The organism is Mucilaginibacter sp. UYNi724 (assembly GCF_054057495.1).
In genome coordinates, this window is record NZ_JBSRZI010000007.1 from 170,465 (window position 1) to 228,135 (window position 57,671).

Here is a 57,671-nt window from a genome sequence, read left to right on the forward strand (position 1 = left end):
CCCACTTTTAGCTAACGTTGATATTGGTAGGTATCCATCTGCACGTACCATAACGTTTGGTATTAACGCACAGTTTTAATTTATAAATAAGTATAAAATGAAAAGACATATAAAATATATAGCAGGCTTAGCCGTAATGACGTTCATTACTGCAACAAGCTGCAAAAAGGAATTTTTCAATAAAGCACCCGAAGATGCGATAACGCTTGATAATTTTTACCAAACGGCAGAGCAGGTACAGTCGAGCACAAATGGTTTGTATAATAACGTTTGGTTCAGCTGGAATAACAAAGCATCGTGGGCAATAACCGAGATTGCGGGCGGTAACGCGCGCACCTACTCGAGTGATGTAGTGGCTTTCGGTAATTTCTCTGTAACGGGCGATAATACCGAGATCTCCAACGCATGGACATCTATGTTCACTGTAATAGCGCAATCAAACGCGCTCATCAATAACCTGCCATTAAAAGTACCGGCTTCGGTACCATCGGCAACGGTTAACAACGCACTTGGCGAAGCGCACTTTATGCGAGCAACAGCTTATTTTTATTTGGTTAGGCTATTTGGGCCCGTACCGATTATCGAGAACAGTCTTGATTACGTGAATAACTTTCAGATCAATACTAACACGGTTGTCGATATCTATAAATTTATTGAAAACGACCTGAAATTTGCCGAAGCAAACTGTACATCAATGATCAGGAGCGGTTCATCTGTAGCGCAAGGCCACGTATCAAGTGGTTCTGCTACAGCAATGCTTTCTAAAGTTTACTTATACGAACAAAAGTACGCGGAGGCACGTGCATCTGCTGAGAAGGTTATTAATAGCGGCGAGTTTAAACTGTACGGAGCGGACATCGCGGGCAAAACTTACAACGATCTTTTTGTTACCGCTAATAACAACAATGAGGAATCTGTTGCGGCATTACAATGGGCTGCGGGTGCGCCGTACGGTCACGGTAATTCATTACAGGCATCTTTCGCTGTCAACTCTATCATTACCGGTACGGGCGATGGATATTCTGTAATTGGCCCCACTATTGATCTTCAGCAAGCGTATGAGCCGGGTGATCTTCGTAAACATGGCACTATCATGTTGGCAGGTGATAAATATCCCGAGTTAAACCAGGCTGCAGGTGGCTTTACGGTACCGGCAGATGTTAACGCCCAAAATACCAAAGCAGGTATCAAAAAGTATGTTACTGGCACACCGGCAGATAATGGCGGCAAAGGTGCAGCACAGTCTGCCGGTAATAACACTTACATTATGCGTTATGCCGATGTATTGTTAATTGAAGCAGAGGCTGTACTTGCGGGTGCCGCTACTACAAGCAACCCGGCTGCGTTAAATGCCTTTAATAAAGTAAGAGCGCGTGCGGGTTTAAATCCATTACCGGCTATAACCAAAAATAATATTTACCACGAGCGACGCATTGAGTTTGCTATAGAAGGTGATTATTGGTTCGACCTTGGCCGTTTAGACGGGTTTAATGTTGCATCGCATCCTTTAGCGGCTGCTATAATTGGCAACCAGGAACGTGGTACTTATAGTAACGATATGCCGCCGGTAGTGTACACTCAAAAAATACCGATCAGTGCAAGCGGTTTCTTGTTCCCGTATCCAACTACCGAGGTGGCGGCAAACCCAAAACTGAACGAAGCACCGGTACCATACACGTTTAAATAAAAAACCAGATTTAAAAGAAGATGAAAAATTCAAAAATATATCACCTGGCATTAGCTGTACTAATGATAATTGGTATTGCAGCTTGCAAAAAAGATAGCCCGGAAGGCGGTAAGGGTGCGCCTGTAATTACCCGTGTACGTACGGTTAGCAAAGCCGATACGATAGCCGGTGTGGAGCACCGCATAACGCTCGATTCGAGCAGCGTTTATGATGACCATACCGTTATAGCATCAGATTCGACGGTTACCAACGGTAAATTAAATAACCAATATGCTATACTTGGCGAAAATTTACTGACCACCAACGCGGTATTATTTAACGGGGCATCGGTTTATTTTAACCCGGCCCTGGTTACAGGTAAGGTTATCATCATCACCATACCCGATGGCACGCCGTTTGGCCCAAGCCAAAGCAATAAATTGACAGTGGTAACTAAGTACGGCAAGGTCGATTTCGATTTCAGCATTCAACAGCCACCGCCATCCATCACCAATTTCGACCCGCTTGCAGCCGGATCGGGTGATATTGTAACCATCAACGGTAAAATATTTAACGGGGTGACAGGTGTGAAATTCGATAACGCGCCTGCCGAGATTATTGGTACGCCTACAGATACCCAGATCAAGGTTAAAGTCCCGGCGGGTGTGGTGCAGTCGTACATTTATGTTACAACACCGGGCGGTACAGCCAAATCGGTAGCATCATTCGGGTTTAAATATATTATTTATGACGACATGCTATCAGCAGGCTGGGGCGGCCAGGGTAGCGGTGGTTACGATGGATACGGCAGTACCCGAAAATACAATAGTACAGAGCATCCTAAACGGGGCGCGAACGCGATTGCCGTAACTGTTGATAACGGCTATGGTGCTCTGCAGTTGGGTTATGGCGGTGCTACGCTTAGCGTTACATCGGCAGGCTTAAAGTCGCTTAAATTCTCTATATATGGAGGCGCTGCCTTTAAAGCCGGCGATAAGGTGCAGGTTGTTATAAATGGCAACTATGGTAAGGCTTACCCGGTAGAAGTTACCGTAGGTGCTTACACCGATTACACCATTAAACTGAGTGACCTGGGCGATCCGGCAACAATCAGTGAAATAACTTTTCAGACATTGGGCGTAGCCGCACCGGGCACCTTTTATGTAGATGATTTGGGTTTTATTTAGTACTGGTTATATTTAAGTTACGCCATCATCGGTTACCGGCCTTTGGCTTACCGGTGGTGGCTTTTTTATGTTCAAAAATTAGAGCTTCAAATGAATATGATGATAAAGGGAGGGGCTACAACGCTGGCAGCTTTTATTGCCCTGGTGGCTTGTAAAAAAGATGGTGCCACTGCTTCGGCACCAAACAAGGCCGATACGACAGGAACAACCACAGTTGTAATTACAAAACCTACCGACCCGGGATTAGGTGCTACACAAGGTTTTTTTCTTGATGGGTGGCAACCAAAACAGTTTGCTTTATCTAACAGTATCGTAAAAGGCAATAAGCCGGCCGCATCTAATATTACTGCTACGGTTGATGTTGCCCAGGTGCTTACCAAAGTGTCAAAAAAAATATATGGTAATAACACAAACCCGTACATGGGCCCGTATATTACCGACCCGGTGCTGATGAACTATCTAACCAAAATGGAACCAAATATATTGCGTTTCCCCGGTGGTAGTTTATCTGATGTTTACTTTTGGAACAGGAGCGACAACACACCGCCCAGCGATGCGCCCGCTACTTTGCAGGATGCAAAAGGGGTTATTTCAAATGCAAATTACTGGTATGGCAACAGCCCCGGCGACAATGCTTTTACGCTCGATAATTATTACAAGGTGCTGCAGCAAACCAATAGTGCGGGCATCATAACTGTAAACTATGGTTATGCCCGTTATGGCAAAGGCTTGCACCCCGATCAAACTGCCGCCCATTTGGCTGCCGACTGGGTACGATACGATAAAGGGCGTACCAAATACTGGGAAATAGGTAACGAAAACTGGGGTAATTGGGAAGCCGGCTACCGCATTGATGTCGCTGATAATAAAGATAGCCAGCCACAAATACTTACCGGTTTACTATATGGTACGCATTTCAAGGTTTTTGCCGATTCGATGCGCAAAGCAGCTGCTGAGGTAGGTAATACGGGCATCAAAATAGGAATTGTATTAACAGAAGCCGACGAACACCTGAATCCAACAGTGATTACCAGCGCTTGGAATGCCGATGTTTTAAAGCAGGCGGGTAACGCGGCAGATTTTTATGTGGTGCATAACTATTACACGCCGTATTTTCAAAATTCTACCCCGGTAGAGATATTGACTACCGCTTCAAAAGTTACCACCTCTACAATGGATTGGGTAAAAACCTCGGTTGCATCGGCAGGGGTTACTCAAAAACCGGTCGCGTTGGATGAATGGAATATTTTCGCGACAGGCTCGCAGCAAATGGTATCTAATGTTGCCGGCCTGCATGCGGCTATGGTTTTGGGCGAATTGCTAAAAAACCAATTCAGTATGGCCAGCCGATGGGATCTGGCGAACGGGTGGGACAACGGCAACGACCATGGTTTGTTCAACAAAGGCGATGAGCCGGGCGCAGATAAATGGAACCCGAGGCCGGCCTATTATTACATGTACTTTTTCCAGAAATATTTTGGCGACCGTATGGTTAACTCAAGCGTGGCGGGTAGTGGCGATATTGTAAGCTATGGTTCGTCCTACACATCCGGGCATGCCGGTACGGTGTTGGTAAACAAAGGCAGTACAGACCATGCGGTGGTAATCAAATTCAAAAATTTTGTACCGGGCGCCAAATATTATTATCATACCCTAAACGGCGGGACAGATAACGCCCCGTTTTCGCGTAGGGTATTTGTAAATGGTGCCGGCCCTGCAGGGGTATCAGGCGGCCCGCTTAACTTTACAGCTGTTGCCGCTAAAACCTGCGATGTATCGGGTGGCATCGCCGTTAATGTGCCGGCACTTGGCGCTGTGTTTTTGGTTGTTGACGGGAAATAATAATGAACAGATCTAAAATATATTTTAACGTTGTTTTGATAACGGCTGTGGTATCTTTTGCCGTATCAGTAGCCACCGCGCAAATTTACCAACCTGCAGATAAGCAAGCTACTAAAGAAACACGCGAACTGTTTTATAGTATGCAACGCCTGGTAGGCGCAGGGGTTATATTTGGCCACCATGATGATACCGCTTATGGTGTTGGCTGGCGGCTGAATAATTATCGCTCAGATGTAAAAAGCACAACGGGCAGTTACCCCGCAATGTACGGTTGGGACCTTGCTAAAATTGAGCAAGACAGTACCAAAGACATCAACGGCATCCCATTTAAACGTCAACGGGAACTTGTAAAAGACGCTTACCGGCGCGGAGGAATAAATACCTTTTGCTGGCATATGGATAACCCGGTAAATGGTAAGTCGGCCTGGGATACCACACAGCTGGCGGTAAAGGATATTTTACCGGGTGGTGCGGCAAACGCAGAATATGTGAAATACTTGGATAGGGCCGCCGCATACTTAAGTAGTATGAAAGGGAACGAAGGCGAGCCGATCCCCATTTTATTCAGGCCGTTTCATGAGCTTACAGGCAACTGGTTTTGGTGGTGCGCCAATACCTGCACCCCAAATGAATTTAAAACCCTATGGCAATTTACCATTGGCTACCTGCGCAATACTAAAAAACTGCATAACCTGCTTGTTGTATATTCTGTAGCTGATTTTGATACCGAGGCCGAATTTATGGCTCGTTATCCGGGAAATGAATATGTTGATTTTGTTGGCTTCGACAATTACTGTGTTAAAAGCGTCGATCGCTATCAACAAAACCTTGATAAACGTTTAGCTCTCCTTGATCTTATAGCCGCAAAAAACCATAAGGTAGCTTGCCTGCCCGAAACCGGGTATGAACGCATTCCGCAGGCAGACTGGTGGACAAAAGTGCTGCTAAAAACGCTGTCTAAACACAAAACATCATACGTTATGGCCTGGCGCAATGATAACCCCGGCCATTTCTACGCACCTTATCCCGGGCAGGTTAGCGAGGCAGATTTTAAAGAGTTTGCTACCAAAACGCTGTTTCAAAAAAACATAACGCCCCTTGCTATATATGGCAAGTACATGCCTGTTCAATAATTAAAATAATGTTATCATGTTGATCATCCTAAATAAACTATATAAAGCAATTTTACTTTGTGGGTTGCTAACTTTAAGTGCGCAGCAACTGCTTTTCGCGCAAATAGGCGTTGTTAAGCAGGTGCAACTAAAATATTTCCAACTGCAATCTTACGAGTTGGTTCAGCCAGGAGGGAAGCAGCTCTCAGGCGCGGCATATTCACCAAATGTAAAATGGTACCCTGTTACCGTGCCGTCTACGGTGCTAACCGGCCTGGTAGCAAATAGGGTTTATCCAAGCCCATACCAGGGGTTAAACAACATGCTAATACCCGATGCATCAGATGAATTTAATAAGCAATACCAGCTCGAAAAATACAGCCATATCCCCGGCGTAAGCAACCCGTGGAAAAAACCTTATTGGTACCGTACAAATTTCACAATCCCGAAGGGTGACAAAGGCAAAATTTTTCAGTTGATATTCAAAGGTATAAACTACCGTGCGGAGGTTTGGCTGAACGGAAAGCGCATTGCAGATAGTTCGCAAATGGTGGGGATGTTTGCCGAACATAATTTGAATGTGAGTGGGCAGGTTACTGCAGGCGGCAACAATAATTTGGCTGTCAAAATTTATCCTTTAGATTATCCCGGCCTGCCTGCAAAAGAACAATTGGAGGCACTCGGTCCGTTTTATGAAAATGGAGGGCCAACAGGCGATATCGGTAAAAACGTTACGATGTTATGCTCTGCCGGCTGGGATTGGATGCCACCCGTGCGCGACCGCAATATGGGCATCTGGCAGCCGGTTTACCTGCGCACAACAGGCGCCGTAACTATTGGCCGGCCAAAGCTGGTTACAGCTTTGCCGTCTTTACCAGATACAAGCAAAGCGACGCTTTCGTTGGCATTAACATTATCTAACTACAGCAAAAAAACTACTAATGGGGAGCTAAGGGTAACTATCAAACCTGAGAATTTTAAGGGCGCTGCTATTCAATTTTCTAAGCCTTATACGGTGATTGCCGGGGGGGCTAAAAGTGTAAACTTGGATGCTAAAACTGTAAAGGAATTATCGGTAAATAACCCAAAATTATGGTGGCCTAACGGTTATGGCCGTGCTAACCTATATCGTATCCGCTTGCAGTATGTGAATCAAAATCAACTTACAGATGATACAACATTTGTTTTCGGCATCCGTACGGTAAGTTCCCGGGCAACAGATGTGAAAGGCTTTACCCGTCGCGAGTTTTTTGTGAACGGTAAACGAGTGCACTTAAACGGCGGTGCCTGGGTGCCCGATCTAATGATTAACCGCGATTCCGCCAGGTATGATCATGAACTTCATCTTTGTAAAACAGCAAATGTAAACCTGGTGCGCATCTGGGGCGGGGGCATCACACCACCAGATCAGTTTTGGAATGATTGTGATAAATACGGGTTAATGGTATGGTCGGACTTTTGGATCACCGGCGATACACAGGGCGAGTTTAAAGGTTCGCCGGAGTGGCCGCTGGAAAGCGATGTATTTATTAATAACGTAAAAAGTACCATCTACCGGATCCGTAACCATCCAAGCCTGCTGGTATGGACGGGCGGAAACGAAGGCCATGCCCGTAAAGAACTTTACGATGTGATGCGCCACAGCATCATAACCTTAGACGGCACACGCCCCTACATCCCCAGTTCATCAGGCTTTGCCAAACTACCGGCAGGGTGGGATGGCGCGTGGCCGGATAATAAACCTACAGGTGTTTACAGCAGCGGGCCTTACGCCTGGCAAGACCCAAAAGTATATTTCAAATTAGCTGCAGCCGGCCGCGACTGGGTATTTAAGGACGAAACGGGCCTGCCATCGCAACCGCCGTATAATACGTTGGCCAAAAATATCCCTGATACCACCTGGGATGAAAAACTACCTTTCCCAATTAATAATATGTGGGGGTACCACGATGCGGCCACAGGTGCCGGTAAATACGACGAATACTACAAAAACATGGTAAGCCGTTATGGGCAACCCACAACACGCGAGGATTTTTCTAATAAAATGCAGCTGATGAATGCCACAGGTTATCAAGGGATATTTGAGGCTGCAGGTCATAAGTTGACCGAAACAGGAGGGGTGATGTTATGGAAACTGAACGCCGCGTTCCCAAGCGTTGTTTGGCAAATTTATGACTGGTACCTGCAACCAAATGCAGGCTATTACTTTATGCAAAACGCTGTTGAACCGATCCACGCCCAATTTAATCAAAACGATTCGACAATTACGGTATTGAACCGTACACACCATGCCACAGGTCTATTAAGCCTACAAGCAGATATATTTGATGCGAACAGTAAACTAATAAACCGCCAGCAGGCGAGAATTAGTTTGGCTGATGAAGGTATAAGGTCGGTATTGCCTTTAAAAACTGTTTTGCAACATCAAAAGGGACTAAATTTTGTTGTTTTAAACCTGAAAGATAATAAAGGCAAGGTTGTATCGCACAATGTTTACTGGATGGCGCCGGGAAACGATTATAAAGTATTGAATACGATGCAAGGGGCATCTATAAAAACGCAGGTCTTAAATAGGATATCTGACGGCAAAGAAGTTAAATGGTCGATTTTGTTAAGTAACAATAGTAACAAGATCGCATTTTTTGTGCGACCGCAGCTAATGTCAAGTCAAGAAGAAGTAGCGCCAAGTTATTGGAGTGCAAATTATATTACCCTGGCACCAAATGAACACGCTAAACTCACGGTTTCTGCTCCAATTGATGTATTACATAAAAAAAAACCGACAAGGATGGAAGTAAGTGGATGGAATGTAATTAAAAAAACTGTTGATATAAATAGATAATATATCCCGTGAACTGTGGTTTCGGGGCAGGTGATGTTAACACCGATCTATAGCGATAAATTCAAACTTTATCCGGGCGTTAATTTTTTTAATCCATCAGTCTAAGCTAAGCAAGCCATGTTTTGACCGTGTCAACGGCTTGCCGGGATGCCGGGACCCAAGGCTTGCTGGTTTTGGCAAAACATCGTTTGATTTGGACGACTGTCTAAATAAGGCTTTATTCAATCTTTCAAGGCTTTAATAAACTTATAATGAAGTGGATGCCAAATTCAAGCGGAATTGGTTCGATATCTCAAAAAACTGTGTTTGATGGAGAGGCTTATCGAATCTATCGAGTGAACCAAGCTGCTAAATTAACCTACAACAAGTTAGGAGCAAAAAAAAATCGGACAAACTTGATTTTCAAGCTTGTCCGATTCGGTAGCGGGAGCAGGACTCGAACCTACGACCTTCGGGTTATGAGTTGAATAAATGCGGTTTTACGCGGATTGAAAAGTGCCTAAATAGCGTTTAAACGCATTTTTTGCGTTTTTTAAAACTATTTAAAACCACCTAAAACCAGCAAAAACGTTAACAATACGTTAACAAAAATCCTAGCTTGCCTTTGGTGAAAAAAAGATTTTTTCACTAAAAAAACAAGTGCTATGGCAACTGCAAAAATCGTCACCTGGAGCCGCCCCGACAAGGAAGGGCAGTATCCAATTGGCTTTAAAATTTACAAAAATGGCAAACCCTCTTATATATTTGAAGGGCAAACTTTGCCCAACAGGGAATTGTGGGACGCCAAAAAACAAGAAGTTAAAAAGTCGCATCCTAATGCGGCCAGGCTAACTAATCTCTTAACCAAGCGACTTGCAGAATTAAGAAATAAGGCCCTGCAATTAGAAACCGATCAACACAAAGTTGACGTTGCAGAGATCAAGGAAGCATACAAACAAATTTATAATCCAACACCTAATCCTAAGTTGCTATTTAAAACTTTCGCCAAATCTTATCTTGATGAAAAGCGAGCACTGGGGAAATACGAAGTCTATCATACGGATATAAACTATATAAAGCGTCTGCTGAAGTACGCCGGAAATGATAACCTCACCTTCCCGGAAATTACCGTAGATTTCCTACGAGGTTGGATCGTTTTTTTAAAACAGATTAAAAGGGTTTATAAAGACGAAACCAAACCCGTTCAATTCATCAGTGACAGAACGATAACCAATCATCTTATAAGCATCCGTACTATATTTAATAGGGCAATAACAGACAAAGTGATATCCGCAGATATTTACCCATTCTCAGGAAAAGGGAAAATATCTATCAAATTACAGGGGTCGAAGAAGATTGGCCCGGAAGAATGGGAAATCAAAAGAATTGAAGAACTTGACCTATCCGAACATTCATCGATTATTCAGGATGCTCGCAACATCTGGTTAACTGAATTCTATTTTGCAGGGATGCGCGTAACCGATTGTTTGCTGTTGAAATGGACAGATTTTCAAAATGGCAGGCTTTATTATCAAATGTCGAAGAACGGGGAACATGGCTCCGTGAAGTTACCCGATAAGGCGAAATTGATAATTGAACAATATCGCGGTGGTTGCAGCAATAAAATCAATAACCCGCATAACCTAGTATTTCCTTTATTGCAAGGTTTGCCTAGTCTAAATAATCATTACGAATTAAGGCGCCATATTTCCTATGCGGTCAGCCGTCTGAACAAAGGGATGAGAATTATTATGGAGATGATTGGAAGTACCAAAAATGGCTCTCAGCATAAAGCCAGACATGCCTTTGCACAACGCGCGGAAGAAAAAGATGTTCATCCAAAGGTTTTGCAAAAGCTTTACCGCCATGAAAGCATTTTAACAACGATGATTTACCAGTCCAACTTTTCATTTAAAAAGGCAGATGAAGCGGTTGATTCCGTGCTTAATTTTTAATTTATTGACCTTGTTAGAAAACAAAAAAAACTCAAAACGTCATGGCGTTCAAAGGGTTAATGGTTCGAGCCGGGCGTCTGGAGCCAGAATGGGAAAGCACGAGAAATCGGTTGCTTTCCCCGCTTTCTTACTATCTAACGTACTGTTAATCAAGTATTCGCCTATAACTGTTCCACTATGAGCAAATGCTTTAAATACTTTGCCTTCAATCGCAGTCCCTTGTAAAACTTTATTAATAACATTAGCTTTAGTCATGGATACCCAACACCATCCATGCCTTTAGTTATCCCGGATGTAAGTTTCTTATAATCAAATCCTTCTTTAGAGGTGGCATTACTACTACCCCCCTTGATTAGCATTCCTATTTATTTTATATTATTGCTCCCTAAATTTTTTTAGTTCAATCATTCGATTTAAAATCTTTACAAACCCGTTCTTCAGTATCAAATATCTTTTCATCTTGGGCACGCCCACGCTCGTCATAATCGAAAGTATACCATTTTGAATTTGATAATCTAAGAATTGTTGCCATGGGTTCCAAAATCCCACCAAAAAGATGCGATATCATTTCCTTAACTTAATGACATTGCGCGTGCGCCAGAAGAGAAGTACAAACTGCGACCAGTGAGTTGTGATTATTTTATAAATGGAGATAAATGCACCGCAATAGCAAAGTTGATTATAACAAATTAAACAATACCGATAAAAATTATAGTTCCTTTGTCTTTTTTTCCTTCCGGAAACCCATCAAATTCTTTAAAATAAATCTTCCATTTTTTATTATTTATAAATGCAAAGTATTTAGTGAGCACAATTATTGCAAACGGAATAAGTACTTGAATAGAAATAAAGGGGGAGTAGTCAAATTGATTGGAATATTCGTTATAGTAGAGTTTTACAGCATACAAAAACAGAATCTCCAACCAAGCAAGCATAATTGCCGCCACATAGTCATATGTAAAAATTGTCAGTGATGATTTGACAAGGTTATAAAATTTATAAAATAAATAATAATAATATTTTATTAATTCATGATTTTTGAATATACATTAGTGAATGTGCCACAATGGGTCGCCGTTATGTGCCTCATTTTCGTCTCGCATATTTTGAATAAAATCACCAATGGCTACTGAGAGTGCGCGTTTAGATAAGAATTACCTACTGATAACAGTGTCCCCCCAGGCCCGCCATAAAAACCTAATACATCGAAGAATCTATTCGTTTCATATTTTACTTCACTTAATTTACCTTCAATTAGTTGGTTCGTCTCATATATTCCAACACCCACGGTTATTCCCACTCCGATATGTTTACCTACTTTAGCCAAACCAATTGTTTTAGTATACTGATTGCCTGTAAAAACCCTACCCGACGCTTTCTCAAAATACAATTTCATGTTGCCCATTTGAGTTTTGCCAGCCATGTGTTCTAACCTGCTGATTCTGCTGCCATAGAAGCAAGAAATCCATCCGTATTAAAGCTACTTCCCCCCTGATTGGCAGTTTTATTATTCTTTTAATTTTAAGTTTTGGGGTACTTTTAATTGCTTTAATTTTTTTAAAAAATCATACCTATTAAACGGCCCATATACATTACTATACTTGACAGATTTTTCATTAAAGTTGGCCTTTTCCGTTTTATTGATTATCCAGTACTGTCGGAATGTGCTCTCTTCAAAAACTATTTTACAATCATCTAAACTTTCATTGTTTTTATAACGGCACTCCGGAATGCTGTCCATCGGCTTTTGTACGGCTACAATAAAAGTTGAGTCAAATGCATAACCTATCACTTGGTCTCTAATAATAACATTGCTATTAGAATCTACAATACTTATTTTTCCACCCCTTTGATTATAATCAATTCTGTATCGATTACCTAACTGCGCTTGGCGATCAGAAGGTGTACAATTTACGAAGTAAATTGCAAATGTTATTAAAACTACAATTGTGATGGCTTTAAATGATTTCATAACTTATTTTGGTATTTTTGCTGTTCCCTTAAAGATAACGTCGAAGTCCCCTCCCATCGATTACTTAACCGGTCTTTCCGATCAGGAAATGAACCAGGAAGTAATGAAGCAGATTAATGAACTACAATCGCTGAAAGACGAAGATCAGCAGCATATTTTAAAGACATGGGTGCTTTGATACGTGAAGCTAAAACACGCTTGACTTTCGGATAAAAAAGACCAAGTCGCGCAGGTCTTTCAACCCCTTATCGCCCTATTGGCGGTAGGGCAAGTAAGTTTTTGTGACACAAAAACACAACTTGCAGCTTAAAAACAAACACCTTAACAGATATACAGATAGTCGTATATACAACTATACCGGCAACCTTAAAGACATAAAAAAGCCCGGATTATCTGGCCGGGCTGGAAAACTGTAAAGTTCAATCAACATTTTAATATTTCATTAAACACCTTATCCTTCATATTGAGTATTTTTAATAAAAGGGGCAGGTAAAAAGCAAATGAACAAAAAATTGGTAGCAAAGACTTACTATACATACCAGCCCCTACAAGCAACATCATAAGAAATGCCGGATATAATACTGGAGTAAGATAAATTAGTTTTACGGCTGTTTCCTGGCCCATAGCGTTAAATTCAAATTTACCTTCACCTATTCTACTATGATAATCTGATCTTGGCCTTTTTCTGTCGCTATATTCGTCATCAATGAAAATAACAAACCCTGGCCCCCTTTCTATGATCCTGTAAAAATTCTTCTTTAAATAGACGTTAATTTTTTCTTCTAAAACATCAGGCTGTAACTGTATCTGTCTTTTTATACTAAGTTTAAGTTTCATTAATATCCTCCTTGGTATTGCATTGTGTTTATATAACGCCGGTCAGCACCTGGTAAGTTTAAGTTTCCGACTTGAAACGGGGCTCCGACCCAACTAGTGGCACCGAGATTCATACTGCCTGATCCGTTTACACCATTCATAGCAGGAATAGTAAGGGACTCCGGTGACGCACTTAAACCCAAGCCCCAAACGAAATAGGCTGATGTAAAACCAACATTCCCAGAAATAAAATCTGCAGAACCAGAAAAACCAACCATTGCACCTTTCCAATCAGAAAAGGTAGGAAGATATTTATTTGACATCGGAGAAACAACGGAAAAGCCTAACGCACCTGACGGCGAAGCAAACCCTGGTGAATAGTATACAGTTTTGTATGCCCTAGCCCATCCTTTGTCCGTCATAATAACCCCTGTTTCTACAGTTGCGCCAAATTGGGCAAGCGATGCTCCGGCGGATAGATTGTACGCAGTTATAATCTGTCCATATTTCGCCAGTTCCTGGTCATGGGTCATTCCCCCCTTATTAGCATTAATGGAAGGAAAGGGGCCGCCAATTAGATTAGATCCATTACCTGGTCCACCACCTTCTCCAAGGCTACCCATCCCTCTGATATTCCCATACAAAAAGTAATTAAGTGTTGAGGTAATGGCTGCATTGGGAGTGCTTTTATTTCTATTTACAAATAAATTGTAGGCATCAGTGTTGCCATTTTGAGCGGCTTGTAATAATTGATAGTCATCCATGGTGCCTAGGTTATTACCAGTCACCGTGTGCATACTCTGTTGTAATCCCCCGCTGAAGAATGTCGTATAATATGCTCCAGGAATCGGTTTTACGTAATCACCCAACGGATCATTCATCATGATTGGATTGTTTCCCGCATACTGGTAAACCGTCATCCCTTCACTTGCCTCCGCTATCGGGTCAACAGCTAGAAAGCGACCGATCGTGGCATCATAGTTACGGTAAAAGGTTTGTTGCCAATCAGGCTGGTCACTGTAATCGTTCTGCCATTCGCTTCCGCCGTTGTACAGGTTTTTATTGGGTGAGGTCGGCGGGTTCATTGTACTGGTCATGCTCATGCCAAAGGCATAAAAGCTATTCTCTTGTTTAACCTGTGCCGCCCCGTTGCCATTGTCCTCAAAGCTGATCCGAGCGTTCCCCTGGTGATCGGTGAGCACAAACTCCTGTTTTAAGGTGATGTTGCCGCCGGTACCCGCGTTCCTTACCCTACCTTCCGGCATGGCAAAGTAATCCAGCTGGACCGTGCCTGCGCCCGCCGTAGTGTAGATAAAGCCGTCTATATAGTCCGTCGTCTTCTGCAGCACGCTGCCGTCATACTGCTGCTTGCGTATCAGCTTACCCGATGCCTCATACGTATAATCGATATACCTGCCAATAGTGCCTGGTGAGGGATAACTGAGCGTCACCCTGTCTACCCGGTTCAATACATTGTAGGTGATCAAAGTGATGCCCTTGTAAGGGTCTGCCGTCACGTTGCCGGCGCCGTCGTAGGTATAACTGTTCGTGGTGTTGCCGGTATAGTTCCTAAAGCCTGCCGCCGCGCTGGACGCGTCGGTTACCTTCAGCAGTTTGTTCAAATCATTGCTGTCATAGGTGTATGTCAGGTTGTCGATCGCCGTGCCCGCGCTGCCGCCAACCGTAGAACTGTTGCGCTGCATGCTCAGGATATTGCCGCTCTCATCATAAGTAATGCCTTTTTCATCAAACCCACCAAGGTTAAGCGTAAAGTTGGTGGTAGCCGCGGCGGTAGATAACCGTTCGGCATACAGGGACTGTGTGAACCTGCCCAAAGCATCATAACTATACCTATGGCTCCGCTCGTTAGAGTTGCTACTTGCCCCATCTTTACTCATCCATTTAACGGCCGACAGCTGCCCACTGTAACTGGCAGTGTTGCCGATTTGGGTATTGGGCCGGTCATAAAACAGTTCCTCACCGAAAACGTCGTTGCTGTCGTCATTATTGGTTGCGTCTATCTGAAGTTTGCTGTTATTGATGCTCAGTAGCTGGCCGCGGATATTATACCGGTAATCCACATTTTGTAAATAACTATCTGCTATTACTGCATTAAAAATGGCACCTGACGCAGCAACAAACCCGGGGTTTAAAGTAATGCTATTACTAGCCCTTACCGTAAGAGTCGCACCAGAAACAATACTATTGTTACCATCTAGGGTTATATTTGCACTCACAGGCAGTCCGTTATTAACAGCACCCAGTTTTCTCTTTACCAACTGCCCTATTTCGTTATATTCGTAAGTAGCTAACGTGGTTTCCGTGTCGGTATTATATTTTTGTTTAACAGCGGTGATGCGTTGCATGTGATCATAGCTATACGTACTTAGCACTGTGGTTGATATACTGGACATATGAAATTTCTGCACCTTGGTTTGCAGGGTTGCACCTGTAAAGTCGGGCACCGAGGTCGCGACATCACTGATTGTGTTTACTAATTGGTTGCTGTTCTTGACCTGTATACTATTGCCCCGTTTATCATAAAAGATCACTTTGGTTAGCCAGACATTAGCCAATCCCGACCCGATGCTGCGGCTGCGGGTCATTGTCAGCATGCCCCGCGTAAAAGTAGTTGCTGTAGCTTCGCTTGTAAGCCCCTGGGCTGTGTAGCTATAATCGGCAATATGGCTGGCATCGTAATTCAGGTCATAATCGTCAAAATAATTGTAAGCCAGTGGCGCCGTGCCCGTAGCGGGAAATACATTGCTAGTATAATAACCATCCGCGGCTAAGGTGTTGCGGCTTTCGTACCACAGCGTGTTATAAGTGGCCGCCATCCCATCCACATATGTTTGCATATCTGCTGTCGTAATATGTGTTCCGTCAGAATAGTACCCCTGTATGATCGCCCTGCCCTCTACATCGTATTTGATATAGTTCCATTTATTGGAGCCCTTTAAATTGGCGTTCTGCAATAGCACCGGACGGTCCAGGGGGTCGTAGATAATAGATTGCACACCTGCTCCAGGGGTCGTTTTACCGGCCAGTCGGCCCTTGCTGTCATATACATATTTATAAATCAGCGCCGCTACCGAAGCCTGGCTAAGGGTGTAAGCAGGATTGTCTATTAGCAGTTTTACCGCTTTCGGCGGGATAGCATAGCTTACCGCACCGGCATTGTTATAAATATAATAAGTATCAATATTGGTTGCTGCGCCTAGCTTTTGCCTTTTCAATATCTTAAACCCGCTTTTGTCGGTAAATATCAGCGCTTTGTTTCCATCGCCATCAATTTCTTCCGTTACCGATAACAAATTATCTGCATAAATACCCGATCGGCTACCTTCAGGCAGCCATAAAATCACTCCCCCATCAATGGCCGCGTCGTTGAAACGGTAGTTTATCGAGCTGTTGTGCTCGCCAGGTTGAAAACCCGTACCTACAGAACCAGTCTTCAGCACTCGCTGCAACGGGCTATTCTCTATGATTTGCTGGCTGAAGGGAGAGCTATCATTAGCTATTTTGGCTCCCGCACCGTTATTATAAAATTGAAGTTGTTCACCGCTGATGGCATTTGCCCTGAAATTACTAGTGCCATCTGACGTCACATATGGCAGATAGGACAACTGCTGGTTATTTGTTATGCCATATGCAATAGGCTGAATAATATCCTTTTGAAGTGGGCTTGCCTTTACTGCAATTACTTGTATCGGTCTACCCATGCCATCGAAATAAGTTTTGGTCATTTGCTTTTGCCCGGCTGTTAGTCCAGGTAATTGATCTACCTGCGTCACCAAAGGGATGTTGACTATTTCGTCCTGTACAAAATTCTTGCTTTGGCCGCTTGCTGACTGGCTTATCTCAAAAACTAAAAGGGCGCCAAAAAGGCCAGATCTAAGTAATAATGATATTGATTTCATCGAAATATTCTAATTTTACTGACAGTCAACAACTTCAAAAAGTGCGTACCCCGAATTACCCGACTGTCCGACAGAGGATGTCACCAGGCACTTGATTCGATAAGCTTGGTTTTTCGGTGCGCAACTTTTGACGAGCTGCGGTGCGTCGGTTCCTGTATTTGACCAATTCAATCCATTGTTTACACTTAACTGCCACTGATAGTGCAAGGTTCCGTAACCACTTCCCTTAACCGATGTAATGGTGTAATAGCTATGTGTGGCATCATTTGGATTTGGAGAGCAATCAACCTGGTTTAGGGAATGATGATAACAATTATCCCACATCGTAACACCGGACTGACAGAATGTGGCTTCCAAGATGGGGTATTTGATGACTACATTTGAAAGGCTCGAAGTGAGTGTACCGTTGTAACTAGGACTGGATACTGTGCAGGTTACGGTGTAATTTCCGATGGCAGTATATGTATGGGCTTGATGATATCCATTTAATACTGACCCTGTTGTGCCGTCTCCAAAATCCCATGTGAAAGTAGCATTTACTATACAAGGATTATGTTGGACATCAAAGGCAACGACCGTGTTGATGTCGATATTGGAAGACACCGGACTGAAAAATGGCATTGTTAATCCTGCAGATATATCATCTGTATTCAGAAAACTTTTGCGTTTTATTATGTTTTTGTCCTGATCATAAATTAACGTTACTCTACCAAATTTGTCGCTGGTAAAATATGTTGAAACACCATTAGTGTTGGTTTCGGCTATTTTAAAGTGCGTGAAAGGTTCATAAGCATATGTTCCCGCTACTGTACTTTGAGGATAAAAAACGATATCGTCTATATTGACCGATGTGGTGGAAGTAAAGCTGATTGTAAACACGCTGTTTATATTGTTAACGGGCACCTTCCATTCAAAATAACGTGATGTATTTGCAGTATTTGTAAATGGTTCGGAATAGTTATAAGACGCACTTCCCGCGGTTAAGGTCAAAGTTAAATTGCCAGCCGTAGTGGAACTGATCCAGGCTGAAAGTATATAGTAATTTTCATTAGTTTTCTTTACCATGATCTTCGAAATGGCTTGCCCTGCGTTAAGAGCATAGGAATTACCGGTATGGCTTTGGGTACCTACTATTCCTGTAGGTACTGACAAGGTAAAATTGCTTCTCAATGGCAACTTGCTGTCAAAATCTTCAAAACCTATTTCGCTGAAAGCCGCTCCCTTAAACGAGGCAACCACATTATCAGAAATATAATCCGTTATCATGGTTATCACATGCTTATTGTTATCATCGGCGGTAAGTAGCTTACCGATGCTATCATAGGCGGTAAAATTAGATGAGGTGTTATATTTCGGGTCTGACGCAGCAATGCCCGCACTGATTGAAAATGGTGTGAATGCGGCACCGTCAGGCGCTATAAACTTTGAGGTTTGGACTGGCAGGTACGCGTATATATTGCCCGGGAAAGCAAATGTTTTAAAGCGAGTAAGCTGCGCCATAACTGTACCTGTTGACCCAGCCCGGGTAATTTGGGTATACCGTTCTACAGGTACGTCAATATTTAGTTTTTGGAGACGAAAAATAGCGTTTGCAGTTGAATCTCCACCAGGAGAACCTATCGCAAAATTTTTACTGTAACTGGTATTAACGGTCGTCACAGAATTGTCGCTGTTGGTTACCTGCTGTTGGACTAGCTGGTGATAGTTATTACCATAGCTAAAATTAGTGATAGAAGTCTGAGTCAGGCTCGAACCAGATGACCCATAGTTTTTTTTAGTAAGCTGACTTGTAAGCTCGCTGGTTGAAGCATAAATACTGTATCTGGAATACGCTTTTACACCATTATTGTCCTCAATTTTGACTGCGTAGATTACGAGAGGGGTCCCCGTTCTTATATAGGTATAAGCGGTTTCGCTGACTGGTAGACCTAAACCGTTAAAATTGGTCACTTTACGTAATAAGCCTCTTTCATGGTCATAATTAGCTGCAGGAGGAAACGGATAAGTGTAAATGTCATTTTTCACCTGGCCAAAGGAAGCGCAAGTAGGTCTGGCAATGTAGATCATGGTTCTCAACCAGTCGGAAGTAGTGCAACTTGCACAGCCGGGAATGGCATTGTTGTCCCACTGGGTCGCGGGGATGTCATGTTCAAAAAGTGTAGAACCTGCACCGGTTTTTGTTTCCCGGCAATATTTATATATGATGGTATGATCATCATTAGAAAGGTCATTTGCGGAAATAACCGTAGCCTTAGCCCAATAGCTTATACCAGTTTCTGGACCGGTATAAGGAATAGTAAATGCGTAAACTGGGATAGAAATCGGCCTGCCACTAGATTTACCCAATATTGGATCTGTGTAAGTGTAGTTACGGACAACATCATTTGCTGAACTAATACCGTCATTGTCTGTGATCTTCAGTACCCGGATTCCATTGCCCGGAGATACCGTATTTGAAGGCACATCTATATAATCATTAGGCTCGTATACGATACTGCTCACGCCGCCATTTGCATTAGTGATCGTTTTGAGAGACCCAGCACTCAAAACGGCTGGATCAACATATTTACCGTTCTCGCCAAGGCCAATGGTGTAATCAGAACCGTTGGTATTTGGATACGTGTAATTCTCGTATCGGGGATAGGCCGGGTTCCCAGCGTTGACGTAGACGGCCGGAATAATACTTGTCGAGCTATTGGTATTGAAATAACCCCAATAATCGCTATGCGTTGAGGAGGAATCGGAAAGGACGGTCGTGTAATTGCCTGTGGTTGGGGATGACTCTCCGTAATATGTAAAATTGTAGTTCACGGGTGAACTGCAGCCGCTGTCGTATATATTGCGCAAGAATACCCGGGTATATAAAATATTATCCGGCTTTATAAAGTTCACTGTACTGTAATTAAACTGAAAAGTTCTCCCCATTCCTGTAATACTGCTGATATACGAAATATTTGTACCACCCGCTGCGAAAAAATTGGATTGCCACTTGAGAGATAACTGATCAACACCATTGCCAATTGCGGACAGGACGTGTTGTGTTGAGCTTTCCTGCATGACGAATTGCGTCGACTTAGTAGTTGATCCTGATATAAAAAGTTCGACCGGATCACTGCTATTCCTTTCTGGACCGCTAGTATATTCAAAATTCACCGAATTGGCATTGACATCGGATATACGGCTTAAATACCAATTGTTATTAAAACTTACACCGTATTGGTATTGCTTGTAAGTATTAAAGAAATAATTAACTGGTGCGTTGGGCGCTATAGGTACTGCCTTACGGGTTACACGTTCGGGCGAGTCAAATGTGTACTTTATACCCCGATTGTTAGTTATGTTAAATGAAACAATCTCATTCGCAAAAGTAACGTATTCTATTTTTAGATCCTGGTAGTTTAGTATTTTGAAAACGTGAGATTTATCAAGCACAAGTTGACAGGAGAGTCCCGGAGCCGTTACACTAAAAATATCTGGTTCAGTATCAACATACCCTGCAAAATTCGCATTAATATAATTAATATCTGAGGTCTCGTCCGTACAGGTTGCAGTGCTATTATCATTGACGATAGTGAAACCGGCCGCTGCGTCTCCGGTATTGTTATACAACCAGCCCATCCGGGAATTTCCTAATGCATCCTTTTGAACATCATCGGGTAGTCCACGCACATCCCTGCCGATCTGGCCGCCGACGGAGATGTTAAAACCGATACCGGCAGTGCCCTCCACATCCTTTGGTTTAACACCACGACCACCATATACCAGTGTCACTGGTACGCTTATATTGCCTTTATTTATCTGATAAATGGGGATGGCTACCTTGGCGGTTCCTGTGAGTGGGTCGACATCAACTGAATTTTGCGCTAAGGTGTCGGGAATATAAATGGTAAAAAATAATGCGATTAGCAGATAATGTATCCTTTTCATTTTTGATTTATAGGGCCTTTGTATTAGGATTAGGGGCGTCTTTCATGAATTGTAAAACCCAGTTCAGTTATATTCTGAAAGGCCAATTTTAAGTATTGCTAGTTCCTGCTTACTTTAATTCTTGTTGCGGAATGCATTTAAATGTAAATTAAACTTATGGTTGTCCACTCTCTACAAGAAATATGGGATTCAGGAAATAGAGAGGTTCCGACATCTTTTGTTGCGGTAAAAAGGGCGTGATAAAAACTAATAAAGGGCTGTTATGATAAATCATACGTATATATTCAAATGAAACATACAGGAGTAAAAAACCTTACGAGAGTATAACACCTGTTAAACATTATAATATTTAACTCTAATTGGTAAAAGTGTGGCAAACATTGTGTAAGATTCTTTTTTTGACTAAAAATAAAAATATTATTACAATTTAAATAAATATTATTAAATATTTGTGGCTCTTCACACTGGTCGTTATTTCAAAGTTGCTTGGCGTATCAGTGTAAATCGTCTAGTGGAGCACTGATTTTACGTTTCTTCGTTAGCTTTTAAATAGAACACCCGAAATATATATTGTTTCAAACCGATGACAGGACTCTGATTATTTATCAACATTCTGGCGATTGCCTTCTTGAGAAGCTAAAGTAAGACGCATCGCGGAATTTTCGAACTCGGCGCAGGTCATCTTTGACCAGGGAACAATTTTTTATAGAGAGTTGCCCCGCTGGTTAACAAATATTGAAGTCCTCTCTCAGCAGGTTTTTAAAAGATTATATCCTGAGCTTACTGGAAAGGATTAATTTTGACGAAAACATATTATGGAACCAGCAGCTAATAACGCGTTCGAATCATTAGAAGCCGTTTGTGCAGATCTTCGTGATTTGACCTATACACCAACAATTTTACCGCAATCGGAATGGTATAACGGTAAATTTGTCCTTGTCGTTCAGATCAGGGAGGTCGGGGAAGCCGAAGACAAGTTAGAACTCGAAGAGTTTGCAAGGCAGCATAACCTTGATTTTTCTATGTCTTCGAGGGTATTGCCTGATAATGCTGATCCCGAAGATGTTGTATTGTTAAGGCAGTGGACGAAATCTTAAAGGTATTCCCGGACACCTTATTGGCTTATTGGATAGTGTAGTTGAGATGTTTTATGAATTCTGCGAACCATCCTAAAGGTTGGCGATGACATCGGGCACTGTATAGCAGTTGTAGCAATTGTAAGAGTTTAGTAATTCGGTAATGGAATCAGGTATTTTTATTTGTTTGTTTAGAGTGACCATGTCGATAGGTTTCTTACCATTGATACCCTGATGCGGCCTTTCCCAATTGTAGTAAACGAGGTACTTGAGAAGTTCATCCTCCAGTTCTTCTAAGCTGTCAAAGTCCGTATCTTCAATCACATCTTCTTTTAGTGTGCGCTAAAAGCGTTCCACTTTGCCATTGGTCTGTGGCCTGTAAGGTTTCATGTATCTGCGCTTTATGCCGGTTTCTACCAGCATGCGTTCGAACGGATGATTTTGTTTGTTCTGGCTTACTGATGTTCCAAACTCCGGTCCATTGTCTGCAATGATCTCCTCGAACTGGATACCGAACTCCCGCTTAAGGGCCTGCATACAGCGCAGGGCTGTGAACATGGTGGTCAAAGCGGTGATATCTTCCATCACTTCTGCCCAGGCCAGGCGGGAATGTTCATCCAGTACACAAAACAGGTTTATAACGCTTCAGGATATTGTATACCCCTGATGGTGATGGAGAAAGTTATTAGCTTTTTGTTTAATCCGGTCAGCTATCTCGAACTTATTGCAGCCCCTTGAACGCAGTTCCAATACCTGTTGTTCATCCTCAGGGTCCGGGCGACGGGTCCGGTACTTTGGCCCACGTTTGGCAGGCAACAGGTCAAGTTCATTACCCGATTGTTTGAACCGGTTGTAATACTTCAGGAAACTCCTCGGATCGGTATCATGGGCGAAATAAAATTCCTTTGCAAATTTGTACGTAGGAGTTCTTTCCTTTTTACCTGCTCATACTCTGCAATTATAAAGCGGAACTTATTCAGATAGTTCCGCTTTAATGTTAGGTCCGTCGTATTGATGCGCATAACTCTTTAGCTTATTTTTTATAAAGCTAATTCTGTTACCGAATTATATGACTTTTACAGAAATGACGGGGACCTGATCTTATTTATACCGGTAATGTTTAACTATAGTTTTACTGTGATGTTTATGTTAAGTAAGTGCTTAAAACCATTATATACTTAATTGATGGTTTGTCCTTTCGGGTCAGTATGGTGTCATACTTACTACATGCTGATCTACGTAGAAATGCCTGATCTCACTTTTTAGAATGTTCTGCGAGTTGTTTTCAAAAGGGGTGGAGGATGCTGCATCAAATTAATTTGCAATTGAAAGTGTATTAATATATTTTTTATGAGGAATTTCCTTATATTAGTAGATGATTTCCGGCTGTTTCCAGGCTTAATTAAAATGAAACCTAAACGCAATCTCTTCAAAAAAAAAGTTGGTGCATTTACCCTTACCGAGTTGCTGGTCGTACTGGCCATTATCGGTATATTGGTGACGCTGTTGACGCCGAGCATGCTCAAATTCATAACCAAAGCTAAAAATGTAGAGGCCAAGACGCAACTGGCCTACCTGCAGACCTTAGAGCAAAGCTATTATTTCGAACATTCACGTTATAGCAATGACTTGATAGAACTGGGTTATGAGCAGGGTACGCTGGTGAGTGATGGTAAAGACGGCAGGGCTAACTATCGCATTGAGATCGTCAGGGCGGACAATACCTCTTTTACAGCCCGTGCGGTTTCCGTAACTGATTTCAACGGGAACGGAAAATTTAACATATGGGAGGTTGACCAGGACCGTAATATCAAAGAAGTGATTCCAGACTAATGCTGCTATTGACTTTACTGATGGTGGGGGTATTGCTGGGGATCATGGTGCAGGACATGCTATGGCGGGCAGTTTACCTGTGGGTTTACCCGTTGTTACTGATCTTATTTATTGTTGCCTGGTTTTTTCAACGACGAGACGTGACGCTGGCCGTTGTCGCGGGCCTGATCAATATAAGCTTCCTGTTATTTCAGTTCCTGTTGGTATCACTCTATTTCTATATTAAAAACAAACAGATCGTTAAGCTTACCGGTACCTTAATAGGATGGGGGGATATCTTTTTCCTGCTGTGTGCCGCTTTTTATCTTTCCGTGTTAAATTTTATCTTTTTTTATGTCATAAGCTTAATGCTGGCCCTTGTGTGCTGGCTTTTGTGGCTAGGCTTAACCAAAAGCCCAAGCAAGAGTATCCCCCTGGCCGGTACCCAGGCGTTGCTGATGGCCATATTAATCGTCTGGGATCGCTTTGACCGGGTAATAGACCTCAGCAGCGACAGTTGGTTGACTATCCGTTTATTAAAATTGGCCTAATGAGTGAAATTGTACTGTTAACTGAAAATATCCACTGGCTGAGTAAAGATCAGGCTTGGCATTACCGCGTGCTGCCAAAATCGAGAAAGGATGGTGGATTTGTACTTTACTGTGCCGAACATCAAGAAAAGCATACGCTTCAGGATGAACTGGAAATGGTATTGGGCAATACAGTTGAACTTGAGCAGATCCCGGAGAACGAAATCAGTAAACTTTTGTCTAAATATTATATAGAGAAGTCATCCGCCCGTGATACTACCCAATCTAAAAGCCGTGGCGATGCCGAGAGTTTCTTTTCCGACCTGATCGCGGAAGCCAAAGGTCTAAAAAGCAGTGATATACATATCGAAATCTATGAGCAGAAATGCCGCGTTCGCATCCGCGTAGACGGTATGATGGTGGAACGTTATCTATTGAAGCGAGAGGAATACCCCGCCCTGATCAACAAGATTAAGATCAATGCTAACTTAGATATAGCCGAAAAGCGCCTGCCGCAGGACGGGCGAATCAACTATAAACAGCAGGGTTATCAGTTTGACATTCGCGTATCTATCTTGCCTACGCTGCACGGGGAAAAGGTCGTATTGCGCTTATTGAACAATGACGCTACCGGCATTGCCTTAACCACACTCGGGTTTTCTGAACAGGATTTATCTAATTATCTGGAAGGGGCTAAACGCACCGCCGGTATCCTGCTGATCAGCGGGCCCACGGGTTCCGGCAAGACGACCACGCTTTACGCCACCCTGAAGATGCTGAACGAGGAAACCCGCAATGTCATGACCATCGAGGATCCCATTGAATATACACTGGAGGGTGTGAACCAAGCGCAGGTCAAGGAGTCTATCGGTCTGACCTTCGCGTCTACATTGCGCACTTTTCTGCGCCAGGATCCGGACGTGATCATGGTCGGCGAGATCCGCGATACAGAAACCGCCAATATGGCCATCCGCGCCGCTTTAACCGGGCACCTGGTCTTATCCACCATTCACACCAATTCCGCCTGGGGGACTGTTTCCCGCCTAATAGATATGGGGATCCCCCCTTTCCTAATCGCTAGTACCCTGAATACCACGGTCGCCCAAAGGCTGGTGCGCCTGCTTTGCCCGAATTGTAAAAAAGATGCCGCATTTGACACCGGCTTATATCCCAAGCAATTCACACCTTTTACGCCGGTCAGCCATCATTATGTGGCTGTGGGCTGCGAGCAATGTTATTTCACCGGTTACAAAGGTCGCAAGGCGGTCTACGAAGTCATCCCGATCGACCGGGAACTGGCCTTTGAAATTAAGGAAGGTAATATGTATATTAATGATTTACTAAAAGATAGGGGGGTACGGACCCTCGCTGAGAATGCCTTTGGGATATTTAAAGCCGGCATGACCTCTCTGGAAGAAATCTATCCCCTGTTATTTAACTACTAATGTGTATGAACAAATTGTTTACCCGATTATTTGCGGCCTTTATGTTTTTGCTGATCACCCTTAATGCGGCAGGGCAGCAGGACCATGTCCGGACCATTGAAAGCAGTCTCCAGCAACTAGCTGCAACCGTACCTGGCCTGAACCAGAAAATGCAGCTTACGCTGAGCGGCATATCCCTGCCCCAGTACCTTTCCGCGCTTTCCCGGGCAGCAAATCTGAGTATCAGTTGTGATCCCCAGCTGAATTTCCCTGTTAATGATACATTTAACGGTGTAACCGCTAAAGAGGTGCTCACCTTCCTTGCACGGAAATATAACCTGGATATTACTGTGATCGGCACGATCCTTTATGTGACCCCTTACCATGATCCGGCATTACTGGCCGGCCCGCCGGTCAAAGAGTTGCGAATTAATTACACCCGCTTTGATAACACGCTTTCGCTGGAATTGAACAACGACAGCCTGCAGGCTGTCGCCAGGAAGATCACGCTCCTTTCCGGTAAGAATGTGGTAGTAACCGGGGGAATGCAACAAAATATCGTGACGGCCTTTATATCATCCGCCCCTTTTGATGCTGCTATCGAAAAGCTTGCTTTTACCAATAACATTAAAGTTGTCAAGACCAACGACGGTTTTTACCTGTTCCAACCGCTGGAAGAAAACGAGGAGGTATACGTCAACGGGGATAAAGGAACCTCAACGCGAAAAAATTTCAAAAGTGCTAATCAGCAAGGGGGAAGTGGCGGTCGTTCTGGGTTATATAGCCGGTTGGTGAACGGACAAAAACTATTGTCAGCCGATGCTGTGAATGCTTCCATTGCCGACTTGGTTAAGCAAGCTTCCCAGGAAGCCAATAAGAACTATTCTATCTATTCTGAACTGAAAGGCAGCATCACTTTGCATGTATCTGATGTATCGTACGAAAGCTTTTTATCCCTGCTACTGAAAAGTACGGATTATACCTTTCATTCTGAAAACGGAATCTACCTGATCGGAGACCGAAAACTGGAAGGTCTGCGGACATTTAAAATGATCCACCTGGAGCATCGGTCGATCGATACGGTTGCCAGTATGATTCCCAACGACTGGAAAAGAGGCGTAGAAATAAAAGAGTTTCGTGACCAGAATTCTATCCTATTATCGGGATCGGGTGCACAAATCGATGAGATTGAGGCGTTAATTCATAAAATGGACGTTCTGGTACCGGTTGTACTGGTTGAAGTTACGATGATCGACATCCGAAAAAGCCGCACGCTATCTACCGGTATAAGTGCGGGGGTTGCTGACAGCGTGAAAACGGGTGGCTCCGTTTTGCCAGGACTGGACTACACATTCGGCTCCAGATCCATTAATGACTTTCTAAGTCGGATCAGCAGCTCGACAAGTTTAAACCTGGGCCATGTTGTGCCAAATTTTTATGTCCGCCTCAGAGCACTGGAAGCCAGCGATAACATCAATATCCGTTCCGTGCCAAAACTGGCGTCGATGAACGGCCACCCGGCCTTACTCAGTATAGGTAAAAAGGCGTATTATAAAAATACGACCCAGAATGTGATTCCGTCTTTAAATAATCCATCATCGATCTTTACCAATGTGTACCAGGAAGTGAATGCTGATCTCGCAATAGCCGTCAACGCCATCGTATCAGGCGATGACCAGGTTACCCTGAAAATAAAAGTGAACTTGTCTGATTTTACTTCTATACCGACGGATGGTTCGCCGCCGCCCCAGGCTATCAGTAAATTTGAGACCAGCCTGCGCGTTCATAACGAAGACACGATCGTATTAGGTGGGATCGAACGTTCCGAAAGTAGCGAAAGTGGTTCCGGCTGGCCCATCCTGTCGCGCATACCGATCCTTAAATGGGTGTTCAGCAGCAGGTCGAAGTCAACCGCTAAGGTGACGACGGTATTATTCATTAAGTCCACCATTTTACGGTAACGAAATGCTGGAGGAATATTACCAAACGGATCATTGCACAGGGGTGTCCCTGCAGATCAGCCGGAATAATGACCTTCGCGTCACTGCCTGTGCTGTGAGCCGAAAAAAAAACCAACTGGAGATCCATAAAAAGGTGACGGGGCTTTATTCGATCAAACAGTTACCGGAATTTTTGCCGGCAAAAAGCATCGTATCCCTAAACCTGAATGGAAAAGGGGTGTTACATAAACGAACTGAAAAATTCGAAAAGCTAACCCCGGAAATCTTCCGGGGCTTACTTCCCAATAGCGAGCCGGCTGATTTTTATATGCAGCATTTTACATCCGGGGCTTATGCTTATATATCCATGATAAGGAAATCTGATGCGGATAAGTGGTTAGCTGAATTCAAAAGCATTGGAATAGAAATTATCATGCTGAGCCTTGGGCCATTTCCGGTTTATTCAATCATGAAACAGCTTAATGTATACGGTGGCGATTTCCTGTTCGACGGTCACGAAATCGTTCGTGACGAGGCGGATGACTGGACCGGCTATTCCTACCGCGAAGACTCTCGGTCGCCTTATCCTTTAAAGGCTGACCTCGAAGCATTAGACGAATCCCTGCTGGTGCCCTATGCCGCTGCCTTCCAGGTTGTGCTGGAAAACCGCCTTTTACCTGTCAAAGCACAAGTATCCGTCGTTGATGCGGCCCTGGTGCAGCTGACGGAAAAAAATAAATTGAAATTGTACGGGTTGATTCTGCTCGGTTTTTTCTTTGTAGTACTTTCTCTGAATGCCTGGGTTTTTTCGAAATTGTTCCGTGAAAACAACGAGCTGGAAGCCACTACGCTGAGTTCGCAACAAAACACTGCTGACCTGAATGATATGGAAGGTCAAATCAAAAAAAAAGAGGTTCTGCTGAAACAGTTTGGCTGGGACCAGGATCTCAATAAAGCGCTTATGATTGACCGGCTGGCGTCCGTGCTGCCGGCCGACGTTACACTGGATGAGGTGTCCGTTAACCCGGTAGATCCGGCCGAAAGCCGAAAGCTGAAAAGGCTGCAATTCCGTGACCGGAACATCCAGGTTAATGGTACGTCAGCCGGCATCTTATCGGTAAATGAATGGGTAGCCAGGCTAAAAGTCATGTCTTGGGTGAAGAATTGTACCATACAAAGTTTTACCATAGACCCGGAAAAACAAACAGGTCAATTTATTCTAACCATACAATTTTAATATGGGTACGATCATACAGGATAGAAAATACATATTGTGGGCGGCACTTGTCGCATTTCTACTGATTTGCTACCAGCTCGCTTTCAAGCCGACAATCGAAGCCTGGAGCAATAACCGGGTATTGACAGCCAACGCGGCACAATCGAATACAGAAACTACCAAACCGCTTTATCAGGTACGCAAAAAAAGAAATCTGGATACCCTTATCGCCCGCTTTCGGATAGACACTGCCGTTTTCCGTAACCAGGTACTTAACAAAATTGGGCTCATCGCTCAAAAACAAAATGTCAGATTAACCGATATACCGGTTCCGGACGCGCTGTCCTCCACAGGCAGCTACCTGATACAAAAACTAGTAATGGAGGGAGAGTATAATGCGTTGCTGTACACTCTGGACCAAATGCGTTCGACAGCCGAGATCGGCTTTATACGTTCCGTTGCACTGCAGATGCCGGACCGTGATCGTCTTACCAAGCAGCAGGTATTACATATGACCGTTTATGTAGAAACAATCCGGTAGATTAAAATCAATAAATACTGTATGAAATGCGTTGTAAAGCAGCAGCTAAAGACGATACAGATAAGCGACCTTAATACAGGCGGCGACTTATTTGGTGCGCGGGGCAGCAGGTGCTTAAACAATTCATGAAAATCTTATTGAAATAATGGTCAAAAACGAAGACGATGACTTTAAAATGATTATCAGTTAGACACCAATTGCAGTTGATTATTTGATGTTAAAGATATGAAAACGACCTACCTGTTAAATCTATTTTCTAATTTTTGAATCCTTTTACTTTGTTCTTGGTTCAATTTTGCCTGTTCTAAAAGGTACAAAGTCAACTCTTCCACCTTCTTAGTAAGTATTTTATTAATTTCACCTAAATTCAAGCCTTCCTTTTCAACCTGTTCCGCAGATGGTAAATCAGACAAACGATGGTTTTTTTCTATATACTCTTTCACTTCTGTAAGTGATGTCAGTTTATAGCTTTCATGAAATACATAATCCGGCCATCCATTTAAATTTATTTTAACTTCTTTGGCATGAACTGTGCCATTTACCGACAATTTCGCGTCCGGAATTGACGTCCCTATACCCACATTTCCTCCTCCGGTTATTCTCATTTTTTCAGACAAATTTTGCAAAGTTGTAGAGAATACCATATCAGCATTATCAACATAGGCGCCAGACGGCTGAACCATTTTAAGGGATCCTAAATTAAAAGACTGGGACTGACTCTCTCCTTTAAAAGTCAGATTTAAGCCTATGTAATCAGTTTCACTCCCGGTATTTGGATTAGCGTTACCCGCACCGGCTATTGTTAATTTACTTGTAGGATTTGCGGTACCGATACCGACATTTCCAAATGGTGTAATTGTAAAGTAATCAGATGAATTGGTGGCTGCAAACCGGGTGATATAAAAACTGGGATCCGTCTGCGATTTTTGTTGAATATACCATTCACTATTAGAACCATTATTATATAAATGAAACCCGGACTGACCACTGTTATTAGATGAAATCATTCCGCTAACTGTAAATTTACGATTTGGTGTTGAAGTCCCTATTCCAACATTACCGGAATTACTATTGTAAATATTCGTTCCATTGGCCGCCCATTGTCCATAAGAAAACTGAATAAACGCGATAATTGATATAATTGTCAAAGATAGATTTTTCATGATGGGTTTGGTTTATTTGATCAAAGCTAAAACTTCCTGATCAAATAAAGTTAAACGTTATTTACAAATAAGTTTAGAAATTTGAAATTGAACTATTTATAAGTGAGTTTTTTGAAGCGTTTAAGACATTGACAATAAAGCGCAATTTTTAAATCTCCGGAAAATCTGCTCAACCCTTATAAGCGGCTTCAACAAGGGATTGATCTGCCTTTTGCTTTAACAGAGTGCTTGAATTAGCTGATATAAAACTATAATTTTCAATTGCCTATCCAAACTTGGAAAGCGCCTGTGCGTAGGCGATGATCCGTTACAAAACAAGTCATAATGGAATCTAAAAAATTAAACTTTTGTTTAAAGACTTTTAATTCTTATAAAGGTGGATTTAAGGTCCTTTCCCTTATTATTGGTTAGTATTTGCCTGTATGCTATTAATACGGGTAGTGTTTAATATTATTTTAGCCTTTTCAATTTTCCAGTCATGAATATGTTGCTCTGTCCTTTGCCCGGTTAATGACTTGAGCATGTCTGTTAGATATCTTGGTGAGAAAATAACATGCAGCAGGAGATCTTAGATAAAATGGCGAAAAAGGTCACAGACCTTGAAAAAAGACAGTCGAAAATTGAGGAGCTTGGTTTAAGCGCGTTACGATCAATAGTTAATGCACTGGAAACCAAGGTTGCGGGAACAGTGGAAATGAAAACGCTTGAAAACACCCAACAATTAGGGCGTTTTGATAAGCAAATTAACGACTTTGATGAAAAGATAAATGCTATACCTAAAGAAATACCCGTTAATTATAATGTTCAGTTTGATACCAAAGCAAAATTTGTCATTAGGACAATTTAGGATTATGGCTTGCCACTGCCATAATGCTTGCAATCTCGATAAGCTTGTGGATTAAGAACAATCGCAGAGTTGACGACACAAACCATTTCTTATTGTAATGGGCTTTTATCCTGATGTGGCAAAAACTATTGACAGCGTTTATGTAACTGAAACTGATAACCTGATAAAAAACACACTGGCTAATATTGATGAACAGAAAAGGATGTGAAATCATAATAAAGGCTGGATATTAATCCAGCCTTTTTTTTGACTAGAAAGTAAGAACTATGCCCTTTGCATTTTCCATCCTGCCATTGTTCTACCATTGAGATAGTACCTAAACGGTGGGTTTCGTTAACCGGTCTAATCATTGAGTGCATGGTGCCTGATTTCGAATAGTTTATACGTATGAGGGTGAAAAGCATTTATAGCCATACATGGTCAGGATTATTTTGGTTTGATCTGCTGTAGGTTTGGTAGTAATCTTGGTTTTGTTTATGCTTGTGGGTACTAGTAGGATCGCAGACACAGATAGATAGCTTAACTTTTAAATACTCAGTTATTAATTCTACGAAAACATTTCAGGAGATTGCCCGCTCAGAAAATGCTAGTTACCTGCGGTTTGTGGCTTCAACGAAAAAACGGAGCAACAGCGGTATTTCGACTGCAGATAAAGATATCATAACGGAAATCTATGTTACCTGGCTGAAATAAACGAGCCATCTATCATTATCTAAATTCTTTTAAATATTATTTAAAAAAGCATATAATAATTGATAATTAATATATATTGCGGTTAAATATTTATCATAATGAAAAAACTTTTACTTCTGTTTGTCGTTTGTTTTCTCACTGTAAACGTCGCCAGGTCCCAAACTATCTAATAAAAAAGGATATAAAAGATAAAATGCAGCGCGCATCGATTAATAAACAGAAGAAAAGCATAACAAAACTTGAAATTAGACTAAAATTAATTGAGAAGAATCTTTATAAGCGTTAATTCAAAGCAACTATCTAACATCTTCTCATCTAATTTTTATTGATGTGTTAATCATTCTAAATTTATATATAGCCGAAATTATTTAATCCCCTTTATATGAGGTTAAGAAATTTACTAGTGCTTTGTTTTATTGTGTTTAGTTTCTCTTTATACGCACAACAAAATACCCCGTCGTCTTATACTGTCAATAAGTTTGTTGTTCCGAAGCCGCCGGATATTTCAACATTAATGAAATTTACTGAAATACCGGTCACAAATTTCAATGGTACCGCACAGATTTCTGTACCATTATATAACATTCAATCGGGTGATCTTACTTTTCCTATTTCTTTAAATTATAATTCTAGCGGTATAAAGGTATCGGAAGAATCTGGAATAGTCGGTTTAGGTTGGAGTATTTCCACTACCAGTGCAGTATTTGAATTGAATCCCGCTAGTGTACAAAGTGGTGCCGTTAACCCACCGATTGTACCCAATAACTTCCGTTTTACCCCAGCTAATACGCCGTCTAATGTTTTTAATACGGTCGCATCAGGCGAGGCTTTTGCAGACACAACTGGTGTTTATAAGGTATATTCGTCATTTGGACCACAACATACAAATTTTGTTCAAGTATCACAATGAACAGATGAAAGCCCTGGTTGGCCAGGAGTTCGCACCTTCTACCTTAATGCGCTATAAGACCGCACACGACCATACAGCTGCTTTCATAAAGTGGAAATACCAAGTCGATGACCTAAATGTTAAAGAATTGGATTATGAATTTGTTTCGCAGTTTGCATTTTGGCTAAAGAGTGTCAGAAAGTGTGGGCATAATGCAACAATGAAATACTTGGGGAACTTCAAAAAGATCGTATTAGAATGCATTAAAAAAGGATGGCTGCTTAAAGATCCGTTTGTCGGATTTAAAACTAACAGGAAGGAAGTAATTCGCGTTGCCCTGACAAAAGTAGAACTAAATGATATTGAAAATAAAGATTTTGGAACAGATCGATTAAACCATGTTCGTGATATTTTTCTTTTCAGCTGTTATACAGGTTTGGCTTATGTGGACGTTTATCAGTTAAGACGCTCTGATATCATAACGGGGGTTGACGGCGGAAAATGGATCGTAACCACTCGCCAGAAAACAGAATCTCCTACACGCCTTCCTTTATTGCCAGCGGCATTGAAAATTATGGCAAAGTATGACGATGACCCAAAATGTGTAAATAAAGGCTTGGTATTACCAGTACTGACCAATCAGAAGATGAATTCCTACCTTAAAGAAATTGCTGACGGTTGTAGGATCAAAAAAAACCTGACATTTCACATTGCTCGCCACACTTTTGCAACAACAATAACATTGAGTAATGGAGTCCCTATAGAAACGGTTTCCAAAATGTTAGGCCATAAGTCGCTTAAACAAACACAGCATTATGCCAAGATCGTTGATCTGAAGATCAGTGAGGATATGCAAATACTCAAGGCAAAACTTCAACCAACAAATTTACCCCAGTACTAATCCCAGAGAAAATTATGGTGGTCGTGTGTTACGATCACCTCACTTTTTAATTTAATCAAAATGCAGTTATCAGAGGATTCGCATTTGTGGGCCGGCAATACCGTATCAGTACTAAAACTGCTGTTTTATTGTTATCTGGTGTTTTACAATTATGTGCTTAAGTGCTTTTGACTTTAAGATAGGTAAAGTTACTTACGAAAATGTAGGTCAAATGAATATATATGGAAGGATGTTTGATGAGTTAAAGTGTTTAAATGGATATAACCCAGACATGGGAGTTATTCTAACAAATATGAAACCATTGTGATATTCTATTTGGAACGGCAGTGAACAACTTTTTGCCAGTAAGTAAGGTGTATTTTTGTCTACTGAAGAGGAATTAAATACAGAAATTGAACGTGGAGAATTTCTTATTAAACAAGGACCACCAGGCAGTAAAAGCAATCCTACTACAAGCAATGTGTAAACCGCATATTGTTCCTTCCTGCTTATTTTTAATCCTATCCGTCAGATACTGACAGCCGTCCTTTTTTACACATCCGCAAAATCATAGACATCAAATGTTTAGTTTTGGTTAAGTAATTAAAAACCATGCCTGAACTTATCGACCCCAATCAAAAACTTGCCACCGATATCGTCAATGAATTAATCGGTAGGGGGCTGATCTTATCGGCGAATGCTCCTGGTATTTCAGAAGCACTGGCCGGTGGGAAAATGAAAGACAATTTCTGGCTCGCGGCATTTGATCGAAAAATTGAAGATTTAAAAAAGACAGATGAAGCTTAAAGAACTACACCTCAATAACTTTCGTGGAGCGACCCAGCCGCTGAAGGTAAACTTCGACACCTCTAAAAAAATCACTATGTTGTTTGGTGAGAATGGAAATGGTAAGTCCAGCATTGCCGATGCAATTGTTACTCTTTGCACCGACCGCCTCGGCTCGATAAGGGATAAATCCTCTGTGGACCATGGCTATATTAAATCATTGGGCAGTAACATCAAGGATGTTTCTATTAAACTTGTCACCGATGGCGGCACTTATGACGCCCGGCTTAACCCCAGCGGCAGCACTTTCACTAAAACACCGGAAGAAGGTGCTCCAACCGCGCGACATCTGAGGCGAAGCCAAATCATTCACCTTATAGATGCAGAAGCCTCCAAAAGATATGAGGTTTTAAAAGATTATATCGATGTATCGAATATCATCAAAGGCGAAGAAGAATTAAGAAAAGCGAAAAAAACAGCCGAAACAAATTTTACCACGCTTGTAAACAATCTTACCTTGGCAAGTACAACGTTAACAAAATGTTGGTCGGAAGAAGGAAGTCCCGGTAAAAGCTGCGACGAATGGGCAAAAGTTGAAAGTGAAAAAGACCTTAGCGCGCAGCAAAAAAAGCATATAGTACTGACCGGTCTGGTAGACTCCTGGAAAACAGTAGTTAGCCAGCGTGTGGAAATCAACCGGAGTAACGCGATTTATAAAGCCAACTTGGAAAGGGTGAAGAAGGCGGAAGAAACAATAACCCGACTAACGAAAGAGAACGCTACCCAGGACTTTGATATTCTTAAAGTACTCACCGAAGCCAAAGATTTTCTTAGCGCCAAACCGCAGCTTAAACAATGTCCGGTTTGCGAACAAAGCATGGGGAGGGACACCGTTCTTGAAAATATTAATGCAAGAATAAAATCCATGGAGGTGTTTCAACTTGCAAAAAAAGAACTTGCAGATGCCAATACCGCCAAAGATACAACTACCGGAATTTTACGAACATTGATTGATACATTTATCAGCGGTTTGGAAAAATTCAATTTGCAGCTATTAACGCTGCTGGAGGCGGAGGATGCCGTAATCGCGTTGATCAAAACAATTACCGAAGCATCAGGAAACAATGAGAAATACAGGGCACTGGGCACTCATTTTACTATAATTGACCTAAAGGTTAAAGACTTTGAATTTTCCGCAGTCAAACTAAATAAATCAATATTCCAGCACAACCTGATCAAAACGCAGTTCAATAGTTTAAGTGATAGTAAAAAGCTATACAACAAGGCCGAAAAATTGGCGACTTATACAACGGATGCGCTTAATATTATCGAAAATAAACGCAAAGAGTTCATTGACAGCGAATTATCGTCAATCTCCAAAGACGTTGAGACCCTTTACCAAAAAATGCATCCAGGCGAGAGCCTAGGTGGCATTAAACTCTATTTGAAGCCAACAGTCAAAAACTCCATTGAACTAAATGCAGACTTTTATTCCGCCTCCGGAATCACGCCGCAATCGGTTTATAGTGAGTCTCACCTAGACACTCTGGGAATTTGTATATTCCTCGCATTGGCAAAAAAATACAATGATGGCAATACCATTCTTATTTTAGACGACGTAGTGATGTCCGTTGATGAAACCCACCTTGATAGATTTATAGACCTTCTTCACGACGAAACCGCCACTTTTGCTCATATTCTTATCACTACTCATTATCGGCCATGGAAAGACCGTTACAAAGTTAACCGTGCCCCTGGTGGTAAGGTGCATTTCATTGAACTACGAGGCTGGACATTATCTTCAGGCATTAAACTCCATAATACCAAAATCGATATGGAAGAGTTAAAGAAAGCTCTTGACGACGAAGATTACGACCGGCAGATCATTTCGAGTAAAGCGGGTATTATCCTAGAAAATATTCTCGACTTTATATCAATCAAATTTCAATGCAAAGTCGCCCGGAAAGATCGCAATGAATTCGTACTCCGTGAATTATTGGATTGTATATCATCTAAACTACAAAAAGCATTAAGGGTGCAGCACCTCGTAAAAAACGCAGACGGGATATACAGTAGCGAGATGCCATTCTCGGTAGAACAGGACTTAAAACCGATGATTGATGAATTTAAGCAATTATCAACGATCCGGAACCAAGTTGGGGCCCATTTCAACTGGGACGGGTCTATGGTAACCGACAAGGACGTGCTGGAATTTGGGACTAAGGTTTACAATTTTGGCAAATTGCTCATTTGCCCGGAAACAGGGATGTTCCCAGACAAGAGTAAATCAGGTTCCTATTTAGAAACGCGTACTGGTTCAATACGTTTACATCCTTTGCAAGAACCCGCATAAAAGTCAAATATTTTCTTATCTTCCTACCCTAACAACGGGTCGGCATCCTGCCAGCCATATTCTGGTAAGGTTTAGGTTTAAAGTCCCGGCGGCGAGCGCTTAAGGACTTTTAATTTATAATTATTCAAAATCAATTTGTTATCTATTATCTGCTCTAATAAACTCCAACATTTAAAAGCCAGATTTTTCGCTCGCATTGGCAAATCCTCTCATGAACGCATCTATAAAACCGCAAAGACAAAGAATATTGAAATCATTGCCTCTTTATTTTATAAGACCAATGTCTCGTGAAATGTCCTGTACAAACTTCGCCATCGGACGTTTTAGCACATCTTCAGGCTGATCGTAATTGCCTATAATTAAACGGTCAATTATAGATTGGTCGGGGAAGAGTTGTCTGAAGTCTTCGATAAGTTGTTTTTTATATGGATCATTATAGACCATCTTTTTATGAAGTAGTTCTTCTACTAAATCTTTTTGAGTATCGTAAATTTGCTGGATGTCGAACATCTCCAGATAGATTTTTGCTTTTTGAGCGGATAATCCAACAGGGGATATTGCAATTTTTAATGCTTCAGCTTTGTTTTTATCCCAATAGTCTATTACACTTTCATCAGTTAATGAAAATCTAAAAACTTCTACGTTGTCTATGTCAGAATATAGACCAAAATCAGAATCCTTTGCGCTTTTGATATTATTACAATACGAACAGGTTGGGTAGAGATTATAAAAACTCGTACATAGAAATGGGTATTTAGATTTCGGATACCTATGATCTAGTTGTAAAAGCCCACGTCTTGTTTTTATATCTCCGGCTACTGCCCCTCTGATGGGATTGGCAATTAAATAATAATCGTCCACTACAACGATCGCCAGCTGAGCATGACAGTAAATACAATTTTTAATGTTCATCTGTTGCAGTAGTGTAAGAAATTCTCGGTTTCGTAATTCCTTGTATCGCATAGCTGCAACAATATCCTCATGAAATTCCGTGGTAATTTCGTCGTGGTGTATAATTCGGTCAAATTCCTGGATTAGTATGCTGATTTCCTTAGGTCCCGCACAGAGAATTCTTTTATATTCCCGTATGATTTTGCCCACATATCCGTTAATATTAATGTCACTGACGCCATACTTATTCTTTTTGTTTGGATTCCTTGTAATTCGGCGAAGCGTTACAAGTGGTTTTTCAAATTTCCGATTAATAAACAAGGTTTCAGCGAACTCTTCCACCGTTTCCTTCAGTTTTTTGTCGTTGTATATTTTACGCATTTCTTTCCAATTGCTTAAGTTCTTCTTTCAATTTCTTAATCCGTTGTTGACGCGTGATATCCAGATTGAATTTTGCTTGAAATAATGATAGCAATCGTTCTTTTATTAGGGGCTCGCCTACTATGTTGATCAATTGCCATGCCTTAGGTTTATCCCACAACATATTGTTAGTAGGCTTTTGATCGGTTAAAAAAGCAACAAGACTTTGAATGGTCTTTTTTACGTGTTCACCCATAAAACCATTTTCCAGAAAAAAACTGTCCGCTAACAAATCATGTATATTGGCACCAAATGTCTGCCATCCTGAACGGTCGCCACCCATGAATAAGATATTATCAGCAGGGATGTCCGAAAGAATAAATGGAGAATGGGTAATAAAAGTCATCTGTAATCCGGTCAGTTGATCGAGTGGTAGGTAACTAAAGTATGTCAGCAAATAATCAATAAAGCCACGTTGCATTTCCGGGTGAAAGTATAGTTCAACTTCATCAAATACCACAAGAATGAATCTGTAGGGAATGAGTTCATCCTCGCTAATTTTTGAATTGAGATTGAGCAAGTGGTAAGCAATTGTACTTGCAGCAAATATTTTCTGTTTTTCACCTGAACTGAGTTGTGACAGCGCTATGTCACCCTCAAGATATACCTCAGTTCTCATAAAAGATGGAGGAATAAAATGGATTACCTGCATTAACGGATCAGCTTGGTCTTTGATTGTTTGATCAATAGCGCGCGCGAGGTCATCCACAGGAATTTTGGTTATGGTAAGATATGTCAACGACTTAATCCTTTCGCGCAAATAATCGTATTTTAGAAAATTTACCGCCTGCCAGAGTTTATAGGTAATGTGACTATAGTCGTCGCGGAGCAACTCCAAAAAATGCCTGATATCTTTAAAAGTGTTTTTTTTTGAGTTGAACCACTCATGATAATGATCATAAGTCATCGAAATACTAATCACTTTCCTTAAAATATATTTGAAAGCATTGTCCTGAAAGGACGTAACGGCGTAGGCCGTTGGTGATACATCCCCTAATTTTATCTCGAAAACATCAGCTGCAATAGTTACGAAATCTTTCCAATAATCGTCTGCATTTTCAAAGCCATAATTCCTTTTGTTATCGGGCTTCAGCTTGGTTGGCGCATCAACGCTATAAAGCGTTTTTAATTTTGAACTATTGAATTTGAGTTGCAAATAATCGGCTGAACGATTTTCAGTAAGCTTACGGAGACTTGCTACCTTTTCTTTTTCTTTAAGGGGATCAACGTTGATCAGAATGTTTGCCAGCAAGCGCGAGTTTGCAAAGGATTCTTCGGCATTCACATTAATATTACCTCTTATACGATGAGGATTAATCACCAGAGGAGCCTGATAAGCATCATTTTTGTAGAACATATTGCTGATCCATGAACCAAGATGAACTTCGTTCAATGCAAAATGCGCGTAGTTAATTGATACGGAATAGAAAAATTCGTCAAATTTAAATTCGCTTAATGTCAATGATCGGGGATTATTAAAGCCATTTTCGGTGGGTTCATATCTGAATACTTTAACAGTCTTTCCCCGGAATGTTATACGATACAGATATTCAGCAGAATAATACAGGTCGAGGTATAGGTCAGATAATTCTTCCAGATCTGTAGTGATATCCTTATGATAAAAACCGAGATTATTGATCGTCATGTAAAGGATCTCACTGATGGTACTCTTCCCGGATCCATTTTTCCCTACTACTGCGGAAACGTTCACGGAAAGATCACCCAGATTGAAAATTTTCACATCCCGGTTCTTATCATATTTAATACTGTTTTCATCCAGCAGATTGTATGCATGCGAAAATTGATAAAAATAATCGGTGTGCAAAACTTTGCGATAAGATTTATCTGTCAAGTCATAAATCTTCAACGCAACCAGTCTGAATTCTCCTATCCGTTTGATCGGCTCTGGTTTCTGTTTTGATTCCGCAGAAACCGGACCGACCTGCGGTGATTCCGACTCAGGTTGTAGGCTTGATGAGTTTTTCTGTTCATAGGCATTTTTGGAAATTTCCAGATGATCTAGAGACTCCGTGTGGGACAGCAAGGCGTCATATTGATAGTAGTCTCTAACTGAATGAGCAATGTGTTGCTGTGCCATCAAATAGGATGTTGTGTTGGTATCTAATGGCAAAAAATCTTTATAATCAATCCAGAACAGAAACATGGTAAATGACGCAGTGTTAATTCCACGCCATTTCCTTGCCTGATCATAACTGGGCGCATCGAGACCTCGGCGGCCTTTTTCCATAATTTGATTTAACAACATCCAAATTTGCTCCTGCTCCTTAAATGAACGCGGCCCTATTATTTTCACAGTCAGGGGTGTTGGACATCCCGCAAAGTCAATATCTTTAAATGGCATGAATTCCTTTTGCTCGGTAAGGATTTGGTAATAGATATTTATCCGTTCAATTCTTGTTACGGATTTACTTGAGCGGTCATTAAAGGAGGAAAAAACGGTTATTGGATCGAAAGCGGGACGACTTTCTTTGAGACCGTAATTGTCTATCCATCGGTTAGCCGAACGAAATTCCGGATTATTTAAGCACAAATCATAAAGCTGAGTCGCCGTATTTTCGGGGTTTCGAATATAATAGTCTTGTAATAATTGAGCGAGTTTACTATAGATGGAAGTCCAATTGATTGCGGGCATAAAAGTGACAGGTTTTTTTGTGCAAAGTATATAATATTAAACATATACTTTATAAGATATTCATCTAAATAGATTACTTATCTATGAATATTAAGATCGATAACCTTATCATTCTTAAATTGAGATGGTCATTTTGCTCGACATACCCAAGTTGATCGGTTACCAATAACTTACGACCCATGGTGGTGTCCAAATATTCAATAATCAGGACGTGTTGTTCGATGATTTGGTTCGTATCAGTAGACTAACAGGCTTTTGTCATTAACCTGACAATTAAGAAACTTTTTGAAATAAGGAAAACGGATTATGATTGCATTAAACATTTAATCTTCAATAACCTTAAAGGTATTTAAACATAATACTGCTGCTATCAATTTGTCCAATGCAATTTCCTTCGAACTAAGATATTCTAATCAAATGCTTGACTTAATAGAGTAGTGGTATAGATAAATAAGCTGAGCTGAATTTTGTAAGTGGAAGCTGTATAAAAAAAATGCCTATTTCATCATCATTTTCGATTTATAGATTTGCGCAATAAGCCCATAGGCCGCGACTAAATAAAATGCAAGACACTGTTAGTCATGTCATTAAATTCCTCTACTTATAAATATGTAAATGATTTGTATATTAGAGCCTTAAGCAACCAGTTACTCCCGACTAAAGATGGACAAAACGCTCTCCGGGTCCCTTATCCAACGAATTGATTTAGGGCAAGATCAGATATATACGAACCACACCGGGATCAAGCAAATGTTCAATTTCTACTATCAATGTGCAGAACTCAAAAACAGTACCGTGCACGTAGACCTCCAACATGTTACTTGGATTGACGGTAATATGTGCGCAGTATTTGGTGCAATTCTGTATAAGCTGCAACAGGAAAATAATTTAAGTTTTATGATTGATTTTAACCAAGTTAATTCAAAATGCAATGTACTTTTCCGCAATGGCTTCATCAATATGGATGGGGTTCAGCCTGTAGCAAATAATACCTCTACCACTTTGCCATTTAAAGCTTTTCGTCCTACAGAAAAAGATGAATTTATTAATTACCTGTATGAAGAGTTACTAATCCACGACGGTATGCCAAAATTCAATAATGAAACCCTTGGTAAGTTAACCGATGACCTGAGCGAACTGCTTAGTAATATCAACCTGCATTCGGAAACCCAGTACCCTTTTTTTGTATGCGGGCAATTCTATCCAAAGTCCCATAAAGTTGTATTTACTGTATGTGATTTAGGTGTCGGCTTTTTGCCCAAAATAATGGGAAAAACTAAAGGTGCTATTGACAACGCTAAAGACGCCATTTTATGGGCCGTTGAAGGAAATTCGACGAAAAAGGATACTGTAGGCGGTATCAATTTAAAAAGAATGAAAAAGTATTTTTTAGACAGCGGTGGTGCATTTCATATTGTTACAGGTGATGCATATTGGAGTACTGAAAATCTAAACACTCTTATATATCCGGATGGTGTAACAAATATGTCAAAGCCTTTTGTTGGAACGACGATTCATTTGGTTTTTAATAAAAAATCACTAACTTGAGCCTATTAAGTTATTTGAATTGGATGCAAAAATATTATCTTATCTTTGCACACCCCAATTTACAATGGCATTATTATTGTTCTACACTAACAAGCAAATACTTATCAAATATGAAAATTATAGTTTCTGACATCTTACATAGTCAAAACGCAGTGTTTCATGATGATGGTTTATCTGTTTTTTCAGAAGTTAAATCAGCCCTTGAAAAAGGCGATACTGATATTGAGGTATCTTTTGAGCATATAAAAGTTTGTACTACACAGTTTTTAAATGCTTGCTTTGGTAAACTTCTTCTGGCTTTCGGCGAAGAAACCGTCAAAAAAATGATTCACCCCGTCTTATATAATAGCGTAAATTCTTTTAGTGATAAATACGCTTTGGTATGGGAAAACTTCCAGGAAAAGAATAAATCTTTTATCGAAGAGGCATACGCATAAATGGCATACAATCTTATTGACTTAAATTTTAGCAGCGCTCCGAAAGACCGCTGCTATTTTTTTGACTCCAATATCTTATTACCTGTATTGGGACTACCATCAACAAATACCAACACCGACAGTTATTTAAGTTATTTTCGGTTAGTATACAAAAATTGCTTAGCCAAGCCTGAATTTAAAATATATACCTGTACTAATCAGCTCAGCGAGGTTTTTAATATTTTAATGGACTTTGAGTTTAAAAAGATGTATACCGAAGAGCAAAAGAAAATCCATTCCAGCCAAAAGAAATTTTTTAAAGAAATATTCAGACCATCTGATAACTATGCCAAAACATTTAAGCTCTATAAAGATGAGTTTTTAAATTATAAAGATGTATTTGAATTAACCGATATCGGCGGCCCGGGAGTAATTGACACAATTTTGGATTTTGACATCAAAAAACTCGATATGAACGACTTGTTTATCTTAAAAGCAGCCCAGAAAACAAATGCCATCCTGGTAAGCAACGACAACGACTTTTATGGACAGGACATCACGCATGCAACGTTTCTCCGATCTACTGTAACCAACTTTAAAAACTCGATTCAGCCCAAAAAGTAACATCTAAAGATTGTGAAATTCAAGCCATTTCTTCACTGTGGGCCGGAGGTTGGAAGTTCAATTGGTTACGGTTTCACATATTCTAAATATGGATTTAAAAAATAGAAATTGCAGAAATATTCTCCCCGTATTATTATTATCCTTCGGATCTTTATTAAAGGTTTAGGCAATTTCATAATTTAAGATGAACGTTCTAAGTTAATCTTTTTTCTTATGCACAAAGCCTTTTTTTAAAATTTCCCCCTCGCTATCTTCATTTCTTAATTATAACAAAAAAAACGATTTGTATTAAAAAAAATTTGTACGTTTACAATGGAGCAAGGGGCACCGCCCTAAGTTCAGACCTCAAATCTTATCCTTTATGAACCACACCATTCTCCCATCTCTTTCGATGGATTTTATTGAGGTATATCCTACCTGCCGCTTCAGCAACCGAACCAGTTTTAATCTTTTGTACGGTATATCAGCCAATACGCAGCACGCTGCTGAATTGATTGAATGTCGGCGATAATAATTGCTAAATTTAAACCTACAAGCCTAACCTTATGAAATCAATTCCCTGCAAATTGCTGCTGGTTGCTGTTTTGCCAATTGCTTTTGCTACGCTCTGTTACGGGCAGATCCCTAAATCCCCGGTTACCGTAAAAAGTCCAAATGTGGCCGCTTTGGGCCTATATGGAGAAGTCCCGGTATCGAATTTTACAGGTATACCCCAAATAGAGGTGCCACTCTATACGTTAAAGGAAAAAGAAATTACGCTACCTATATCTCTTTCGTATCATGCTTCAGGTTTCAGGCCGGATCAACACCCGGGTTGGGTAGGGAATGGCTGGAGTCTTCAGGCAGGCGGTGTGGTAACCAGGACCGTACAACATTTACCGGATGATGATGGAGAGTATTATTATGTCGATAATAAGGGGATAGGATTTGCATGGAGAGGAGGTATTTTATCGGATCCAGCCCAATGGAGTTCAGCTAACTTTTTGAAGGATAACATTTGTTCAGCAAATCCAACAAATTATGTGCTTGATTTTGAACCGGATGTGTTCAATTTTAATTTTCCCGGACTCTCAGGAAAGTTCTTTATGGACCATAACGGCATTTATCGCGTCGAAGGCCGTAAGGACATTAAAATTGAGTGGATAATTCCAAACCCGAATACCCCGTTATCTCCATTTATTCCGAATCACTTTAGCCCCCCGCAGGGCGCTTACTCACCCTATAGCGTACACGGCTTCCCGAATAGCTTTGCAGGATTTATTATCACCAATAGCAATGGCTACAAATATTATTTCGGGGGAGATGATACTTCAATCGAATACAGCATGGATTTTCTCCATCAAACAAAGAGTTATTTTATAGCAGATTCCTGGTATTTAACCAAGATTGTAGCTCCGGGGGGAAGTGAAGTCTCTTTTACTTATCAACGTGGGCCTTTTGTCAATCAAATGACCGAAAGCCTTTACCAAAAAAATGTCAAAGTGTCCGCCGCACAGCAGGATGGCGCATGGTACAACGTGTTTTCTTTAGGGACACCCACCTGTTATTCGTTTGTCAGCGGTGTACCACCGGAAGGCCTTTACGCCGGTAAATTAATATCTCCTGTATACCTGCAGCAGATCAATTCTGAGCAGGCGCAGATCAGTTTAAACATATCTTCCACTACAGAATTGAAGGTGCCTGGCTATGTGTATCCTCAAGGTGTGTCCAGTTCAACTCCTTCGTCTGATCCAACTAATCCTTACACCAGTGACGACTTTTACTATCTCAAACAAAACGGGCTAGTTAGTTATCCTGATGTTTTAAATAACCTGATTTGGAAAAAACTCGATAATATCACTGTTATTAAAAAAGAAAATTCCGCGCTGATAAAACAATTTAATTTAACCTACAGTCAAGATTCTTATCAACGGCTAACGTTATTAAACGTTCAGGAACAGTCTGCCACAGGTGAACAAATCAAGCCATATACTTTTTCCTACGACCGCTCTTATAACCTTCCTGGGTATTTTGTACATCAGAATGATCACTGGGGATTTTGGAACGGAAGAACTGCCGTTCCTTTTTATACACTTATGGACGGAACCACACAAGCAAATGCTGTAAACTATTACTATTTCAGGGAGCCCGACCCTACATACGCACTGGCTGGAACCTTAAATTCGATAGTTTATCCGACAGGCGGTGTAACGAGTTTTTACTACGAGCCCCATAGCTATTCAGCCCAATTAGACCTGTTAAGATGGAATCCGCTTATTTATACATCAGAAATATTAGCCGGCGGCATCCGCATTAGAAAAATTGTAAGCAGGGACTGGAACACTCCTGAAAAGGCAGTTACGAAAGAGTATTTCTATATCAAAAATTTTAATCCGGCTTCGGGTTTTACAGGCGGTTCCAGCGGTGTACTAGGGGGTAAAGCCCAGTATTACTGGCCGAATTATACGATCACAGATCTAAATAATAACCAGGTATATACGTCTTCTGTCTTTTCGTTTCAATCGGTATTGCCGGCAAGTGAGAACAGTATGGGAGCCCATATCGGCTATAGTGAGGTCGTGGAAAAAAATTCGGATGGCAGTGCAACACAATTTAAGTATACCAATTTTGATAATGGACATATGGATGAAGCGCCGGTAACAAATTTACAGGCAGCGCAAACACCGTTCGTTCCTTATAATTCAAAAGAGTTTGAAAGAGGTAAACTTTTGGCTGAAAACAGTTATAATGCTGCGGGCAAACTGGTGCAATCCATCAGTTATGATAATTATATATCCTTACCTTCAGAACCGGTGAGGGCGGTAAAAGCAAACGTATACCCTTTTTGCGAGCCCTGGATGGCGGGAAGGGAGATCAAGGAAGCAACTGCTTATGTGCATTACACTTATCCTTATGTTTTAAGTCAAAAGACGACCACAATTTTTGATCTTAACGGATTAAACCCGTCGACATCGGTTGAAAATTATGGTTATGAAAATGTATACGGCCTGCAAACGCAAAGAACGGTTACGGATAGCAGGGGGCGGTTAACCACAACAAGCTTTCGCTATCCTTTTGACGCTTTGCCCGCAACACCCGTCGCCAATGTCGGTTTAAATACCCCTGTGTCCTATATGGCAAAACGGAATATGGTCGCCACGCCTTTGGAGCAGCTTGTCTCCAAAACGATCGACGGAAAGGTAAGCGTTATTACGGGTAATCTTTCCACGTTTAAGGCGGTTAATATTACCAAGGCTTCCGGTGCTGCTGACGTAGCAATTGTTCCGGCTGCTGAATATAAATTAGAGGTTGTCCAACCTTTACAAAAGAGCCTTTATCAAAATTATGCCACCGTTAATGCCAGTGGAAGTGAACAGGAACAGATTGATTCACGAATGATCAAGCGACTGGATTACGCACTCTACGATAGCAGGGGTAATATCAGTACACTAAATGACAACCCTTTAGCTGGCGCCCTCGCTCACAACACTTCCTGGAAATGGGCATATAATCAGAATTATCCTGTAGCAAAAGTCGCTAACGCTGGACAAACAGAGTTTTTATACGAAAGTTTTGAGGAAAGCACCGCTACAGGTACCACTGTTGGTCCGGCGCATACCGGCGGGAAATATTCAACGAATCCGGCCATCGTATGGGCAAAGCCGAACGGAAGAAATTACCTGATTAGCTATTGGTTCAAGAGCGGAAGCGGTGCCTGGACTTTTTCGGGTGAAAAAAATTATACTCCTGCGCAGGGTACCAATACCTATCAGCTGACTGGCGGGACAGCTTTTGACGATGTCCGTATTTACCCTTCCGATGCCACAATGGATACCTATGCTTATAGCCCCCTGGAAGGCATGACAAGCTCCACGGATACGAAAGGCAAAAGTGCATTTTTTGAATATGACGGCTTTCAAAGATTAAGATATATTAAAGACGACAACAAGGACATTGTAAAAAGCTACCAGTATAATTTTGGCATCCCAACTTTTTTTAACGACGCGCGCTCAAGGAGTTTTCAAAAGGATTGCGGACCCGGCTTTATCGGTACCTATGCTACTTACGAAGTACCGGCCAACAGGTATACGTCTCATTTGTCACCTGCGGATGCTAACCAACAGGCAGAAAACGACATTCTCGCAAACGGTCAGAATTTCGCTAATACTTCGCCTCTGGCGGCCTGTATACAATTGATCACCTTTAGCTTTAGTAACCAGTCAGGAACGCCCTACACAATATATTTTTCTTCAAACAGCGGTTCCGGACCTTACACGTTTACCAGTTCTTCTTCGCCGATCAAACTTCCGGCCGGAACTTATTATTTGGATGTTTATCCGCCTTCAGGTCCATATACTGTCCGTTCCATAATCTTAGGGTCGCGTGCAACGGTATCAGCACCAAGAACGACCTTTAATAACGTCAATATTTCAGCGGGAAGTTCAGATTTAAACCTTACAGTCAGATAACAAAAAAGAGTAGAAATGAAAAATATTTTTGACAGTTTTATTATTGCCCCTATTTTACGCTGTTATGGGCAAACTCAGGTGCAGGTGATGACCACTGGGAGTAATCCCATCAATACAGCCAACCCCTATGCGGCCGACGTTGTGATCGGAAGTGACAAGGGCACACGTCATGATGCCAGTATGATGTGGTGGTCAAGTGGAAGTGCAGACCGCATATCGCTGACCAATGACACCTTTTATCTTTCCCAGTGGAATACGGTAAATCCAAACATCGCTTTGGGCGGCGCAGTAGGTTACTCCAGTTTTTTTCTGGGAAACCGTCAAAATAACTTTATTCAGTATCAAGCACACAGATTACCATTACCAAGGCCAATAAAACAATAACCACAAACCTTACACATGTTAGTTAATCATATTTATAACATTCGCATAATAAGGCTGCTGGTAGCTTTGTTTTTAATATTTGCCTCAATTAGCCTACGCGCCCAAACGCAGGTAACGTCACCGATGACGACAACACCTGCTGCGGGGGACTATTTCAGTTATACGGGAATAACATTAAGCCCAGAATTTAGCTTTACGGCAGGGGCCGGTCAAAGCTTCCGCGCATACATTGCCAACGCCGATTGTCAGCCGCTGGTTACCACTGCAAGCGCAAACCAAAACTATATCATGACCTCTGTGCCGAGACAACCGGGGATCAATCCATTAGCTACAGGTTTATCCACCTGCGATATGATGCGGACGGTACAATATTTTGACGGACTGGGCCGCCCGTTACAAACGGTTCAGGTACAAGGCTCGCCATTAGGAAAGGACATTGTACTGCCGGTAATTTATGACCAGTTTGGCAGGGAAGCGGTAAAATACCTGCCATATGCCTCTTCGGGTAATGATGGCAGTTATAAAGCGACAGCTGTTTCTGACCAGCTCAACTTTTACCACCCAACAGGTACAGCCTATACCACAACACAGTTGGCAGGAGGAATAGCCCATATCCCCACACCTTATGCCCAAACCGGTTTTGAGGCGTCCCCGTTAAACAGGGTGTTGGAGCAAGGTGCCGCCGGTGATGCCTGGCAGTTAACCGGAACGGTTAACCCAAGCGGGGTAAGCAGCGGCCACACCGTAAAAATAGATTATACTACCAATAACACCACCGCATTATCCACCCCCGCAACCAGTTATTATGCGGCGCTGTATACGATCAGCGCGATCAGTGCTACAGACCAAAAACGTACGCTTACCCTGGGCAACGGAACAACAAATGCATACAACGCCGGGGAACTACATGTAACAGTTAGTAAAGATGAGAACTGGACAAGCACAAACGGCAAAGCCGGTACAACGGAGGAGTACAAGGACAAAGAAGGGCGTGTAGTGCTTAAACGCACGTTTAACCTGCCATCCGGCTCATCTACCATAGAAGTACTATCTACCTACTATGTGTATGACGACCTTGGCAACCTGGCCTACGTGCTGCCGCCCAAAAGCAATGCCGACAATGCGCTGCCTACGCAAACTACGCTTGATGCACTTTGCTACCAGTACCGTTACGATGAGCGCAACCGGCTGACGCAGAAAAGGCTTCCGGGGAAGGGCTGGGAGTTTATAGTATATAACGCTTTGGATCAGGTGGTAGCCACGCAGGATGCCAACCAGCGTAACAAAATAGCACCTGAATGGGTGGTAAACCATTATGACGCGATGGGCAGGGTGGTAGTAACAGGTATTTATAATTATGGCACTACAGGGGCAGATGTACGGGCTACCGTACAGGGACAGGCAACCGCTAATACCACGCTATGGGAAACACCTACGGGCACACCTCTTAATTACGGTTATACCACGGCAAGCTTCCCAACGGCTATAAATACTATACTGACGGTGAACTACTACGATAATTACACATTTGCAGGCACGAACCCGTATGCATACGCTGCAGGCAGCAGCATGACCACGGGCCTGCCTACCGGCAGCCTTACCAATGTGCTGGGGACAACTAATATGCTGTGGAGTGTAACCTACTATGATGATAAAGGGCGAAGCATCGAAACCTTTAAGCAGCATTACCTGCGTGGAGGAACAGCCAGTTTGTCAAACTATGATGAAACGACGGTTCCTGCTAACGGTTATAACTTCAACAATCAGCTGACGGCGAGCACCCGCAAACATTATACCACTGCCTCAACGACCACTCCGCAGCTAACGATAGTAAACACGTACGATTACGACCATATGGGCCGAAAGGTTAACACCTTTGAGAAGATCAACACGGGGGCTAACATCTTACTAGCCAGGAACGACTATAACGAGATCGGGCAGTTAATGACCAAACACCTGCACGGTGCAACAGGTGCGGCACCTTTCCTGCAGGATATTGACTACGCTTACAACGAGCGTGGCTGGCTGAGTAAGATCAACGATCCGGCTAAAGCCCCTGCAACAAACAAATTATTCGCAGAACAGCTGAATTATAACACACCGCAGTACGGGTCAGTGGCGCAGTATAACGGTAATATAGCAGAGCAGGCGTACCAGGTTTATAACTCACCGACCATCGGCACCCAAACGGTTAAGTACGTATATGACCAGCTCAACCGGCTGACTGACGGTACCAGCAGCACCGGCTACAGCGAAACAGGCATCGGTTATGACCTTTCAGGTAATATCCAAACATTGACAAGGGCAACGGCCCCTAATGCAGCGAGCCTGGGGTACACCTATAGCGGCAACCAGCTGACAACGGTAAACAATAGCGGGGCCGCCTTCCGCAGCTACGGGTATGACCCGAACGGCAACGCGACGAGCGACGGACAGGGCAATGCGATCACCTACAATATGTTTAACCTTCCACAGGCGGTAACATCCAAAGGCCTGGCGTATACCTACGATGCCGGTGGCAATAAGCTCAGAAAGGTAAGCGCAACAATAGTAACCGAATATATCGGCGGCATACAATATGCAGGTACAGTTATCGACTTTATACAGACAGAAGAAGGCAGGGCGATCAATTCGGCAGGCAGTTACAAGTACGAATACACAATTACTGACCACCTGGGCAACAGCCGGGTAACGTTTGACCAGACAAGTCCCAAAGTAGGCGAGGACGATTATTATCCTTTCGGGTTGAATGTTCACCGGGGACCTTTTGTCAGCCCTAAAAATAATTACCTTTACAATAAAAAGGAGCTACAGGAAGAGTTAAGCCAATATGATTATGGTGCGCGCTTTTATGATCCGGTGATAGGAAGGATGAACTCTATTGATCCTCATGCAAGTAGTTATGTTTCATGGTCGCCTTACAGCTATGTGGCCGATAATCCTATTACTTCTATTGATCCTGATGGTAGAGACCTTATCGTTTTAAGTGCACCTGACCATGTTTATGGCTTAGGACACGCTGCCGTACTAATAGGAAATGATAAGACAGGATATAACTATTACTCTAAAAATGGAACTACTGAGGGTGGAGGAGCTTCAGGCGCATCGAATAAAGGCCCTGTATCTGGACGTCATTATGCTTCATTAAAAGAGTTTGAGGCAAGTGCCGATAATAAAAAAGACGGCCCATATAAAACTGCCTATGACATTAAAACAGATGAAGCAACTGATAAAAAGATGGAAGCGGCAGCAGCCGCTTCTGTAAAAGCCGACTATGATGTTTTGTTAAAAAGCTGCATTGATGTGGCCTCTGATGCCTTAAAAGCAGCGCAAAAAGATCCCGGCACGACAAATTTGCCATGGTGGTTGTTTCCTACTGCTCAGGATAAAGCAGAGTTAACCCCCGTACCGAACACCAGGTTCAAAAATATAATGCAAAACAATCCTGGGGGCATCTTTATAGTTTTGCCACAACCTAAAAAAGAAAGGACGGGAACTGTTACGGTTGATCCCGCAGAAATTACGCACACTGTTATACCGGACAAAAAACCTTAAATATGAAATTGCAAAAGACAACGCTAATCGGATTATTAATACTGATATTATTGCTAAGTGTTATTGCTGCTCACTTTTTACCACCGGTGGGGCTGCTGTCAACTCCAGTTATAATATCACTAATGACCGGACTAATTATATTTACAGATAATGATTTCAGCATATTTGTAAAATCACTTTTTGCTTATTTGTTTATAGGGCTGAATGATATTGGCTTTAAACTTTTTGCTGGGGGCATACATGATACAGAGGGGTTGGGCTGGGTCCACCTACTACTATTTGTCGGATTAGTGCCCTGTTTTATCATGTTGGTTATAGGTGCTCTTCGAGATACAAAATCTACCAATTGGGTTAAAATAATCAGTATCCTGATATTCCTATTGCTGGTTTATATTCACTTTCAAGTGTTTAAAACATTAGGAGTTCAAGCGAGTTAGTTTGCTCAATAAGTGCTATTACAGAGCCTGGCCGAGTGCCGGGCTTTGTTGTTTAAAGCGCGTAAGTCTTACGAGCTTTAGCATCCCTAAGCAAGCCATCGAGCGCATATAGAATGCTATCCCTGTCAGGTTCGGCAAGTGAGTTTAATTCGTTAAGGCGTTTAAGCATAGCCGGGTCTTTCAATACGTTCAAATCATCGTTTTCTCCCAATAAATGCCCTACAGTAGTATCAAGTAGTTTGGCCATGTTACGGGCTACCTCAATAGATGGCTTTGTTTCATCCCGCTCATATTTGCCAATGACTGTATAAGAAGTATGCATCAACTTGGCAAGGTCTTGCTGCGAAAGACCTTTGGCATCCCTGCATTCCCTTAATCTTTTACCAAATGTATCCATATTGTTATTTACAGCAGTTTTTACCTATACATACAAATATACGCAACTAAAGACTACTATAAAATCCCGTCAATGGTGCTAAAACACTTCAAACGATTATCTTAGGCATATCACGCGGGCTGCTCGGCTCAAAGTTGAGGATGCGCAGCCATTGGCTAAAGCCTGCCTGCAGGCGGATATAGAGCGGATTATATAGGCAGGAGCATTTGAAAAAGTACCTGGAATACCTGCACGAGCGGCCAAGCAAAACCGCCGCCGGTGCGATCAGCCTGAACTATATCCGCAAGCACTTACAGGTGATCCGCAAGTTCAGCCGCTACCTGACGGAGAGCGGGCAGGAAAGCTTTACGGTTAAACAGCGTATCAAAGGCAAAAGTTCCAACGTGAAGTGTATCCTTAGCCTTGCCGAGATCAGCAGTTTATACGAAGCCGTAAAAGATGATACGTTAGGCTTGCGGGATAAAGCGATACTGGCTTTGTATTACGGTTGCGGCCTGCGTAAAAACGAGGGTGCCAATATCAATGTTAAAGACATCCTGTTAGATAAAGAACTGGTTTACGTGCGCAAAGGCAAGGGCTACAAAGAGCGTTACGTGCCGCTGGCAGGTACGGCCAAAGCCGATTTGGAGAACTATATCCTTTATGGCCGCCCGCTTTTAGCCACGGATAAAAAAGAGGATGCTTTATTATTAAGCGTTAACGGCACACGGTTAAGCGGCCACATGGCTTATGAGCGGCTGCAAAAGTTAAAAGCTGTTGCCAAAATAAAAAAGCCCGCAGGCTTGCATACGCTACGCCACAGCATTGCCAGCCATTTGCTGCATTCAGGCATGGCCATAGAGCAGATCCAACGCTTTTTAGGGCATAGCAGCATGGAAAGTACGCAGATCTACACCCACTTAAAGCATGAACAAATATAAGTTCGCCCCCGCTATACTGGCAGCTTTGGAACCTTTTAAAGCTTATTTGCAGCAGGAACATTATGGCAAAGGCTATATCCGTCAGCATAAAAACTATGCGGGCATATTCCTGGAATGGATAGAGAAAGAAAGCCTTGCAGCCGAACAAGTTACCCATGCAGATGTATTGGAGTTTGCCGATCAGCTTAAACAAAACGGCGACAGCATCCGGCTGATCAACCGGGTGATGCTTGCCGTAAGGTATTACTTCAACTACCTGCAACAGGCGGGACAGGCAGCTTATAACCCCGCAGCCGGTATTATCCTCAAAGGCACGATCAGGCACATTCCGCATGACCTGTTAACGCCAGCCGAACTGGAAACGCTTTACGAAAGTTACCCTGTAAAAGATGAACGAACCCACCGTAATAAGGTAATTATTGGCTTGTTAGTTTACCAGGCATTGACGCGGGATGAACTGGAAACCCTGCGCCCTGAACATCTGAAATTGAGGGAGGGAAAAATACATATCCCGTCCACCGGCAAGCTGAACAGTCGGGAACTTGGTTTGCAACCTCACCAGATCTTAGACTTGCAGGAATATATATTGGTGGTTCGGCCTAAGATACTGGCTGACCGTATGGCCAAACGTTCCGGCAGGAAGCCGGACAAGTACAAAGCGGTGAAAGATATACACCGGCTTTTTGTTACCATGAACGGACAGGAAACGCTAAAAGCCAGCCTGTTGCACCTTAATTACGCTTTGCGAAAGATCAACCCGAAGTATAAACACGGGATGCCGATCAGGCAAAGTGTAATAACGGAATGGCTGAAAGAAAAGAACCTGCGGACGGTGCAATACATGGCAGGCCACCGCTATATCAGCAGCACCGAGCGCTATAAAACCAATAACCTCGAAGACCTGAAAGATGCGCTTAATAAGCATCATCCGCTAACCCTTTCCTGATCATCAGGGGTTCAGGTGAGCTTCTGTTAAGCAACCAAAAGCGGGAGAAGGCAGGGCTGTCAAGGGAACGTGGAATAAATGGACTTGTGCGTGAATGGCCCAGCGGGTTTATGCCGCGAAAGTCCCTTTACTGCCCTGGCTTCGGAGACTACCTTTGCTGTAACAGATGATCAACCAACACACGGCCTTGCAAATGAAAAACTAACGCTTATCTTTAACCTAACGAACGTTCTTTATGGCACCGAAAAAGTGCAAAACGGAAAACAGCCAAAAACGTAAAACTTTATGGTAGCCAATACGATTACGGCGCAAGGTTCTATGATCCGGTGATTGGGAGGTGGACAAGTGTAGACCCGCTGGCAGAGAAGATGCGTAGATGGTCGCCGTATAATTACGGCTTCAATAATCCAATGCGGTTTATTGATCCTGACGGAATGGGGCCAGATGATCCTTGGTACATAGCTTGGCCAAAAGCAGCAGCAGGTTGGGTAACTAGTACTATTTCAGATACATACAATAACGTAAAGGAATATGCTCAGAATGAAATTGACCACATGATGAATCGGGGAGGTAGGTATGATGACGCCATCAGATCAGGCGGTAATCCAAATGATGTTAATACTGAGTATCAAGAACGTAAAGCAGTTGCAACTGTAAAATTAGCAGGAACAGCAGTAGATTGGGTGGGGATTAGTGTCATGGGTGCAGAGGCGTCAATCGCGGGTATGTTAGAGAAATCTTCAACAAAATTAATTCGTGGTATAGATTTCAAAAGTTTATCAAAAGATGAGGTTAAATCAATAGCTTCAGCATCTAAAAACATTTCAGAACATCAACTTAAATTAAACGAATATATATAAAATCCGATGAAAGGTGACAATGCAAATGTTCTTAAAGGTGCTAAAGACGATGCAACAAGAGTGAAAATTTATCAAGGCAGAATCAAGAAACTTGAGAAAGAGATAACGAAGTTTCAAGATAACATAAGAAAAATAATTGAGCCTGTAACTAATAAGCCATAATATGACCACAGTAAATATTGATGATCTTCAAAAAGCCATATCTCTGTTGCTGATGAAGCTAAAGGAAAGAAAAGGTATGACTATTGAGTTGAAAAACGATTATTATTGGGATATTGATTCTAATGAATTATATAATCTATATGAGCAACCGAAAGATTTTGCGCTCGGACAATTAAGTTTTGACTGGGAGCATATAGAAAAAGCAAGCCCCGATGAGTTAATTCCTTATGATTTCGAAAAAGTGTCATGTATTTTAAAGGCTTTGAGTAATGAATACCCAATAGCGTTTTAAACATAAGCCTGAAGTTGCATAGGGTAACAACATCTTATAAATTGTTACCAAAAATCTTTTGATAAATGGTAAACTATAAACGAGAAAGCCCCTGTTAAGGGGCTTTTGTTATTTAATGGGCGTACGCCTTACCTGTTTTGGCGTCCCTGATAATGGCAGCTTTCTTTCGTTCAGACGACATGGCGTTACCGTTAGTGCTTGTATTAATAGCCGGATTTGTAATGGTGCTCTTCCTTCAAGGTGTAGGCAAATACCTTCTTGTGCATCCTAAAAGCTTTGCAGTAATTTTTATACTGTCCGCAATTGGTTTATTCTTTAGCAGCAGACGCCAATTCAAAGGACTCTTGAACATAACGTATGCGTTGTCTTTGTTTTTACTACCGCTATTATTAATAACAGTAACGGTCATAGCAACCGCAGTTGATAACAAGGGTGAATTGAATTTATCTGTCTATTCGTCGGTAATGCAAAATCGGAACCTGTTGATTAATTCGCTAATTATCCTCTTGGTATTTTATCCTTGGTATGCAATGACGAGCTTGTACAGATTTTCAATTTTACCGGATAAATAAGCCGGTATTCAAGAACTTTCGGAATGACCGTATAGCAGAAGATTTAGCATAAACTTCGTGCATGCGTATATAACCCATTCACAATAACATTTGTCATTGAGGATGTTATAATAGCAGTCTTGCAATTATCGCCATGAGATGGCTTTAATTATAATATCGAAAAGCCAAATTATATTATAAATCGCGTTTAGATTGTGATTATCAACCCTGTCGGAATATCAAATTGATGTCTAATTTGCATAAATTTGATTACCTGAAAGTTTCCCCAACTTAGTTGGCAGCAATAGTAGTGCTTAGGAAAAAAGAATTTCGGCGGCAAACACTTTAGCAATAAACATCCGCATACAGCAAGTCTACGTTATACAAACTTTACGACTTCTTTGTGATTGTGTACAAAATAGGTATCTAAAGCTGTAATGATACCCTGCAAATTTAAACCATATGATTAGGCTTGAATCTAATTGGGTTTCGCTTATATGAACGCAGGGAGTACGTACCAGTTAATATCACACAGTTCTTATCTAAGTCAGATCATTAGCCCAACAGGAAGCAAGATTACATTTAAATACAAAGACAAGTCACAAGTTCCCAAGACGTTGTCTCAGCAAGGCCTTTCCCAAATATGGGCTGTTGACGATTCACCTAACAAACTAAAAAGTGGTGGACAGATTACACCGTCCGCCTTAATGGAAAATGTGTATATAGATCAAATTGACTTTGCTAATGGGTATGCGAAATTTATTTATAGTACTAGAGAAGATATAAACGGTTATAAATT

General features: G+C 41.9%; 44 protein-coding genes and 2 pseudogenes (2 of these 46 running past the window's edge). 34 read left to right on the forward strand and 12 right to left on the reverse strand.

Translation table 11 applies throughout. The annotated features are described in order from the left end of the window. The 7 genes from ACVW0P_RS12405 to ACVW0P_RS12435 form a co-directional block, all read left to right on the forward strand. On the forward strand, positions 1 to 79 hold the final stretch of the coding sequence (locus ACVW0P_RS12405) for a SusC/RagA family TonB-linked outer membrane protein (protein ID WP_457132370.1). It extends 3,089 nt beyond the left edge of the window; only the last 79 of its 3,168 coding nucleotides appear in the window; the start codon falls outside the window, past its left edge; its stop codon occupies positions 77 to 79. 18 nt (positions 80 to 97) lie between these two features. Next, positions 98 to 1,687 carry a RagB/SusD family nutrient uptake outer membrane protein gene (locus ACVW0P_RS12410; RefSeq protein ID WP_457132371.1) on the forward strand — a complete coding sequence of 530 codons (1,590 nt, stop codon included), beginning with the start codon at positions 98 to 100 and terminating at the stop codon, positions 1,685 to 1,687. Between the two features lie 20 nt (positions 1,688 to 1,707). Then, complete coding sequence (locus ACVW0P_RS12415) at positions 1,708 to 2,853, forward strand: IPT/TIG domain-containing protein (protein ID WP_457132372.1); 1,146 nt, start codon at positions 1,708 to 1,710, stop codon at positions 2,851 to 2,853. 90 nt (positions 2,854 to 2,943) lie between these two features. Next, positions 2,944 to 4,695, forward strand: coding sequence for an alpha-L-arabinofuranosidase (locus tag ACVW0P_RS12420; RefSeq protein WP_457132373.1), 1,752 nt, complete (start codon positions 2,944 to 2,946; stop codon positions 4,693 to 4,695). Positions 4,696 to 4,697: 2 nt separating this feature from the next. Then, positions 4,698 to 5,828, forward strand: a complete 1,131-nt coding sequence (locus ACVW0P_RS12425) for a glycoside hydrolase family 26 protein (RefSeq protein ID WP_457132374.1) — start codon at positions 4,698 to 4,700, stop codon at positions 5,826 to 5,828. Between the two features lie 16 nt (positions 5,829 to 5,844). After that, positions 5,845 to 8,649, forward strand: coding sequence for a glycoside hydrolase family 2 protein (locus ACVW0P_RS12430; RefSeq protein ID WP_457132375.1), 2,805 nt, complete (start codon positions 5,845 to 5,847; stop codon positions 8,647 to 8,649). Positions 8,650 to 9,293: 644 nt separating this feature from the next. After that, a complete protein-coding gene (locus ACVW0P_RS12435; protein ID WP_457132376.1) occupies positions 9,294 to 10,583 on the forward strand; it encodes a phage integrase SAM-like domain-containing protein in 1,290 nt (429 codons plus the stop codon). A gap of 689 nt (positions 10,584 to 11,272) precedes the next feature. On the opposite strand, the gene ACVW0P_RS12440 is transcribed toward ACVW0P_RS12435, so the two are convergent. The 6 genes from ACVW0P_RS12440 to ACVW0P_RS12465 all read right to left on the reverse strand — a co-directional run bounded on the left by ACVW0P_RS12440 (position 11,273) and on the right by ACVW0P_RS12465 (position 21,218). Beyond that, the gene (locus ACVW0P_RS12440) at positions 11,273 to 11,530 is read right to left on the reverse strand and encodes a hypothetical protein (RefSeq protein ID WP_457132377.1); all 258 of its coding nucleotides are present in this window, start codon (positions 11,528 to 11,530) and stop codon (positions 11,273 to 11,275) included. Between the two features lie 179 nt (positions 11,531 to 11,709). Then, complete coding sequence (locus ACVW0P_RS12445) at positions 11,710 to 12,006, reverse strand: hypothetical protein (RefSeq protein WP_457132378.1); 297 nt, start codon at positions 12,004 to 12,006, stop codon at positions 11,710 to 11,712. 84 nt (positions 12,007 to 12,090) lie between these two features. Beyond that, positions 12,091 to 12,555 (reverse strand): hypothetical protein, encoded by a 465-nt coding sequence (locus ACVW0P_RS12450; RefSeq protein ID WP_457132379.1) that lies wholly within the window; start codon positions 12,553 to 12,555, stop codon positions 12,091 to 12,093. Positions 12,556 to 12,978: 423 nt separating this feature from the next. Further along, positions 12,979 to 13,392 carry a hypothetical protein gene (locus ACVW0P_RS12455; protein WP_457132380.1) on the reverse strand — a complete coding sequence of 138 codons (414 nt, stop codon included), beginning with the start codon at positions 13,390 to 13,392 and terminating at the stop codon, positions 12,979 to 12,981. After that, a complete protein-coding gene (locus tag ACVW0P_RS12460) occupies positions 13,392 to 17,291 on the reverse strand; it encodes a DUF6443 domain-containing protein (protein ID WP_457132381.1) in 3,900 nt (1,299 codons plus the stop codon). The genes ACVW0P_RS12455 and ACVW0P_RS12460 overlap by 1 nt, the downstream gene beginning before the upstream one ends. Positions 17,292 to 17,306: 15 nt before the next feature. Then, positions 17,307 to 21,218 (reverse strand): PKD domain-containing protein, encoded by a 3,912-nt coding sequence (locus tag ACVW0P_RS12465; RefSeq protein WP_457132382.1) that lies wholly within the window; start codon positions 21,216 to 21,218, stop codon positions 17,307 to 17,309. An 815-nt stretch (positions 21,219 to 22,033) separates the two neighbouring features. Between ACVW0P_RS12465 and ACVW0P_RS12470 the strand changes: the two genes are divergently transcribed. Further along, on the forward strand, positions 22,034 to 22,315 hold the full coding sequence (locus ACVW0P_RS12470; protein WP_457132383.1) for a hypothetical protein: 282 nt from the start codon (positions 22,034 to 22,036) through the stop codon (positions 22,313 to 22,315). 72 nt (positions 22,316 to 22,387) lie between these two features. Here the strand turns inward: ACVW0P_RS12470 and ACVW0P_RS12475 are convergent. Further along, positions 22,388 to 22,624 (reverse strand): annotated as a pseudogene (locus tag ACVW0P_RS12475) (integrase core domain-containing protein); the annotation flags it as partial. Between the two features lie 12 nt (positions 22,625 to 22,636). Further along, entirely contained in the window at positions 22,637 to 22,879 is a 243-nt protein-coding gene (locus tag ACVW0P_RS12480; protein WP_457132384.1) for a hypothetical protein, read from the reverse strand. Between the two features lie 765 nt (positions 22,880 to 23,644). Here ACVW0P_RS12480 and ACVW0P_RS12485 point away from each other — a divergent pair. The 6 genes from ACVW0P_RS12485 to ACVW0P_RS12510 are packed head-to-tail and all read left to right on the forward strand — an operon-like array spanning position 23,645 to position 29,757. After that, positions 23,645 to 24,127: a type IV pilin protein gene (locus ACVW0P_RS12485; protein WP_457132385.1), complete on the forward strand. Its 483-nt coding sequence runs from the start codon at positions 23,645 to 23,647 to the stop codon at positions 24,125 to 24,127. Further along, entirely contained in the window at positions 24,127 to 24,657 is a 531-nt protein-coding gene (locus ACVW0P_RS12490; protein WP_457132386.1) for a hypothetical protein, read from the forward strand. Before ACVW0P_RS12485 ends, ACVW0P_RS12490 begins: the two co-directional genes overlap by 1 nt. Continuing rightward, positions 24,657 to 26,081, forward strand: a complete 1,425-nt coding sequence (locus ACVW0P_RS12495) for a GspE/PulE family protein (RefSeq protein ID WP_457132387.1) — start codon at positions 24,657 to 24,659, stop codon at positions 26,079 to 26,081. Before ACVW0P_RS12490 ends, ACVW0P_RS12495 begins: the two co-directional genes overlap by 1 nt. 5 nt (positions 26,082 to 26,086) lie before the next feature. After that, positions 26,087 to 28,021 (forward strand): type II secretion system protein GspD, encoded by a 1,935-nt coding sequence (locus tag ACVW0P_RS12500; RefSeq protein ID WP_457132388.1) that lies wholly within the window; start codon positions 26,087 to 26,089, stop codon positions 28,019 to 28,021. A 4-nt stretch (positions 28,022 to 28,025) separates the two neighbouring features. Continuing rightward, positions 28,026 to 29,237, forward strand: coding sequence for a hypothetical protein (locus ACVW0P_RS12505; protein ID WP_457132389.1), 1,212 nt, complete (start codon positions 28,026 to 28,028; stop codon positions 29,235 to 29,237). A gap of 1 nt (position 29,238) precedes the next feature. Next, positions 29,239 to 29,757, forward strand: a complete 519-nt coding sequence (locus ACVW0P_RS12510; RefSeq protein WP_457132390.1) for a hypothetical protein — start codon at positions 29,239 to 29,241, stop codon at positions 29,755 to 29,757. A gap of 236 nt (positions 29,758 to 29,993) precedes the next feature. Here the strand turns inward: ACVW0P_RS12510 and ACVW0P_RS12515 are convergent, their stop codons facing one another. Then, positions 29,994 to 30,920: a hypothetical protein gene (locus tag ACVW0P_RS12515; protein ID WP_457132391.1), complete on the reverse strand. Its 927-nt coding sequence runs from the start codon at positions 30,918 to 30,920 to the stop codon at positions 29,994 to 29,996. Between the two features lie 553 nt (positions 30,921 to 31,473). Here ACVW0P_RS12515 and ACVW0P_RS12520 point away from each other — a divergent pair. From ACVW0P_RS12520 to ACVW0P_RS12545, 6 genes are all read left to right on the forward strand, one after another. Further along, entirely contained in the window at positions 31,474 to 31,767 is a 294-nt protein-coding gene (locus ACVW0P_RS12520) for a hypothetical protein (protein WP_457132392.1), read from the forward strand. Positions 31,768 to 32,842: 1,075 nt separating this feature from the next. Continuing rightward, positions 32,843 to 33,370: a hypothetical protein gene (locus tag ACVW0P_RS12525; protein WP_457132393.1), complete on the forward strand. Its 528-nt coding sequence runs from the start codon at positions 32,843 to 32,845 to the stop codon at positions 33,368 to 33,370. 4 nt (positions 33,371 to 33,374) lie between these two features. Then, on the forward strand, positions 33,375 to 34,250 hold the full coding sequence (locus tag ACVW0P_RS12530; protein WP_457132394.1) for a site-specific integrase: 876 nt from the start codon (positions 33,375 to 33,377) through the stop codon (positions 34,248 to 34,250). A gap of 133 nt (positions 34,251 to 34,383) precedes the next feature. Continuing rightward, on the forward strand, positions 34,384 to 34,557 hold the full coding sequence (locus ACVW0P_RS12535; protein ID WP_457132456.1) for a PDDEXK nuclease domain-containing protein: 174 nt from the start codon (positions 34,384 to 34,386) through the stop codon (positions 34,555 to 34,557). 284 nt (positions 34,558 to 34,841) lie between these two features. Beyond that, complete coding sequence (locus tag ACVW0P_RS12540; protein ID WP_457132395.1) at positions 34,842 to 35,036, forward strand: hypothetical protein; 195 nt, start codon at positions 34,842 to 34,844, stop codon at positions 35,034 to 35,036. Continuing rightward, positions 35,026 to 37,368, forward strand: coding sequence for an AAA family ATPase (locus tag ACVW0P_RS12545; protein WP_457132396.1), 2,343 nt, complete (start codon positions 35,026 to 35,028; stop codon positions 37,366 to 37,368). The genes ACVW0P_RS12540 and ACVW0P_RS12545 overlap by 11 nt, the downstream gene beginning before the upstream one ends. Positions 37,369 to 37,632: 264 nt before the next feature. Here ACVW0P_RS12545 and ACVW0P_RS12550 read toward each other — a convergent pair whose 3' ends face one another. Continuing rightward, positions 37,633 to 38,640 (reverse strand): hypothetical protein, encoded by a 1,008-nt coding sequence (locus ACVW0P_RS12550; protein ID WP_457132397.1) that lies wholly within the window; start codon positions 38,638 to 38,640, stop codon positions 37,633 to 37,635. Continuing rightward, the gene (locus ACVW0P_RS12555; protein ID WP_457132398.1) at positions 38,633 to 41,332 is read right to left on the reverse strand and encodes an AAA family ATPase; all 2,700 of its coding nucleotides are present in this window, start codon (positions 41,330 to 41,332) and stop codon (positions 38,633 to 38,635) included. The genes ACVW0P_RS12550 and ACVW0P_RS12555 overlap by 8 nt, the downstream gene beginning before the upstream one ends. Before the next feature lie 663 nt (positions 41,333 to 41,995). On the opposite strand from ACVW0P_RS12555, the gene ACVW0P_RS12560 reads away from it, so the two are divergent. The 7 genes from ACVW0P_RS12560 (at position 41,996) to ACVW0P_RS12590 (ending at position 52,744) form a co-directional block, all read left to right on the forward strand. Beyond that, positions 41,996 to 42,880, forward strand: a complete 885-nt coding sequence (locus ACVW0P_RS12560; protein ID WP_457132399.1) for a hypothetical protein — start codon at positions 41,996 to 41,998, stop codon at positions 42,878 to 42,880. 110 nt (positions 42,881 to 42,990) lie between these two features. Then, the gene (locus ACVW0P_RS12565) at positions 42,991 to 43,317 is read left to right on the forward strand and encodes an STAS-like domain-containing protein (RefSeq protein WP_457132400.1); all 327 of its coding nucleotides are present in this window, start codon (positions 42,991 to 42,993) and stop codon (positions 43,315 to 43,317) included. A 225-nt stretch (positions 43,318 to 43,542) separates the two neighbouring features. Beyond that, complete coding sequence (locus ACVW0P_RS12570) at positions 43,543 to 43,920, forward strand: hypothetical protein (RefSeq protein WP_457132401.1); 378 nt, start codon at positions 43,543 to 43,545, stop codon at positions 43,918 to 43,920. 545 nt (positions 43,921 to 44,465) lie between these two features. After that, positions 44,466 to 48,368, forward strand: a complete 3,903-nt coding sequence (locus ACVW0P_RS12575; protein ID WP_457132402.1) for a DUF5977 domain-containing protein — start codon at positions 44,466 to 44,468, stop codon at positions 48,366 to 48,368. A gap of 15 nt (positions 48,369 to 48,383) precedes the next feature. Next, entirely contained in the window at positions 48,384 to 48,752 is a 369-nt protein-coding gene (locus ACVW0P_RS12580; RefSeq protein WP_457132403.1) for a hypothetical protein, read from the forward strand. 15 nt (positions 48,753 to 48,767) lie between these two features. After that, the gene (locus ACVW0P_RS12585) at positions 48,768 to 52,307 is read left to right on the forward strand and encodes a DUF6443 domain-containing protein (RefSeq protein WP_457132404.1); all 3,540 of its coding nucleotides are present in this window, start codon (positions 48,768 to 48,770) and stop codon (positions 52,305 to 52,307) included. 2 nt (positions 52,308 to 52,309) lie between these two features. After that, on the forward strand, positions 52,310 to 52,744 hold the full coding sequence (locus tag ACVW0P_RS12590; RefSeq protein ID WP_457132405.1) for a hypothetical protein: 435 nt from the start codon (positions 52,310 to 52,312) through the stop codon (positions 52,742 to 52,744). A 52-nt stretch (positions 52,745 to 52,796) separates the two neighbouring features. Here the strand turns inward: ACVW0P_RS12590 and ACVW0P_RS12595 are convergent, their stop codons facing one another. Continuing rightward, positions 52,797 to 53,141, reverse strand: a complete 345-nt coding sequence (locus ACVW0P_RS12595; RefSeq protein WP_370999449.1) for a helix-turn-helix domain-containing protein — start codon at positions 53,139 to 53,141, stop codon at positions 52,797 to 52,799. 206 nt (positions 53,142 to 53,347) lie between these two features. Between ACVW0P_RS12595 and ACVW0P_RS12600 the strand changes: the two genes are divergently transcribed. The 7 genes and pseudogenes from ACVW0P_RS12600 to ACVW0P_RS12630 all read left to right on the forward strand — a co-directional run. After that, complete coding sequence (locus tag ACVW0P_RS12600) at positions 53,348 to 54,061, forward strand: tyrosine-type recombinase/integrase (protein WP_457132406.1); 714 nt, start codon at positions 53,348 to 53,350, stop codon at positions 54,059 to 54,061. After that, on the forward strand, positions 54,048 to 55,007 hold the full coding sequence (locus ACVW0P_RS12605; RefSeq protein ID WP_457132407.1) for a tyrosine-type recombinase/integrase: 960 nt from the start codon (positions 54,048 to 54,050) through the stop codon (positions 55,005 to 55,007). The genes ACVW0P_RS12600 and ACVW0P_RS12605 overlap by 14 nt, the downstream gene beginning before the upstream one ends. 326 nt (positions 55,008 to 55,333) lie before the next feature. Further along, positions 55,334 to 55,384 (forward strand): annotated as a pseudogene (locus tag ACVW0P_RS12610) (hypothetical protein); the annotation flags it as partial. 33 nt (positions 55,385 to 55,417) lie between these two features. Continuing rightward, positions 55,418 to 55,867: a hypothetical protein gene (locus tag ACVW0P_RS12615; protein ID WP_457132458.1), complete on the forward strand. Its 450-nt coding sequence runs from the start codon at positions 55,418 to 55,420 to the stop codon at positions 55,865 to 55,867. A gap of 6 nt (positions 55,868 to 55,873) precedes the next feature. Then, a complete protein-coding gene (locus tag ACVW0P_RS12620; RefSeq protein WP_457132408.1) occupies positions 55,874 to 56,029 on the forward strand; it encodes a hypothetical protein in 156 nt (51 codons plus the stop codon). Position 56,030: 1 nt separating this feature from the next. After that, positions 56,031 to 56,321, forward strand: a complete 291-nt coding sequence (locus tag ACVW0P_RS12625) for a hypothetical protein (protein ID WP_457132409.1) — start codon at positions 56,031 to 56,033, stop codon at positions 56,319 to 56,321. A 1,048-nt stretch (positions 56,322 to 57,369) separates the two neighbouring features. Continuing rightward, positions 57,370 to 57,671, forward strand: partial view of a hypothetical protein gene (locus ACVW0P_RS12630; RefSeq protein ID WP_457132410.1) — the start only. The gene runs 364 nt beyond the window's last position; the window shows 302 of its 666 coding nt (coding positions 1–302); the start codon lies at positions 57,370 to 57,372; its stop codon lies off the right edge, out of view.

Bases quoted from the DNA above. Each gene is read 5' to 3' on its own strand.
- ACVW0P_RS12560 (WP_457132399.1), top strand. From the start codon at position 41,996: ATGGACAAAACGCTCTCCGGGTCCCTTATCCAACGAATTGATTTAGGG.
- ACVW0P_RS12435 (WP_457132376.1), top strand. From the start codon at position 9,294: ATGGCAACTGCAAAAATCGTCACCTGGAGCCGCCCCGACAAGGAAGGG.
- ACVW0P_RS12615 (WP_457132458.1), top strand. From the start codon at position 55,418: ATGCGGTTTATTGATCCTGACGGAATGGGGCCAGATGATCCTTGGTAC.
- ACVW0P_RS12605 (WP_457132407.1), top strand. From the start codon at position 54,048: ATGAACAAATATAAGTTCGCCCCCGCTATACTGGCAGCTTTGGAACCT.
- ACVW0P_RS12495 (WP_457132387.1), top strand. From the start codon at position 24,657: ATGAGTGAAATTGTACTGTTAACTGAAAATATCCACTGGCTGAGTAAA.
- ACVW0P_RS12430 (WP_457132375.1), top strand. From the start codon at position 5,845: ATGTTGATCATCCTAAATAAACTATATAAAGCAATTTTACTTTGTGGG.
- ACVW0P_RS12620 (WP_457132408.1), top strand. From the start codon at position 55,874: ATGAAAGGTGACAATGCAAATGTTCTTAAAGGTGCTAAAGACGATGCA.
- ACVW0P_RS12565 (WP_457132400.1), top strand. From the start codon at position 42,991: ATGAAAATTATAGTTTCTGACATCTTACATAGTCAAAACGCAGTGTTT.
- ACVW0P_RS12585 (WP_457132404.1), top strand. From the start codon at position 48,768: ATGTTAGTTAATCATATTTATAACATTCGCATAATAAGGCTGCTGGTA.
- ACVW0P_RS12485 (WP_457132385.1), top strand. From the start codon at position 23,645: ATGAGGAATTTCCTTATATTAGTAGATGATTTCCGGCTGTTTCCAGGC.
- ACVW0P_RS12455 (WP_457132380.1), bottom strand. From the start codon at position 13,392: ATGAAACTTAAACTTAGTATAAAAAGACAGATACAGTTACAGCCTGAT.
- ACVW0P_RS12470 (WP_457132383.1), top strand. From the start codon at position 22,034: ATGGAACCAGCAGCTAATAACGCGTTCGAATCATTAGAAGCCGTTTGT.
- ACVW0P_RS12515 (WP_457132391.1), bottom strand. From the start codon at position 30,920: ATGAAAAATCTATCTTTGACAATTATATCAATTATCGCGTTTATTCAG.
- ACVW0P_RS12410 (WP_457132371.1), top strand. From the start codon at position 98: ATGAAAAGACATATAAAATATATAGCAGGCTTAGCCGTAATGACGTTC.
- ACVW0P_RS12555 (WP_457132398.1), bottom strand. From the start codon at position 41,332: ATGCCCGCAATCAATTGGACTTCCATCTATAGTAAACTCGCTCAATTA.
- ACVW0P_RS12490 (WP_457132386.1), top strand. From the start codon at position 24,127: ATGCTGCTATTGACTTTACTGATGGTGGGGGTATTGCTGGGGATCATG.
- ACVW0P_RS12545 (WP_457132396.1), top strand. From the start codon at position 35,026: ATGAAGCTTAAAGAACTACACCTCAATAACTTTCGTGGAGCGACCCAG.
- ACVW0P_RS12500 (WP_457132388.1), top strand. From the start codon at position 26,087: ATGAACAAATTGTTTACCCGATTATTTGCGGCCTTTATGTTTTTGCTG.
- ACVW0P_RS12510 (WP_457132390.1), top strand. From the start codon at position 29,239: ATGGGTACGATCATACAGGATAGAAAATACATATTGTGGGCGGCACTT.
- ACVW0P_RS12505 (WP_457132389.1), top strand. From the start codon at position 28,026: ATGCTGGAGGAATATTACCAAACGGATCATTGCACAGGGGTGTCCCTG.
- ACVW0P_RS12595 (WP_370999449.1), bottom strand. From the start codon at position 53,141: ATGGATACATTTGGTAAAAGATTAAGGGAATGCAGGGATGCCAAAGGT.
- ACVW0P_RS12575 (WP_457132402.1), top strand. From the start codon at position 44,466: ATGAAATCAATTCCCTGCAAATTGCTGCTGGTTGCTGTTTTGCCAATT.
- ACVW0P_RS12540 (WP_457132395.1), top strand. From the start codon at position 34,842: ATGCCTGAACTTATCGACCCCAATCAAAAACTTGCCACCGATATCGTC.
- ACVW0P_RS12530 (WP_457132394.1), top strand. From the start codon at position 33,375: ATGAAAGCCCTGGTTGGCCAGGAGTTCGCACCTTCTACCTTAATGCGC.
- ACVW0P_RS12460 (WP_457132381.1), bottom strand. From the start codon at position 17,291: ATGAAATCAATATCATTATTACTTAGATCTGGCCTTTTTGGCGCCCTT.
- ACVW0P_RS12415 (WP_457132372.1), top strand. From the start codon at position 1,708: ATGAAAAATTCAAAAATATATCACCTGGCATTAGCTGTACTAATGATA.
- ACVW0P_RS12520 (WP_457132392.1), top strand. From the start codon at position 31,474: ATGCAGCAGGAGATCTTAGATAAAATGGCGAAAAAGGTCACAGACCTT.
- ACVW0P_RS12450 (WP_457132379.1), bottom strand. From the start codon at position 12,555: ATGAAATCATTTAAAGCCATCACAATTGTAGTTTTAATAACATTTGCA.
- ACVW0P_RS12580 (WP_457132403.1), top strand. From the start codon at position 48,384: ATGAAAAATATTTTTGACAGTTTTATTATTGCCCCTATTTTACGCTGT.
- ACVW0P_RS12550 (WP_457132397.1), bottom strand. From the start codon at position 38,640: ATGCGTAAAATATACAACGACAAAAAACTGAAGGAAACGGTGGAAGAG.
- ACVW0P_RS12570 (WP_457132401.1), top strand. From the start codon at position 43,543: ATGGACTTTGAGTTTAAAAAGATGTATACCGAAGAGCAAAAGAAAATC.
- ACVW0P_RS12625 (WP_457132409.1), top strand. From the start codon at position 56,031: ATGACCACAGTAAATATTGATGATCTTCAAAAAGCCATATCTCTGTTG.
- ACVW0P_RS12465 (WP_457132382.1), bottom strand. From the start codon at position 21,218: ATGAAAAGGATACATTATCTGCTAATCGCATTATTTTTTACCATTTAT.
- ACVW0P_RS12445 (WP_457132378.1), bottom strand. From the start codon at position 12,006: ATGGCTGGCAAAACTCAAATGGGCAACATGAAATTGTATTTTGAGAAA.
- ACVW0P_RS12590 (WP_457132405.1), top strand. From the start codon at position 52,310: ATGAAATTGCAAAAGACAACGCTAATCGGATTATTAATACTGATATTA.
- ACVW0P_RS12480 (WP_457132384.1), bottom strand. From the start codon at position 22,879: ATGGAAGATATCACCGCTTTGACCACCATGTTCACAGCCCTGCGCTGT.
- ACVW0P_RS12420 (WP_457132373.1), top strand. From the start codon at position 2,944: ATGAATATGATGATAAAGGGAGGGGCTACAACGCTGGCAGCTTTTATT.
- ACVW0P_RS12525 (WP_457132393.1), top strand. From the start codon at position 32,843: ATGAGGTTAAGAAATTTACTAGTGCTTTGTTTTATTGTGTTTAGTTTC.
- ACVW0P_RS12425 (WP_457132374.1), top strand. From the start codon at position 4,698: ATGAACAGATCTAAAATATATTTTAACGTTGTTTTGATAACGGCTGTG.